Raw genomic sequence first — 57,671 nt, 5'->3', positions numbered from 1 at the left:
CGTCATTGATGTTGCAGCTGACGCTTCTGAACTGGCTCTGGAAAAGATCAAAACCGTCGAAGGCACTATCCGCGCCCGCGTACTGTACTGATCGGTCCCGCTGCAATCCCTGTGATTGCGGCAATAAAAAACGGCAGCTCTGGCTGCCGTTTTTTTATGCCTGCTGTTTATCTGCTGTTTCAAGCTGCCTGCTATCACCAGCTCATCTGCCAGCCAACACGATTCAGCCAGCGTGGCGTGGTTTCATACAGCACCTGTTCCGGCAAGGCATCATACTCACTGCTGAGCGACCACTCTCCAAGCCAGGTGCGCCAGCTCCAGCGCGCCAGCAAACGCTGCTGCCGGTAGCGCCCCTGTGCGGCATAGCCCGGATCGTTATCCTGTTTACCCGCATCCCAGATGATACCAAGCATTTGTTCCTGCCGTTCGCCGCTGTGGCTCCACACCAGCCGCACACTGCTCTCTGCCCCCAACGCCAGCTCACCGGCGCGGTTACAGTCACGCTGCTGGCGCAATGCGCTAAACCAGATATTGTGATTAACCAGCGGCTGCCACTGCAGCTGCGATTCAATTCCCTTCAGGGTCATCTGACCTTCATTGACAAGCGAGGCACTGCTCAGGGTCACGTTACTGCCGATCAGATCATCCAGCTGTTCGCGGAAAACCTTGATATCCAGCTGCAACGCCGCCTGCGGTAAATGCACAAAGTAACCCAGCTCCCAGGCCTGAATACGCTCATCACGCAAACCATCGCGCCAGTCATCGGCGTTGGCACTAATAAACAAGCCACCCTGATTCAGATTGAGATAATTACTGCTTACATCCGTGAGTACCGCACGGCCATTCAGATAACGTTCGGCAATATCCGGAGTACGGCGACTGCGTGAGTATTGCACGCGGATACTCTGATCGGCGGCGGGCAGATAATTCAGTGCCAGACGCGGTAAATAATGGATGTCCTGCTCAGCCTGATATTGCGCCATCACCCCGGCCGACAGCAGCCAGTGCGTTGCCGGGCGGTATTCCGCACTGACAAAAGCCAGCCACTGGTCGTTGCGGACTTCTCCCTGCAGATAGGTTGCAGAGTTCACCTGATCGCGGCGCAAACCTATGCCCTGCACCGAACGTAACTGTTCGCTCCAGCGCCGGGTATCCTGCAGCTCAATATCAAAGCGCTGCTCATAAACATCCAGATCCCCACGTCCGCACAACATCTGATCCAGAGCACTGGCCGCCACAGCACGCTGCACTATCTGCTGTGCTGAGCTGTATTCAGCGGCCGTCAGCGCCTCAGTTAATCCCAGCCCCTGCTGCAATTGCGCGGCATCAAACACACCGGCTGCGAGGCCCTGATAAAGCTGGGTAATCGCACTGCGTTCGCTGCTGGTGAGCGCCGGGTTCTGCAGCGGCAGCAGGCCGTAACCGAGTTTCTCGGCCAGCTGCGGATGCTGCTGATACAACTCACTCAACTGCGCATCAAACGCCATGGAGGGTGCACAGGCGTGGTAATCCACCTCACTGTTATCAGCCTGCCAATAGGCCTGCAGCTGAACTTCATGATCGGCCGAACGCTGACTGCGCCAACGCAGCCAGCCCAGATCTGACTGTGCCGTCTGCTGCGGTGAGTCGGTCTGAAATTGACTGTCGGCGAGATAATCACGCTGCAATTGCTGGCGCCCAACCTGCCAGCGCAGCTCGTTATCCATATCCGCCTGCCAGGCTCCGGACCAGTTCAGCCCACGCACCTGACGCAGATCGGGAAATCCACCCTGATCGCCAGCATCGGCGTGGTAGCCACCATGCTCACCTTCCCGCCAGCCAAACAGACTGAGGCGGCTTTGTTGCTGTGCCCCCTGCTGGCTGATGCTGACATAGAATTGCGGACGTTGCTCTGAGCCAAAGCTGCCATTAAGGCGCAGACGCGCACTGTCAGCCGGGTGTCGGGTAATAATGTGAATAACGCCCTGCAGGGCATTCATACCGTAACTGGCAGCACTCGGGCCGCGGGTAATTTCAATGCGTTCGATATCCTGCAGGGCAATGCCGAGCTGATCCCAGTCGACATTGGCAAAGGAGGCTTTATAAACCGAGCGGCCATCCACCAGCACTTCCAGCCGCCGCGCCAGTGATACACCGCCACTGTGATACACCACGCTCTGGCGATTGCTGTCCAGCTCACGGGCGACAAAGAGTCCGGGAACAAAGCGGAATAAAGAAGGGATATCGGCCGCGCCCCAGAGACGAATCTGTTCGGCGGTAATAACGGTAACAGCGGCGGGAACTTCAGCCAGCGGCTGCTGCAGACGAACCGGGGTTAAAACCTGAGGGATATCGGGTTCGAATTCAAAGGCATCAGACTCTGCAGCCACAGAGGTGACGGATATTCCCATGCATAAGCAGAGCAGTATCCGGCCCGCATACCCGCGCCTGTTCCCCGATTTCATTATGCATCCCTGCCCATATAAGTGGCGAGATAGTACACAATTACGACATGCCTGTTAATACCGCCACACCCTGTCCAGAAGCTCATAAATACAGAACAGAACCTGCACAGAACACCTTCGTCACAGAAATACAGAGCGACAACATAAGCAGGCGGTCATCACAGACCCTAAATGTACGGCGCCCATAAAAAAACAGGCCGCGGATATGCGGCCTGTTTTTATCTGCGGAGAATCGTCACTTACAGAGCGTTCTCAATCACTTCTTTGATCGTATTTGCGCGATCCTGAACCTGATTCTCGGCATTAATGATCGGCGAGTGGTTAATCGTTAACACACCGTCGCTGAATGAAGCGCACTTACTGGAGTTGTGAATGTCGCCGTCATTTTCAATAACGATTTTTTTCAGGCCAGCCTGCACAGCTTCCTGGCAAAAATCATCAGAGCATAATTCTTTAAGTGCAATAATCACCGGCTCAAAATAAATCAGAGGCCAGGTTTGCTCATACAGGTGTGAGTAGCCATCAATGGTAATGGTGTCCCACTTGATTTCAATTTCGAACTCGAATTTGGCGGCTTCGAAAATCTGAGCTTTTAATGAGTCCAGACGATCCTGTTCAAAATCGCGTGCCGCTTTTTTTTCCTTAAGTCCCATTGTCATTCCTTATATCTGACAGATTAACTGATATAAAAAGATCCGGCATTTTCCGGATCTTTTTCACGTCTCAGCAAAGCCAGCATTATTAGCCTGTTTTTGCAGATAGTATGTTAATCAAGCCGCATTTCGATGCCTGCCGCAGCCATGTACTGCTTGGCTTGCTGCACCGTGTATTCACCAAAATGGAAAATACTGGCGGCCAGCACCGCATCGGCATGTCCGATCTTCACGCCATCTACCAGATGGTCGAGGTTGCCCACACCACCTGAGGCGATCACCGGTATATTAACAGAATCAACAATAGCACGAGTAACACCGAGGTCGAAACCCGATTTCACACCATCACGGTCCATAGACGTCAGCAGGATTTCACCAGCGCCGAATTCCGCCATTTTTACCGCCCACTCTACCGCATTAATACCGGTCGCCTTGCGGCCGCCGTGGGTAAAGATTTCCCAGTGATTATCACCGACCTGCTTGGCGTCAATCGCAACGACAATACACTGCGCACCGAATTTATCCGATGCTGCTTTAACAAACTCAGGGTTGTATACCGCCGCTGAATTGATCGACACCTTATCAGCGCCAGCATTCAGCATACGGCGAATATCGTCCAGCTCGCGGATACCACCACCCACGGTCAGCGGGATAAATACCTGTTCGGCGATGGCTTCCACCATATGCACCGTGGTGTCACGACCTTCGTGACTGGCGGTAATATCGAGGAAGGTAATTTCGTCGGCGCCCTGGTCGTTATAACGCTTGGCGATTTCCACCGGGTCACCGGCATCGCGGATACCAACAAAGTTCACGCCTTTAACCACGCGGCCTTTATCGACATCCAGACAAGGAATAATACGTTTGGCGAGCGCCATATCAGGCTCCTGTTAACTCGTCAGCCAGCGTCTGAGCTTCGGCCACATCCAGCGTGCCTTCATAAATCGCACGGCCGGTAATGGCACCCAGAATGCCCTGATTGGCCACTTTGGACAGCGCACGGATATCTTCGATATTGGTGACACCACCGGATGCAATCACCGGGATACCACCCTCAACCGCCAGCTGCAGCGTGGCTTCCACGTTTACACCCTGCATCATGCCGTCACGGGCAATATCGGTATAAACGATGGAGGTAACACCATCGTTTTTGAACTGCTTGGCCAGATCGACGGCTTTAACGTCAGACACTTCAGCCCAGCCATCGGTAGCCACAAAGCCATCCTGTGCATCCAGACCAACAATGACTGTGCCCGGAAATGCTTTACAGGCTTCTTTAACAAATTCCGGCTCTTTGACTGCCTTGGTGCCGATAATCACATAGCTGACGCCGGCCTTAATGTAATGCTCGATGGTTTCCAGCGTGCGGATACCGCCACCGATCTGGATCGGCAGGCCAGGAAAGGCTTTGGCGATGGCCGTTACGGCTTCGCCGTTAACCGGCGTACCGGCAAAAGCACCGTTCAGATCCACCAGATGCAGGCGACGACAGCCGGCATCGACCCAGCGTTTGGCCATTGAAACCGGATCATCACCAAAGACGGTGGAATCTTCCATACGGCCCTGACGCAAACGCACACACTGACCATCTTTTAAATCAATCGCAGGAATTACCAGCATTGTTTTACCTTACATTCTGAATTTGGAATCAGGCCTGACCATCCCAGGCGAGGAAGTTTTTCAGCAACGCCAGACCAGCGTTGTGGCTTTTTTCTGGGTGAAACTGCACCGCAAAGACATTGTCTTCGCCCATGGCAGCAGCAAAGTCGACGCCGTAATGGCCACGGCCTTTCACCTGCGCGACATTAGCCGCCTGCACGTAGTAGGAATGCACAAAGTAGAAGCGGCTGTTATCGGCGATACCGGCCCACAGCGGGTGCGCAACCTGCTCAACACGGTTCCAGCCCATATGCGGGACTTTCAGCTGTTCGCCGTTTTCTACCAGATCATTGCCGAAGAATTTCACTTCGCCGGGAAACAATCCCATGCACTCAACGCCGCCGTTTTCTTCACTGCGCTCCATCATGGCCTGCAGGCCAACACAGATACCCAGTAAGGGTTTGCTTTTACGGACTTCGGCAACCACCTGATCGATTTCCTGACGGCGGATTTCTGCCATACAGTCACGGATAGCACCAACACCGGGCAATACCACGTGATCGGCTTTGCGGATCACGTCGGCATCGCTGGTGACCACCACTTTGGTATCCGGCGCCACAGTCTGCAGCGCACCATGGGCGGAGTGCAGGTTGCCCATGCCGTAATCGATCACTGCACAGAGTTTACTGCTCATTCATTTATCCCTTGTGCTTACAGGCAACCTTTAGTCGATGGCATAACACCGGCCATACGTGGATCCAGCTCCAGTGCCATACGCAGTGCACGGCCAAAGGCTTTGAAAATGGTTTCGGCCTGATGGTGGGCGTTAAAGCCTTTCAGGTTGTCGATATGCAGAGTGACGCCGGCGTGGTTAACAAAGCCCTGGAAAAACTCCCAGAACAGCTGAGTATCCAGCTTGCCGATGCTGGCGCGGGTGAATTCTACCTTCATATCCAGACCAGGACGGCCGGAGAAGTCGACAACCACACGCGATAATGCTTCATCCAGCGGCACGTAAGAGTGGCCATAACGGACGATGCCTTTTTTATCACCGATGGCTTTGGCAAATGCCTGACCAAGAGTGATACCAATGTCTTCCACGCTGTGGTGATCGTCGATGTGATTATCACCTTTGCAGGTGATATCGAGGTCGATCAGACCATGGCGGGCAATCTGATCCATCATATGTTCCAGAAAAGGTACGCCGGTATCAAAGCGTGCTTTACCGGTGCCGTCCAGGTTGATGGTGACGCTGATCTGGGTCTCCAGCGTATTACGCTCGACCGTTGCGCTGCGGGCCATGGGCTTGCTCCAACTCTCGCAAAAAGGAAAAGAAAGCATTATAAAGCAAAGCGCTTAAGAAAATAGGCCGGGACAAGGTGACGGGGCAAATTCCCGGTAATATTCCCCTCCGGCCTGCTATCCGCCATCCTATGGAGCCATGCTGTGCCAGTTAAATTGGAACATATCCAGTCACCGGCCGACGCCGACTGGAACGATCTCGACAAAATTCACCAGGAAACCTCAACCGACGGCCTGACCTCAGACCGTGCCGCGCTGGAACAACATCTGAGAAGCGGCGGCTGGATTATGGCCGGACGTTTTAACGACCGTATCATCGGCGTGATTCTGGCAAGCGACAGCAGCGAGGGAGTGCTTCTGCAGCAAGCCGCCGTGCGTACTATCACCCAGCGCCGTGGCGTTATGCACCAGCTGCTGCACTTCATTCAGGGCTGGGCCAATAACGAAGGCAAAACCCTGCTTATTAAAGACTGCCCGGAAGCACTGACGACTGCGCTTGAACACCGCAATTTCACTGCGAAAGACTCCTTTTGGATATACAATCCTCAGAAATAATCCCTCATCGTTGCATGGACGCAACAAAAAATTCATAAAGTGTCACCTTTTCATCTTCGTCGCAGATAGCCATACTGGTCGGACTGTAAGTCTCAAGACGGATAACCAATATGCGAATCGCCATCCAGACATTATCAACCTTTGCGGTCTTCATCGCCGCATTGCTTGCCTGCTCAGGTGTTGCAGCCAATGAGACTGGGACCAAAACCGCTGTAGCAGAAATCGCACCGCGCGATGTCGTCGCCTCAGCAACGCTGGGCATTATCAACGAGCTGAACAAACTGCAGCCGGAACAGCGTACCGAAGAGGAAGTCCGCCGCCTGGTACAAACCTATATCGTGCCAGCCATCGATCAGGAAAAAATCGCCATGGGCGCACTGGGTAAATACTGGCGCCGTGCCGACCCTGAGCAGCGTCAGGCTTTTATTGACCGCTTCCGTGAACTGCAGATCCGCACTTACAGCGGTGCCTTTAAAGCCTTTAACGGCGAACAGTTCGAATTTGACGAAGCGCGCTTTAATGACAGTGGCGACAAAGCGCTGGTTAAAGGCACCCTGAAGCAGAACAATGGCAATACAATTCCTGTGGACTTTCGCCTGTACCGCGATAAAGACAGCCAGGAATGGCGCATCTACGATGCCGTCATTGCTGGCCTGGGTATGGTGAAAACCTACCGTGAGCAGCTGAGCGAGCGTCTGCAGAATATCAGCATGAATGAACTGCTGGCGGAACTTTCTGCACAGGACGCCAACTAAGTTACAGTAAGTCTCTTTTATTGTTTTTCCTCCCCTATTACTGGCCCCTGTGGCCAGTTTTTTTATTCCCCCTGCCATCAGTCAATGGTAATCCCCGCACTCCTTACCTAAGCTGAAGGAAATGCTGCTCACAGACTGACAGACACAGCAAAGCCTGCATAAACGATAAAGGAATCTCTTCCGCTATGCGTCACAGCAGTTTATTGTCTGTCTCCTGCTGCAGGGCCAGAAACGTGTTTCCGCCACGGCCCGGCAGCATAGTCAGCAGGAATCCGGCATAGAGCCACACAGCCAACAGCAGGGAATCGGAGAATGTTGTGCAGCAGGATCGCATAAGCAGTTTTATTCAGCGGGAGAGTCGTATTCATCCGATGATGTGCGCGCAGAAATTCAGCCGTATCCAAGCGGAGTGTGACCGGTGATCCGCTCTATCAGCACACAGTCGCTGCGCCGTAAGCTGGTTATCATCGCTCTGATTACCACAGGCCTGACCCTGCTGGTTTCCAACCTTGCTTTTATATCTCTCGAATACTATCTGAGTCGTCAGGATATTCAGAAAAAACAGGCGGTGCTGGGCGAGGTGATCGCCAACCGCGCGACAGCTGCACTGACCTTCAGTGATTACGATCTGCTGCGCACCAACCTGAATACCCTGCGAGCAGACAGCAGTGTCGTACGCGGTTGTATCTATGCCGAAAACCAGGCACTCGCAGCATCCTACTCTCCGGCCAGCGGCGAACTGCAATGCCCGGAGAAACTGCAGGGGCTGCACCGCACAGAACAACGGAATTTCGCCCAATTCTTTCCTATCCTGCTCGACGATACGCCGATAGGCACCCTTTATATAGAAATCAGCCATCAGGACCTGCTGCAGCGTATTAATCAGTTTCTGCTGTTCTCTGTTGTCATCCTGGCAGCCGCGGTACTGCTGGCGATCTTCCTGGCGAATAAGCTGCAAGGAGTCGTCGCCCGGCCGATGAAAGACCTGGGCAATACCCTGCGCCATATTATGCTCAACAAGGACTATTCCATCCGCGCAGCTAAAGAAAATAACGATGAGCTGGGCGATCTGGTCGATCTGTTTAACGGCCTGCTGCTGACGATTGAAGACGAAAACGCCTCGCTGAAAACCAGTGAAGAGCGTTTCCGCAAACTAACGGCACTCTCACCTGTTGGTATTTTTCAGGTCGATGGCAAACAGCGCCTGCAGTATGTTAATCAGCGCTGGCGCGATATCCATGGCATTCCCGATGAACTCCCCAGCCTGCAGGACTGGTTTGCCCGCATTCACCCCGATGACCTCAGCACCACCCAGCAAGCCTGGAACCGCCTGATCTGCGAGCAGGAAAGTATCGCGCTGGAACTGCGCCTGGTGCGCCGCGATCACAGCAACACCTGGATTCAGTTACTGGCCAGTGCCCTGCACGACCGTCATGGCGAATTATTGGGTTATTTAGGGGCTATTTCAGATATTTCCGAACTGAAAGCCGCACAGATTCAGATGGAAAACCTCGCCTTTTATGATCCTCTGACCGGCCTTGCCAACCGCCGTCTGTTTAAAAACCGGCTGGAAAAAGCCGTTAAAAGCGTTCTGCGCTCCGGCACATCAATGGCGCTGATGTTTCTCGATATGGATCAGTTCAAACGCATCAACGACACCCTGGGCCACGATGCCGGCGACATCCTGCTGAAAGAAGTCTCCAACCGCTTAAGCGCTACCGTGCGCGAGAATGACACCGTATCGCGCATCGGCGGTGACGAATTCACCATCCTGCTGACCGACGTTCATCACACCTCCGACGTATTGGTTGTGGCTGAAAAACTGCTGCTGGCACTGGCCAAGCCCATCCGCATAAGGGGACAGGATATCGTCACCACCGTGAGTATCGGTATTACCCTGACGCCGGATGATTCCACCGACGTTAACACTCTGATGAAAAATGCCGATCTGGCCATGTACCGCGCCAAAGAGCTTGGGCGCAACAACTTCCAGTTTTTCTCCGAAGATATGAACCAGTCGATTCTTGAGCATCTGTCACTGGAAAAAGAAATCAACGAAGCCATTAACCGCGAACAGTTCAGCCTGGTATTCCAGCCTAAAATCAGCCTGTTCGACTACAGCGTCACCGGGGTTGAAACCCTGATCCGCTGGCAGCACCCGGACAAAGGCATGATTACTCCCGACCGTTTTATTCCCGTTGCTGAAGAAACCGGACAAATTATTGAAATCGGCAGCTGGGTGCTGGAGCAAAGCTGCCGTCAGATCAGCTCACTGATCCGCAGCAATGTACTGCCCAATACCGCCAAGGTTGCAGTTAACCTCTCCGCCCGTCAGTTTACCGACCCGAGCCTGCTGGCCCGTATTAACAGCGTGATTGAAATCAGCCAGATCCCGCCCCACTGCCTGGAACTGGAAATCACCGAAAGTACGCTGATGGAAGATGTCGAAAGCGCGATTCAGATCATGCAGGAAATCAAAAAAATCGGTGTATCCATCGCCATCGATGACTTCGGTACCGGTTATTCCTCCCTGGCCTATATCAAGCGCTTCCCGATTGACGTACTTAAAGTCGACCGCTCCTTTGTTATGGACATCCCGGACGACAAAAACGACATGGCAATCACTGCCGCGGTAATCGCTATGGCACACAAACTGAGCATGACCGTGGTAGCAGAAGGCGTCGAAACCCAGGAGCAGCTGCACTTTTTACGGCAGAATAACTGCGATGAGGGTCAGGGCTACCTGTTCAGCCGGCCACTGTCTCTCGGCCAGCTGCATCAGTTCCTCAATGAAAACGAGCGCATGCGTCAGCAGGGCAACCATATCAGCCTGCTGCAATAAGCCCTCGTTCCACAACGCTGAAATACCTATACTGGCGCCCAAATCTTAATCATCTGTATTTATGACGCGCTCATTTTCTTTCGCCGATGCCGTGCTCGGCTGGTATCACAAACACGGCCGCAAAGACCTGCCCTGGCAGCAACAGATCAATCCTTACCGGGTCTGGGTTTCCGAAATCATGCTGCAGCAAACCCAGGTCAGCACCGTTATTCCCTATTTTGAACGCTTTATGCAGCGTTTCCCCGATGTGCAGGCACTGGCCGCAGCGACTCAGGACGAAGTTCTGCACCTGTGGACCGGCCTTGGCTACTACGCCCGCGGACGCAACCTGCACGCCTGCGCTCAGGCCGTGGTGCGCGACTTTAACGGCGAGTTTCCGCGCAGCGTCGAAGCCTTAAGCGAACTGCCGGGCATCGGGCGCTCCACCGCCGCCGCCATCGCCTCCATCAGCATGAATATCAATGCGCCGATTCTCGACGGCAACGTCAAACGCGTTCTGACGCGCTTCTTCGCGATTGAAGGCTGGCCCGGCGAAACCAAAGTACAGAACCAGTTATGGACGCTGGCGGAAGAACTGACACCGCAGCACAGCTCACGCGAATACACTCAGGCGATGATGGATCTGGGCGCCACCCTGTGCACACGCAGCAAACCCGCCTGTGGTATCTGCCCGCTGCAACCACAATGTGAGGGCTTACAAACCGGCAAGCCGACACAGTTTCCGAACAGCAAACCAAAGAAAGAAAAACCGGAAAAGCACAGCCTCTTGCTGATGATTCAGAACCCGGCTGGCGAATATCTGCTGTTGCAGCGCCCGCAAAAAGGCATCTGGGGCGGCTTGTGGAGCTTTCCGGAAGCGCAGGACATACAACAGGCCCGGCAACTGCTGCAGGAACAGCTCAATCATCACAGCGGCGATGATGAAGAGCAGTGGCTGACGCCCTTCCGCCATACATTCAGCCACTATCACCTGCATATTCAGCCGATACTCATCCTTCTGCCGCACAGCCATCTCGCCGTAGGCGAAACTGGCGACCAGCAGCAACACTGGTACAATCCCCGCAACCCCAGCACGCTGGGCCTGGCAGCACCGGTAAAAATGCTGCTGCAAAGCATGGCCGGCACCAGCGCCGAATCCGGCATACCGTCCGAGGAATTGTTATGACCCGCACCGTTTTCTGCAAAAAGTACCAACAGGAACTTGAAGGCCTGAGCAGCCAGCCCTTCCCCGGCCCAAAGGGCGAAGAAATTTTCCAGCACGTGTCAAAGAAGGCCTGGGATGAGTGGACCGCGCACCAGACCCGCCTGATTAACGAGAAACACCTCAATATGATGGATATGCAGGCGCGCAAATATCTGACCGAACAACGGGACAAATTCTTCAGCGGCGACGAGTTCGACATGGCTGAAGGCTATGTTCCTGAAAATAAAGATAAATAAACCGATTGCAGGGGTTGACACTCCCTCAGCCAACGGGTTTAATACGCGCCACTTGACGAACACAACGTTGTTCAGCAAGACGCCCAGATAGCTCAGTCGGTAGAGCAGGGGATTGAAAATCCCCGTGTCGGTGGTTCGATTCCGCCTCTGGGCACCACGAATACTAAAAGCCTGCATAGCAATATGCGGGCTTTTTTATTGCCTGAAATCGGCGTCATCTCAGGTTCGATTCATCAGAGCCATCCATGGCCCTGCCCCTGCGGGCAGCCTGTGGCTGTGCAAATCTGTTCCGGACAGATTTATCCGCCTCTGGGCACCACGAATATTAAAAGCCTGCATAGCAATATGCGGGCTTTTTTATTGCCTGCGATCTGCTGCGTTGTCATTGCAGCTGTGCGCATATACCCGGAAAAACACATCCCTCCTCTGACTCATAACCCCATCAGCTTCACTCTCTCTTGCGCCAGACTGTTTGCCTATCCGGAGAAGACTCTGCGCAGCGCGCCGATTGATCATTTTTTAAACAATTTAAACAGGTGTTACAAAGCGTGGGGGACAGGGGGATTTTTCTTCAACTTATGCTCAAAGTTATCCACAGATTCTGTGGGTAAACCGTAACAGAATCGCCATATAAAGAGTTTTTCTGTTAAAAACAACTCTTAATTCTGCTGATTATTAAAAAAAATAACTTGTCATCGCATTACTCTGAAAAACCTGACAGCTGTGTAAAAAACACCATAAAAGCCTTGATTTTCAAGGGTTTCTGGTAATCCGGCCAATGCCGGACTGGCACCATATCAAAGCGTTACAGGCCTGTTGCGGGCTGAAGGCAGTTATCGCCAGCTTATCCCTTAGTTATACACAGCATTCTGTGCATAAATAAACAGACTTTCACTGAACGACCTCTGCAGGAATGGAGTCCCTGTAAGGTTATTCACACAAAGAACTGCTTTTTCAGCGACTTAGATCAACCTCTGCAGGTGCTGGCGCAGCAATTTCCCTTGCTGAATAAAAGGCCATTCGGTTAACTGACTGCTCTGTCCGGAATTAAAGGATTACCGCCGTTGGAATTGCTCAAGCGCATGCTCTTTCCGGTCATTATGCTGTTGCTGGCATTCAGCCTGTGGAGCAGTCCCCAGCTGCAGCAGATTGCTGCCGGTGTCGCCATCTTCCTGTTCGGCATGCTGTCACTGGAACGTGGCTTCCAGAGTTTCAGTGGCGGCCTGATCGAACGTGTCCTGCAGCGCTCCACCAACACCACCGGTAAAGCCCTGCTCTTTGGTGTGGCCGCCACCACCCTGATGCAATCCAGCTCACTGGTATCGGTGCTGAGCATTTCCTTTCTGTCGGCCGGGCTGATCAACCTCGGTGCCGGGCTGGGCGTTATTTTTGGTGCAAATCTGGGCACCACCACCGGCGCCTGGCTGATTGCCGGCTTTGGTCTTGATATCAACCTTTCCCAGCTGGCGATGCCAATGCTGGTGTTTGGCGTCATGCTGCTGTTCCAGCCCAATCAGAGCCGCGCCGGTATCGGCCATATTCTGGCCGGCATGGGGTTTCTGTTTCTTGGCATTGATTACATGAAGGATGGCTTTGCCACACTGCAGGGCAGTCTGGATCTCAGCACCATCAGCCCACAGGGTATTGCCGGGCTGCTGCTGTTCACCCTGTTCGGCATTATTGCCACGGTGGTGATGCAATCCAGCCATGCCACCCTGGTATTAACCCTGACCGCGCTGGCGGCCGGTCATGTGCAGTATATGGATGCGCTGGCACTGGCTATCGGCGCCAACGTCGGCACCACGGTTACAGCCGTGCTGGGCAGCCTTGGCGCCAATACGGCAGGCAAGCGGCTTGCTCTCGGACATTTGCTGTTTAACCTGCTGACCGGTGTTGTCGCACTGGTGTTAATGCCGGTGCTGTTGTGGCTGGTTGAACATCTCAGCGTACTGCTGGGTATCGGCGCCGATAACTACACACTGAAGCTGGCCTTGTTCCATACCCTGTTTAACCTGCTGGGCGTCATGCTGATGGTACCGCAGCTGCCACGTCTGCAAGGCTGGTTGTTGCGTCTGGTGCCGGAACGCCCTGCCAGCCGTATGCAGCCGCAATATCTGAATCAGTCGGCGATGGAATCCCCTTCTGCTGCCGTTGCGGTAACACGCAGCGAAAGCATCCGCCTGTACGCGTTGTCCACCGATCTGGTGCTGCAGGGGCTGGGCTGGCAGGCCGATGAATTTCACCGCGGACAGCCGATTGCACTGTTAAGCGACCAGAGTCACTCAGCCATTCATACCAACCTGCAACAGCTGTACGAACAACAGGTGAAGGGAATTTACTCGGCCATCATCAGTTTCATCAGCAGCGCACGGGAAAAAGCCAGCGGCCGTCAGGATGAACAGCTGCGCGAGTTGCGTGCCGCCGATCACTATCTGATTGAGGCCATCAAAGGCGTCAAACATCTGCAGCGCAATCTGCTGTTTTATATTCACAGCGAAAACCCGGATATGGCGCAGGCCTATCAGCAATTGCGGCAGCAGATCGGCGACGTGCTGCGCGCCATTCAGCAGGTACGTCAGATCGATGACGTGGTGGAAAGCCGCCTCGCCCTCGACCACCAGCTGCTGCTGACTGAACGCGAGCGCGAACAGTCCGACAGCCTGATCGAGGGTCTGATCCGCACCCGTAAAATCAGCGCCGAGATGGCCACCTCACTGATGACCGATAAAGGCTACTGTCAGGAAGTCTGCCGCGCGCTGATTCAGGCAGCACGCTATCTGTTTATTGATGAGCAGAGCCCACAGGGCGACACACCGGAAAGTCTGCAACTGGAACACGCCGACCTGTCGGCCATTAACAAACAACTGGAACAGCAACGCAGTGACGAAGACACTGCTACCCCGCCACCGGAGCAAGGCTTATGAAATTTTCCCGACTGGTGAAAAAGCTCAATGCGCTGTTTGACCACCAGCAACGGCATAAAGAGCGCCAGCGCAAAGAACTGGCCGCCGCGCTGAATAAGCTCAAACACAAGCAGCATGAACTGAAAGCCAGGTTAGAGAAATGCGACAGCGAACTGGAACGGGCGGAACTGGAAGAAAAGATTTCCATCCTGAGTACACAGCGGCGCAAGGGGCTGGAAATGCTGCGCGAACTGGACAATAACGAAGACGATAACCTTTAGCCGCACCCGCCCTAAAGAGGGTCGCTGCGTCCTTTACCCGCAACGCAGAAACCGCTAGAGTCTTTGCCGCTTGCATGACTGCACGATTTATCTGGCACCAGAAAAGGAATTCACTATGTCGAACGTCGCCGGCAAAGCCTATGGTATGAATGTACTCACCCCGCTGCGGTGGTGGACTGCCCTCTGGCAAAAACTGATTTTCTGGGTGGTGGTTATCACCTTCCCCCGTTTCCTTAAGGGCCTGCTGACCCTGTCGCTGATTCACTACGCGCGCTGGACCATTATTAACCGCTGGTCATTTCCGCGCCTGGATAAAAGCCAACCAAAAGAAAAACTGACCTACAGCTATATGCTGTTTGAAAGTAATTTTAACGGCAGCTGGGATCAGTACATCGACTCCTTTTCGTTTGCTATTCCCTCCGGCCTCGATATGTTCTGGCGCTGGAATATCAAATACCCGAAATCCATCCCGCTGCACGATTTTTATAACTACATCCGTTTTAACCAGATAGAGAGTGGCCATTACTACAACGCCTACCCGCTGGCCGCGGCCAACGATGTAAAAACGGCGCAGACGTTATTCACCAATCTGAACAATTTCCAGAAAGATACTGCGAGTCTCAGTGATGAGGAATTCTTTCAGGCTTACCAGCAGTTTCTTGCCAAAAACCAGCACAACCTTGGCAGCATGGGTGAAAGCCCGCTGATGAGCGCATCGCACGAACTGGTGCAGGAACACCAGCACGCCAATCTTATGATGGCCCGCGTGGCCGGCAAGCAGGAGGCCTGAGCATGGCAAACACTTTCGGAAATTCCTACGGCCTGACCACGCTCTGTCCGCTGATCAACGGCGTCCATGACGAACAGACCTCATTCGACAAAATTACCCGCCGCCGCATTCAGCGTCTGGAAGAAGATGCCGGCAGCCCTTTTGCCCGTATTCCCAATACCTATTTTGCCCGTCTGTTTATTCTTAACGACGTGTTTTTTCAGCAGGGTAACGACGTTGCCCGCGATCATCTGAAATCCAAGTATCTGGTATTTACCAGTAACTTCCACGGTGAGCTGGAACCCTATCTGAAAGGCATGTGGGATAACGCCGAAGCCGATGTGCGCAGCCTGTGGCAATATGCCGTCGCCTTTGACAAAGTGCAGAACGCCGATGATTTCATCGCCTATATCAAAAAGTGTCAGCTCACTACGACGCTGTTTTTTAACGGCTCGACCGATGTGTCATTAAAAGAGCAACTGAAAGCGTTGTATGTAAAACAGGTTTTCAGCGAATTTGCTCTCGCTCATCAGGGGCAGGATGCCGCAGCACTGCGTACCGCTTTTAATAACCTGATGGCAGAAATCAAACTGGCCGACCTGGACCAGCCAAGCTGGGCGCCCGGTCAGACCCGTCTGCAAAACATGTACTGAATTTCCCAGGGATTTATTCAGCGCGTGCGCGGCACGCCTGGCGACAAGGACTGATTATGAACCGACCTCTCGATCTGTACGATATTCAGGGCAATATCTGTAAAGGCTATGGCCGCTTTGGTTTCCCCAAGGCACGTTACTTTTTTCTCGAATTTCACGACTACGCCGGTGGCCGCAATTTTCTGCAGCAGTTAATTCCGCTGATCACCACCGCCGAACCCTGGAGTGAAAAAAAACACCCGGATCAATCCGATAAGCCAGCAGCCACCACCAATATTGCCTTTACCTATCACGGTCTGTGTGCCCTGGGCTTACCGCGCCGCTCCCTCGACGGTTTTCCGCAGGAATTTAAAATGGGCATGAAACCCCGTGCCGCCATTCTGGGTGACAACGGCCCAAGCAGCCCGCAGCACTGGGACCCGGTATGGCAGGGTGACACCGTACACGCCTGGGTTTCCATTAACGGTCAGACCCAGCAAGCGGTGGAACAACGCTTCGCCCAGATCGAAGAGCTGATGCAAAACGTACAGGGCAGCGTCAGTATCCGCCCTGGTCATAAAGGCCCGAACGGCAGCCTGCTGCCTTATCAGGATGCCTCTGCCGTTTTTGAAAACGGTAAAGCCACACCCAAAGAGCATTTTGGTTTTGTCGATGGTATCGGCAACCCTTACTTTGAAGGCTGCGGCCATGACCCGGAGCGCCTGCCCGGACGCGGTAAACTGAACCGTAAGGGCAAGTGGGAGCCGCTGGCGACCGGTGAATTTATTCTCGGTCATATCGATGAAGCCAAAGAATACCCTCTGGCACCGGAACCGCACCTGCTGGCACGCAACGGTACCTACATGGTGTACCGCAAGCTGCACGAAAACGTAAAAACCTTTAACGACTATGTCGAAAATATGGCCAAAGATTTTGACGGCAGCCGCGAATTATTAATGGCTAAATTTTCCGGTCGCTGGCCGGATAACGGCGCCCCGCTGGTGCTGGCACCGGATGATAAAGCCAAGGCCGAACTCGACCGGAAAATGGCAGAATTACAGAAAAAAGCCGCTGAAGGTGATGCCTGCGCTGTTGGTCAGTTAAAAGCTCTGGAAGAACAGTGGATTAATTTTACCTATAACGACGATAAGCACGGAGCAAAATGTCCGATTGGTGCTCATATCCGCCGCACCAATACCCGTGGCTCGCTGGAAACCGAAAAAGGAGCCTTTGACCGTCCGGGTGCACTGGTTGACCGCCGCCGTTTAATGCGCCGCGGACTGCCTTATGGCGGCCATGATGAGCTGACCAACGACAACAGCGAACAGGGCATTATTTTTATGTGCATCAGCGCCAGCCTCGAGCGTCAGTTCGAGTTTGTGCAGCAGCAGTGGGTAAATTACTCCAACGATTTTCATCTTGGTAACGACCGCGATGTATTAATCGGCGCCAACAACGGCAAACTGACCGACAAGCATATTGTTCAGGTGAATCCGAAAGACGGTAAAGCACCGTTTTTCTGCACCCACCTGCCACGTATGGTCGAAACCCGTGGTGGCGATTACTTCTTTATCCCGAGCATTACCGCGCTGGATATGATCGCGCAGGGGATTATTGATCCGACCTGATGTTTGCTCTGCTGTCACCTGGCTCCCACGCTCTGCGTGGTAGCCCTTGCCGGCACAGTTGCATTCCCACGCTGCGCGTAGGAACGAGGAAAACACGGTTTCCTCTGGAATACGGCTGAGCGGATTATTAAAACCGGCGATCGTGCGGCGCCAGACAACCAGATGATTCTGCGGCCGTCAGAGCAAAACCCTGCCCCGGAACGATACAAATGCTTGGTGTTTTAAAACGTCGTTCCGGGGCGAATTGTTTTGCGTGCCGCATAATCATTGCAGTTGGCTGGATGAAGCCGGACGCGCCGAAAAGAGAGGATCGTAAGGAGATACCTCTCCTTGCAGGGGGCCAGGGGCTTGCCCCGGAAAGGCGTTTCAGATTGAAAAACAGTAGTCGATCAATGCTGCCGTTTGGAGTGACACGATGTCACTCCAATCTGTGGGACAGCAGTGGATCCTTAGCGCCTGTTTTTTTAAGAACAGTTCCGGCAACGGAATATCAGAATCCAGCGGTAAACCCTTAAACCCAGCGGTTGCCGGCATTTCGGACAACACAGGCGACCAGCCATCACTTCCACCGCCAGTGCGATTAAAAAGCCCACCGCCGCCCAGATCGCTGGCACAGAGATGCCAGGGTCAACAATCAGGCTGAGCAGTAAACAAAAGGCTAGCCAGATCAACTGCGCACTGACCAGCAGCCACTTCAGGCGATGATAGCGGGCTCTTACCTCATCCATGACATACCTCTTTCTGCCATGACTGGCGTCAGTCGCCTGCCAGCACCATGGCCTTAATTTTTACCGCTTTTTCAAAATGATCGAGACAATGGGTTTTAATCCACCATTCGGCGGCTTCCATCAGCAGGTCCGGATCGTCATTTTTATTGGCGAAAAACGCATAAAAGGATACGCCGACATTATCGCCCTTAGTGGCTATTTTCTTATCGCAAACCTGCACGACCTTAGCGCGTAGACTGGCTCTCACTGTATTTCTCCGCTGTGTTTCACTGTTTTATCGCCAGGGTCAGCGCGTATTCGGCCAGTTCATCCAGCGTCATATCACCATCGGGTTTATACCAGTTGGTGGTCCAGCTCAGTGCACCGGTTAAGAAGCGGCGCAGAATAAAAGGTTCAATCGCCACCATGCCGGCAGCACGGGCTTCGGCCAGCGCATCCAGCCACAGCTGTTCATAAATATCGCGCAACTTCAGGATGTGCTGCTGGCTGTCGGGTTTGAGTGAACGCCATTCATACACCAGCACACTCATGGCTTCGCCGGTTTCACCGAGAATAGATTGCAGCTCGCAACGGATCAGCGCCAGCACTTTGCCGCGCGGGTCCTGCGCCTGCTGCAGCGCAATGCGCATCAGCGCGGTATTCAGCTGAATGGTCTCTTCCATCACCGCACGCAGAATATCTTCCTTACTGCGGTAATGGTGAAACAGGCTGCCCGACTGTATGCCGATTTCAGCAGCCAGATCACGCACGGTGGTGCGTTCGTACCCCTGCTGTTTAAACAGGCGCGCGGCGGCAGCCAGCAGGCGGCCACGGGCACTGCCCGGGTCGGTAATAACCCCTTCGGCAATCAGTTGTTCTATCACGGGTTTTCCTTATCTGAAGACGTCTGTATGACGAACAGGCCTATTGTAGGGGCAATCCCTGTCAGGCCGCAAAACTAAAAACCAAGCGCTTGCTTGGTTGTTCGATGATTGATAGTCTTAGGCAAACGCTAACAACAGGATTTCACCATGCAGGATACCGTCCGCATCGGCTGCGCCTCCGCCTTCTGGGGCGATACCGGCACCGCCGCCCACCAGCTGGTACAGCAGGGTCAGCTCGATTATCTGGTGTTCGATTATCTGGCCGAAGTCACCATGTCGATCATGGCCGGTGCACGCCTGAAAAATCCCGAAGCCGGTTTTGCCCCGGATTTCGTCCAAACCCTTAAGCCCCTGCTGCCGGCCATTGCCACTCAGGGCATTAAGGTTGTCAGTAACGCCGGTGGTATCAATGTTGAAGGCTGCGCCGCGGCCTTGCGCGCGTTAATCGCCGAAGCCGGGCTGAACCTCACGGTCGGTACTGTACAGGGCGATAACCTCAGTGCCCGCCAGGCCGATTTTGCCGGCGTAAAAGATATGTTCAGCGACGAGCCGCTGCCCGGCCGCTGCCTGAGCGTTAACGCCTACCTCGGCGCTCCGGCCATCCGCGATGTTCTGGCGGCCGGTGCCGATATTGTCATCACCGGACGCGTGGTCGACAGCGCTGTGGTGCTGGGCCCGCTGATGCATGAATTTAACTGGAGCGAATCCGATTACGATCAGCTCGCGCAGGGTTCTCTCGCCGGCCATATCATCGAATGTGGTGCGCAGTGTACCGGCGGTAATTTCACCGACTGGCAACTGGTTGAAAGCGGCTACGCCAATATGGGCTTCCCCATTGTTGAATGCTCCGCCGACGGCAGCTTTGTGGTCAGCAAACCAGCAAAAACCGGCGGCCTGATTTCGCCTTTTACCGTGGGCGAACAACTGCTGTATGAAATCGGCGATCCGGCCTGCTATTTATTGCCCGATGTCTGCTGCGATTTTACTCAGGTAAACATCGTCCAGAGCGGTGAACAGCAGGTGCGCGTCAGCGGCGCCCGCGGTTATGCACCACCGGCCGACTATAAAGTCAGCGCCACCTGGATGGACGGCTTCCGCTGCACGGCAACTTTTATGATTGGCGGGCGCGATGCCGTAGCCAAAGGCCAGCGCGTGGCCGAGGCCATTCTGCAGCGCGTCAGCGTGCTGCATTCGGTACTGGGCATGGGAGCTTTTACTGCGCAGGATATTGAAATTCTCGGCTCTGAAACCACCTACGGCGCCAATGCCCGTGGCGCAGACAGCCGCGAAGTGATTGTTAAAATCGCCGTACGTCATGCCGATAAAAAAGCGCTGGAAGTGTTCGCCCGCGAAATTGCTCAGGCCGCCACCGCCATGGCACCGGGCTTAACCGGTATTGTTGGCGGCCGGCCGAAACCCAGCCCGAATATCCGCTTATTTTCTTTCCTCTGGCCGAAAGCCGATGTGCCGGTACAGATTCAGCTGGATGACAATAAAACAGCCGTGGCTATCGACTGCGCTGACCATGCTCCGCACTGGCCTTCAGCCAAAATTAATGCCGCCGCTGAAACGCCCGACGCTGATATCAGTGTGCCGTTAATCAAACTGGCGGTAGCACGCAGTGGCGATAAAGGTAATCACAGCAACATTGGTGTCATGGCGCGCGATGCGGATTATCTGCCATTTATTCAGGCCGCACTGGCGCCGGAAAATATAGGCCAATGGTTTGCCCACGTGCTGGCCGATAACAGCGATGTTGAGCTGTTCGCCCTGCCCGGCTTAAACGCTTTTAATCTTTTATTACGCAATTCCCTCGGCGGCGGTGGCATGGCCAGCCTGCGCATTGATCCGCAGGGTAAAGCCTTTGCCCAGCAGTTACTGGATTTACCGGTTGCGGTAACACCGGACATTGCTGCCCGGGCCGATGCTGAATATCAGCAGCTGCTGAATCGTTAAGGACACATCATGACCATTCTCACCTCAGAACTCGACAGCAACAGCGAACAGTTCCGCAATAACCAGCAGGCTATGCTGGCAGCGCTGGAAGAATTCCGTGCGGTCGAAGAAAAAGTGCGCGCCAAAGAACAGGAAGCGCAGGAAAAATTTCATAAACGCGGCAAATTACTGCCACGCGAACGTTTAAGTCTGCTGCTGGATGCCGGTTCCGAATTTATCGAACTGGGCTCACTGGTTGGCCATAAAATGCACGACGATAAAGACGGCAGCGGTGCCGGTGGTGGCATTATTGCCGGTATCGGCCGGGTTGCCGGTATCCGTTGTTTAATCGTGCTGAATAACAGTGCGATTAAAGGCGGCACCATTTCTCCCGGCGGTCTGGATAAAATCCTGCGTATTCAGGAAATTGCCCGCGACAATAAACTGCCGGTAGTGACTCTGGCGGAAAGCGGTGGCGCCAACCTCAATTACGCCACCGATGTATTTATTCCCGGCGCCAAAGCCTTTGCCAATCAGGCGCGTATGAGTGCAGCCGGTATTCCGCAGGTAACGGTGGTGCATGGTAACGCCACCGCCGGCGGCGCCTATCAGCCCGGTTTATCCGATGTAGTGATTGCTGTACGCGGTAAAGCGAAAATGTTTCTCGCCGGGCCGCCGCTGTTAAAAGCCGCCACCGGTGAAATTGCCACCGACGAAGAATTAGGTGGTGCCGAGCTGCACGCCTGCGATGCCGGCACCGCCGAATATCTGGCCGAAGACGATGCCGATGGTATCCGTATTGCCCGCGATGTCATGGCTGCCCTGCCGTGGAATGCCCAGCTACCCTATCAGCCAGCCGCCGAATTTAACGAGCCGCTGTACAGTGCCGACGAATTACTCGGTGTGGTTCCGGCCGAAGCCAAGCAGCCTTACGACGTGCGCGAAATTATTGCGCGTATCGCCGACGGTTCAGAATTTCAGGATTTTAAAAACGAATTTGACCAGCAAACCGTGTGTGGTTTTTCCCGCATTGGTGGCTTCTCCTGCGGCATTATCGGCAATAACGGGCCGATCACCGCCAAAGGTGCAAACAAAGCGGCACAGTTTATTCAGCTGTGCGAACAGAACAATATCGCCCTGCTGTTCCTGCACAACACCACCGGTTTTATGGTCGGTACCGAATCCGAACGCAACGGCATTATCAAGCACGGTTCAAAAATGTTGCAGGCAGTCGCCAACGCGACCGTACCTAAGCTGTCGATTGTGGTCGGCGGCTCTTATGGCGCCGGTAATTATGCGATGTGTGGCCGTGGTCTTGATCCGCGTTTTATTTTCGCCTGGCCAAACAGCAAAACCGCCGTTATGGGTGGTGCTCAGGCCGGTAAGGTTTTGCGTATTGTTACCGAAGAAAAACAACGCAAGATGGGTGTTGAGCCCGATGAAAAAATGCTCACGCAGTTAGAGCAGATGACCGCCGCCAAACTGGAAATGGGTTCAACCGCTTTGTTCGGTACTGCCCGCCTGTGGGATGACGGCCTGATTGACCCGCGCGATACCCGTACTCTGCTGATGCATCTGTTAAGCATCTGCCACGAGGCGCAGCAGCGGCCGTTACGACCTAACACCTTTGGCGTTGCCCGCTTCTGACAACAGCCGGTTTAAATACATCTAATAATTTTTAAGGAATTTTCTCATGCGTCTGACCCAGGAACATAAAGAACTTAAACGTACCGTTAAAAACTTCGTCGAAAACGAGATTAACCCGCATGTCGACGAATGGGAAAAAGAAGGTATTTTTCCTGCCCATGAACTGTTCAAAAAAATGGGTAACCTCGGCCTGCTGGGTATCAGCAAACCGGAAAGTGCCGGCGGTTTAGGTCTGGATTTTTCTTACGAAATGGCCGCCGCTGAAGAAATGGGCGGTATTTTTTGTGGTGGTGTGCCAATGGCCATTGGTGTGCAGACCTGTATGGCGACGCCGGCCATTGCCCGTTTCGGCAGTGACTATTTAAAAGAGAACTTCCTCGCCCCCGCCGTTGCCGGTGATATGGTTGCCAGTATCGGCGTCAGTGAACCCGGTGCCGGCTCCGACGTTGCCGCGGTAAAAACCACGGCGAAAAAAGACGGTGACGATTACATTATTAACGGCACCAAAATGTGGATCACCAACTCCACCCAGGCCGATTTTATCTGTCTGCTGGCCAATACCTCAGACGACAAGCCACACTCGAATAAATCCCTGATTGTGGTGCCGATGAATTCTCCCGGCATTACCCTGTCACCACGTCTGAATAAACTCGGTATGCGCTCATCCGATACCGCCCAGATTTTCTTCGATAACGTGCGCGTACCACAGCGCAACCGTATCGGTGCTGAGGGTGCTGGTTTTATGATGCAGATGCTGCAATTCCAGGAAGAGCGTATGTACGCCGCCGCCATGTCACTGGTCGGTATGGAAACCTGCATTAACCAGACCATTGATTACTGCCGTGAACGCCATACCTTTGGTCAGCCGCTGATTGATAATCAGGTGATTCATTTCCGCATGGCCGAATTGCAGACCGAAGTCGAGGCACTGCGCGCCATGGTGTATCAGGCCTGTGAAGGCTATCTGAACGGCGAAGATATGACCCGTCTGGCGTCGATGGCGAAATTAAAATCCGGCCGCCTGACCCGTGAAGTTTCCGACAGCTGTCTGCAGTACTGGGGTGGTATGGGCTTTATGTGGGATAACCAGATCGCCCGTTTCTACCGCGATAACCGTCTGGGTTCTATTGGCGGTGGCGCTGACGAAATTATGCTCGGCATTATCTGCAAATACATGGGCATTCTGCCTAAGCGTAAAAAATCCTGAGCGGAGGCGGTATGGAATTTACAACCCTGCAACTTGAGCAGCAGCCCGCCGTCTGGCGTGTACGCCTTAACCGTCCGCAACTCGCCAACGCGATGAGCCTGACCATGGTAGAAGAACTGCTGGCGCTGATGAACAGTGCCCAACAGGCCGACTGCCGTGTGCTGGTGATTGAAGGTAATGGCGATCATTTCTGTGCCGGTGGCGATATTAAAGATATGCAGGCGGCCGGTGGCGACAGCGCCCGCCTGGCCGAATTTAATCGCGCCTTTGGTCATATGATCGAAACCGCCAACCGCTTACCCGCAGTGGTTATCTGCGCCTTAAAAGGCGCTGTGATGGGCGGTGGTTTTGGTCTGGCATGCGTCAGCGATCTGGCCATCGCCAGCAGCACTGCCCGCTTTGCCTTGCCGGAAACCTCGCTGGGTATTTTGCCGGCGCAGATTGCGCCTTTTGTGGTGCAGCGTATTGGTCTGACCCAGGCACGCCGTCTGGCATTATTCGGCAACCGTATACATGCTGAAGAAGCGCTGCGTTTAGGCATTGTTCATCAGTTGTGTGCCGACAATGACAGCCTTGAAGCTGAAGTAAATAACGCCATTCAGCAGGCATTAAAATGCGCACCGGCCGCCACCGCCAAAACCAAGGCACTGCTGCATGCGGTCGCCGATGCTGAACAACCGCTGGCGCAATTACTGGATCAGGCCGCACAGAATTTTGCCGCCGCCGTCATGGGCGAAGGACGGGAAGGCGCAATGGCCTTTATGCAGAAGCGTCCGGCTGCCTGGGCTCAGGTCGCTGTGCAGGAGGAAAAGGCATGAATAAAATTCTGGTCGCTAACCGTGGCGAAATTGCTGTGCGCGTATTGCGCAGCGCCAAAGCCGCCGGTTACGAAACCGTTGCCGTTTACTCAGAAGCCGACCGCAACGCACCCCATGTACAACTGGCCGATCAGGCAGTGTGCATTGGTGCCGCCGCCGTTGGCGACAGCTATTTAAATGCCGCACGGATTATTGCCGCAGCACAACAGACCGGTGCCGACGCCATTCATCCGGGTTACGGTTTTTTATCTGAAAATGCCACCTTTGCCCGCAGCTGCGAGCAGGCTGGTATTATTTTTATCGGCCCGTCCGCCAGCGCCATTGAATTAATGGGCAGCAAACGTTTATCGAAAATTGCCATGATCGAAGCCGGTGTGCCCTGCATCCCCGGCTATGAGGGTGCGGACCAGAGCGACGAAGCCCTGCACAGTGCAGCGCTGGCCATTGGTTTGCCGGTAATGCTGAAAGCCTCTGCCGGTGGTGGTGGCCGCGGTATGCGTCTGGTGAATGATGCTGCGACCTTAAATGAACATATCCGCTCGGCCCGCTCCGAAGCGCAGAATGCGTTTGGCAGTGGCGAATTAATTATCGAAAAAGCGGTGCTGCAACCACGCCATATCGAAATTCAGGTATTCGGCGATCAGCACGGCAATGTGGTGTATCTGGGCGAACGCGACTGTTCGGTACAGCGCCGTCACCAGAAAGTGGTGGAAGAAGCGCCATCGCCGTTTGTGAATAACAGCCTGCGTAGTGCAATGGGCGAAGCCGCCGTAGCCGCCGCGAAAAGCTGCGGTTATTACGGTGCCGGTACGGTGGAATTTCTGGTCGATGCTGAGCAGAATTTTTATTTTCTGGAAATGAATACCCGTCTGCAGGTCGAGCATCCGGTGACCGAGCTGGTTACCGGACTGGATCTGGTTGCGCTGCAATTACAGGTTGCACAGGGTGAGACGCTGGGCTTCACGCAACAGGATATTACCCTGCAGGGCCACGCCATTGAGGTGCGTTTATACGCCGAAGATCCGGCCAATAATTTCACCCCGCAAACCGGAAAACTATTACTCTGGCAGGCCGCCGATCAGCACAGCATTAACGATGGTATCCGTATCGACTCCGGTATTCAGCAGGGCCAAAAGGTTACCCCGCATTATGACCCGATGCTGGCCAAGCTGATTGCCTTTGGCCGCAACCGCGAAGAAGCACGGCGGCGTTTATTGCGCACCCTGCGTGAATCGCATTTGCTCGGCATTGCCGATAACCGCGCCTTTTTAGCCGCGATTCTGGCTCACCCGGCCTTTATTAACGGTGAGGCAACCACCGCATTTATCAGCGAGCACCTGAGCGACCACGCCAGCATGCAACCGCTGCAGCCTGAGCTTAATGATCTGGCACTGGCGGCGGCATTAATCGCTGCGCCTCAGGGTTTTACCAGCAGCCACAGCGCGGCACGGCCGCTGAAATTAAAACAGGGCGAAACGGTATTTACCCTCAGCATCCGCCGTGACGGCCAGCAATTGCTGGTTAACCATAACGGCGAAGAGTGCGCCCTGCGCCTGCTGGAAAAAACCTCAGACCTGCTGTGTTATGAAATTGATAATGTGCAGCAAAGCATCGCCTGGGCGGAAGATAACGGCCAGCTCTGGCTGGACACGCCGCGTGGTAACCTGTGCTTCAGCGATGTCACGCTGGTCAGCAGCCGCGCCCAGAGCGCCGGTTCCGATCAGGTGCGCGCGGCGATGGACGGTGCCATTGTTACCGTACTGGCCGAAGCCGGCGAACGCGTAACGAAAGGCCAGACACTGGCAGTACTGGAAGCCATGAAAATGGAACATCCGTTAAAAGCCGGTGTGGATGGAGTGGTGCAGGACATTCTGGTGCAGGCCGGAGATCAGGTAAAAGGCCGCCAGCTGCTGATTCAGCTACAGGCGGATCAGAGCGTAGAATAATTCTTACATATTAATAAAAACAGGAGCTGAGCATGGCCAGCCTCAACAATAAAACCATTATTATTACCGGTGCCAGCCGTGGCATCGGCCGCGAAATTGCACTGGCCTGTGCCCGTGACGGCGCCAATATTGTGATTGCTGCCAAGTCCGACGAGCCGAATCCGAAACTCGAAGGCACCATTCATTCCGTAGCCCGCGAAGTGGAAGAAGCCGGCGGTCAGGCGCTGGCGATTAAAGTGGATGTGCGCAGCGAAGAAGACGTCGATAACCTGATTGCAAAAACCGTTGAGCGTTTTGGCGGTATCGATGCCATCATCAATAATGCCGGTGCCATCGCGCTGGCCGGTGTGGAAAGCACGCCGCTGAAAAAACTCGATCTGATGATGCAGGTAAATTTCCGCGCGGTGTTTCTGCTCAGCCAGAAAGCGTTGCCACATCTGAAAAAATCCGACAATCCGCATATTTTAAGCCTGTGTCCGCCACTGGATATGGATCGCCGCTGGCTGCGTAACCATTCGCCTTACACCCTGACCAAATACGGCATGTCGATGCTGACGCTGGGCATGTCGGACGAATTCAAACGCTATGGCATCAGCGTTAATGCATTATGGCCACGTACCGTTATTCACACCGCGGCAACCTCATTTGGCGGTAAGCAGTCTTTTGACCGCGCACGTAATCCGCTGATTATGGCCGACGCCGCTCACACGCTGCTGCAAACCAGCGCACGTGAAGTCACCGGCCAGTTGCTGATTGATGAAGATTTTCTGCGCAGCCGTGGCGAAACCAATTTCGATCAGTACCGTGCCAACCCGGACAGCGATAAAACCGATTTAATGCCGGATTTATTTGTCCAGGCGCCGGATGCCTATGTTTATGGCGAGCAACCACCACTGGGCGGCTTAAACGAAGAATAACGCAGGAATTAGCAATGAGTCTGATCAGTTTACGCAGCGATGACAGCGGTAAGGTTGCCATTATCTCCTTCGATAACGGTGCCAACACTCACAATCTGCAGTTTGCCCGGGAATTTGAGCAACACCTGCAGACGGTGGAAGATAATATCGATTTTAAAGCGCTGGTGATTACCTCATCCGATGAAAAAAGCTGGAGCCAGGGTCTGGATGTGCCCTGGCTGATGGGCTCCATTCAGGGTGGCCAGCATGATGATGTGAAAGAATTTATGCACACCATGGATCGTTGCCATGCACGGCTGATGCAGCTTCCTGTGCCAGCGATTGCCGCCATTAACGGCCATACTTTTGGCAATGGCTGTGTGATTGCCTGTGCCTGTGATTTCCGCGTTATGCGCAGTGACCGTGGCTACTTCTGTTTTCCTGAAGTGGATATGAGCATTCCCTTTGTACCGGGTTTAATTGATGTGGTGCTGAAGAGTCTGCCGGCGTATCGCTACAACGATATGTTGCTGACCGGCCGCCGGGTCGGCGCGGCGGAATTACTCGCCGATAACTTCCTCAGCGCTGCGTTTGAAGGCGGCGAAGCGGTACTGGAAGGCGCACTGGCCTTTGCCCGCACCTTTAATAAAAAACGCACTATTTTTGCCGAGCATAAAAAGCGCTTTCACAAGCCGGTACTGGATGCTTTGCGCGAGAAAAACCCGCCGTTTATTGATGCCATGAAACTGCTCTGAGCAGAGCGCTGAACCGCTGACGCGAACGCCTGGCCAGCCGCTCTCTGCGGCTGGTTTCTTCTGACAATTTCATCAGTTTAAATTCTGCTAAAAAAAACAAGACCATCGTCTCATATTGTCATACCTCCTTCACAACCACAGGTCTAAGATAGTTCCGGCATGGAAGCTTATCTCCGTTGAGTGATCTCACGCCGCCACCGGAGAACAACAAAAATAACTCTCCACTCTCTCTGTGAGGTCGGTATGAAAAAACCTTCTGTGCGCGCGCTGACCGCCGCATTATTGCTGTCGGGCACCGCGCTGGCAGCCCAGGCCGAAGACAAAGTCTGTCTGTATGAACATGCAGAATATCAGGGCGCCGAATGGTGTTATGGCGTTGGTGATAACAGCTGGATCGGCTCTTCCCGCAACGACAAGGTGTCGTCCATTAAACTGTACGGCAACAGCTATATCGAGATTTTTGAGCACGGTAGTTTCGGCGGTAAACACAGCCGGGTGATGGCCAACACCTACAAAATGGGCAATATGAACGACGGCATCAGCTCATTTAAAGTGCGTAACCGCAACAGCAATGATTTTGCCTGTTTATTCGAGCATCCGGGCTTTCGCGGCACACCACACTGCTTGCAGGCCGGTGAAGGTGAATCCGATCTGAATAATGTGTTACTGGGCCGTAACAAAGCCTCTTCGCTGCTGGTTGCCGGTAAAGCCAATGTCGAGATTTTTAATTACCCCGGCTTTAACTACAGCAAAGAAAACCGCATCCTGACGCGCAGCACGTCCAATCTGGAAGAGCGCCCGGCGAGCTGGACTGAAGATAATATTGATTCTTTCCGCGTGACGTCACGCGTGCCTACCGCGCAGGAAGCCGCGATCGATATTACCGAAGCCGCCGGTTACCGCAGCCCTATCCGCGAAACCAATGCCCTGGCTTCACACAATGCGTTTAACAGCACCGCGTATTTTGGCGGTCAGCTGATTCCCGGACCAAACCATCGTCGTGCGCTGATCGAACAGTTACAGCTGGGCGTGCGTTTCTTCGAACTGGATGTCAGCAAAGGTGGCAGCTACACCAAGGTCTGTCACTCAGTTGATTGCGGTACCACCTTTACCACCACGCTGCGCCGCATGCTGGGTGAAGTGGACAGCTGGCTGAAAGGGGCCGACGCCAATGACGTGGTGTTCTTCTTCCTGCAGGACGACATTAACGGTGACAGCGCGGGTTACCAGCAGTTGCAGCGTGATGTCGAATGGCTGGGCGATATCGTCTACACCGCCGGCAGTTGTCAGACCATTCCCTACGACCTGACCTTCGAACAGATCCGCGCCCAGGGTAAGCGCGTCTTTATTTATAAAAGTGGTGGTAACAACGGCTGCGATATTGCCAAGAGTGTTGCTGTTAACTTTGAGCAAAATAAAGGCGTCAGCGGTCTGAACGTTTACGAAAATCACTTTAACAGCAGCCGCTATGTACGCTCACAGGAATGCATTAATTATTTCTGCAACGACAATGTCAGTGCCGCAGAAGCGCTGATTGGTCTGCAGAATGGTATCAACGCCTTTGGTCTGGATATGCTGGAAGAAGGTGATATCGACGGCAACGGCGCACGCCTGAACAACCAGCTCTGGGCCGTAGGGCCGGAAGGTGCAGCTTCTGCCTACAGCAATGGCAAAGTAGCCCGCTTCCACGCCAGCGGTAATCGTTTTATGAGCGTTGCCGGCGACAGCAGCCTGAACTATGCCTGCCGTAACAGCAGTGGCCAGTGGGCCATCACTCAGACGATGGGTAATGCCGCTAACGGTACCGCCGCCTGTGCCGCTGAATATCCGGGCTACGCCTACACCACGCCGGCCAGTGCTTATGAAGCCCGCCTGCTGCGCGATGCCATCACCTCTGGCAGCGACGTGCATGTGAACTTTGCGGTCAGCAATGGTCAGTGGTTGCCGGATCGCTGGTAACAGCGTCTGCCGCTCGGCTGTGACCTTAAAATCCCGCGCCTGCGCGGGATTTTTTATTTCCGCTACAGCACAGAAAACTCTGCAGGCATAATGCTGTTTCCAAAGACAGCAGCCAACATCCGATGCGCAAATCAGGCAAGCCGACCACCGCATTAACCGAGCGCAGTTTTTATCGCGCCGGCCCCGACCATCGCAGCGTACTGGGTGGCGTGATTCCGGATTTCCTGACCATTCGCCAGCTGTTTGATTTTCGCGGTGTGGAAATTGGCCGCTGGGTAAAACAAAGCGAACAGGAATACGCCGCCGCCTGTTTCTACGATGCCTTGTGCGATTTAACCCAGATTCTCGCCGGTCAGCCATTACCCACAGCAAAAGCCCTGCGCCTGCGGCGCGAGCTGATCTCGTTACGCGGCACGCTGGCATTGCAATATGGCCGTGGTGGCCGCCCTGGCGTATCGGCTCATTATTCGCCGCTGCAACGCAGTTTTGCTTTAGCCAAAAATGCCGGTCCCGGCAGCATCGCTCACGAATGGTTTCATGCTTTCGACCACTACATCGCCGCCAAAGCTTTTACCGATGCTCCGGCTATGAGCTTCGCCTCGTCCCTGTGGCTGCAGAATAAAAGCGCGATTGACCACCCGCTGAATGCCTTATTGGGTGACTGCTTTAAAGCCATTCTGCTCAGTGCTGATGGTAACGATCCCAGCCCGTTGTTTATTGCATCGGCCACGCAGGATAAAGCACTGAATATCCACTACTACAGCCAGCCGGAAGAACTCTGCGCCCGCGCCTTTGAAGCCTTTATTCAGGACGCCGGCATCAAAAACGGCTTTCTGGTAAAAGGCAGTAAAAAATCCGTGGAAGCGCAATCAGGCCTGTATCCACAGGATGAACAACGCCACGCTATCAATCTGGCTTTCGGCCGCTACTTCTCCGCCCTGTGTCAGGCATTGCTGCGTCAACCTGCAGAATCCAACCATTGATCTGAAGCATCCGTACCGCCATTTCATGCAATCTGGCTGTTGTTGTCCGCCCTGATAAGCCTCAGGATAGACATAAGGCAGCGCATTGCCGGCCACCCTCAAATGTAACGAGTTGAAAAATATTGTCTTTGGCACTGGTACTTTTGCCAGAGCTGAGGCAAAGGTTACCCCATGTTATTCGATATCCGCACTCTGGTTGCCGTAATGGCAATTACGACCTTTGTCAGTACGGTCACCCTGTTTTTATTCTGGCGCCTGCTGCCGGAAGAGCGTGCCTTACGACCTGCGGTATTTGGTGCTGCCTGCCAATCGCTGGCCACCATACTGATTCTGCTGCGTGGTCAGATTGCCGATGTTTTATCCATCTTTGCGTCGAATATATTGTTACTGCTGTCATACGCATTGCTGTATCAGACCATGCGTATTTTCTGCGGTAAGACGACCGAGTGGCGCTTGCCTGCAATCATTATTATTGCTCTTGCCCCGGTTTTCTTATTTTTCCCCGGCAATGAATATCTTGGCATGCGGGTAATCGCCAGCGCGATTGGTATTGGCTCGCTGTGTTTTCTGATTGCTCTTGTTCTCTACCGTGAACGACAGCAGCAATTACCAGCCCGCCGCGGTGTCGCCATTGCCTTTGCCGGAGCGTCGGTCTGCAGCCTGATCCGCATTGTTGTGACACTGAAGTACCCGCCCGGTGATATTCATTTTCTCGATAAAAGCGACGATTCCCTGATTTTTATCTGGGGCATTATCCTGGCATTTATTTATGCGTTTTCCATCATCATGATGACGTCAGAAAGACTGCGGGAATCGCTGAAGCAAAAACTTAATGATGAGCAGAAAGCACATCAGGTTGCCGAACGGGCTCTGCAGGAGCAGCGGGCTTTTGTCACTATGTTGTCACACGAGTTCCGTACTCCTCTGGCGATTATCCGCGCGAATACCGATGCCATAACCCTGCTCTCTGAGCAGCAGAACAGTGACATTGATAGCTCGGTAGAACGTATCAGCAGAGCCAATTTACGTCTTACCACGCTGGTCAATGGGTGCCTGAATAACGACCGTGTGCAGAACCTTCTGACCGACAGCCAGGAAACCTTCTGTGACGTCAATCTGATCGGTGTATTGCAGGAAGTGGCCGACGAATATGACGTGCAGCTGCGTGCTGATGACGGATCACCAATCATCGTACCCGGTGACCGCGACCTGTTGTTTATTCTCTTTTCTAACCTCATCAATAACGCGATCAAGCATGCAAACGAACGCAGGAATATTGAGTTTTCCTGCTGCTCAGATGCTCACGCCGTACATATTGATGTCGCCGATGACGGTCCCGGTATTGACGCCGCATACCGCGAAAAAATCTTTGAAAAGTATTTCCGCATCAACGCTGACAAACGTACACCCGGTACCGGTTTAGGGCTGTATTTTGTCCGTGTTATCGCCGGCCAACATCATGGACAGGTCAGGCTGATCGACGGGAATCCGACCCGCTTCCGCATCAGTCTGCCATTAAAGGAGAATACACAATGAACGACATCCGCGTATTGCTTGTGGATGATGAGGATGACTTCCGTACACCCATTGCCATGATTCTGGCCAGCAAGGGTATGGATGTACGTCAGGCAGATTCTGCCGAAGCGATGGACTATGTACTGCAGAGTTATCAGCCTGATGTCATCGTTCTGGACGTAAACCTGCCCGGAGAGAACGGCTTTGAAGCAGCCCGGCGCCTGAAACAAAAAATCAGCAGTAAAATTATTATGCTCACTGCATACGGCGCACTGGAAGACCGGCTGGAAGGTCTTGAATCAGGTGCCGATTATTATTTGCCCAAGCCCATCGACAGCCGCGAACTGCTGTTAATTATCAGGAACCTGACAGGTGGACAACAACAGGGAGTTCAGTCGCCCCAGCAACCTACCCTGCAGCAGGAGGCTCCGGTGCAGTTGCCGGAAGGTGAGCAGGTCTGGCAGCTGAACCTGCCGGAATGGCAGATTCTTCTGCCGCAGAAAACCACCCAGGATCTGAATTTGTCAGAATTAAAACTATTACTGAAACTGGCCAGAACGCCGGGAACAGCAATCTCACGCAAAGAACTGTATGCCGCGCTCGGTTTTAAACACTACGCGCCGGAAACCCGCAGTCTGGACGTAATGGTGTCGCGCCTGCGCCGCCGCTGCAAAGCCACTGGCTATGAAATGCCGATTAAAACCGTGCACAGTATCGGCTATTCCTTTAATGGGGCGATTGAAATTATCGGCAGCTCGGCACTGGCCGAAGAAGTGGAGGCCATGTAGGTTTCAGCCAGAAACCGACATGGCCAGCAGCTGGCTGATTTCATTCAGCGAACGGCCACTGTCGCTACGCCACTGATCAAACGCCTGCTGCACGGTCGCCCGCGCTTTAGCAGAACCCGGCATGCTGTTGGTAACACCTTCAAGCTTCAGTGCGGCCAGTACATCGTTGGAATAGATCGGCATATCCACCCCCATACGCCGCAGCCATACCTGTCCGGTTTTTCCGCCCAGACGTGCACCGGATTTTTGCAGGGCGGCGATATTCGCGCAGATATCCCCGGGCTGCCAGGCGGCAAAAAATGCGGCAACCGATCCGTGCTGTGCTTCCAATCCGGCCAGATAATCGGCATTCGTCTGGATAGAACGGGTTTTAGCCCAGTGCTTAATAAGCCCTTCTTCCTTCATCATGGCTTCGAGCTGCTCATCCGCTAGCTGACGACAGTAAGCCAGATTAAAACCACCAAAAACCTGTTCAAAGCGCGGCCATTTATCGTCCACCACCTGCCAGCGGAAACCCGACTGAAACACCGCCCGCGAGGCTTCCGACAACCACTGTGGCGCCGGAATCTGCAACAGCTCTGCCGCGCTTTTCGGCTTAGTCAGACGCGCTTTGACACTGGCTGCAGAATGACGTGACAGCACGCGTTGTTCGATTTCACTGAAATGGCGGAAAGACATAGCACCCCTCGTAACTGCGCTCAGAAAACCCGTTCAGACTACCAGCATCCGCTACAGTGCGCGCACAAAAAAGCCCGCGCGGTGGCGGGCTGAAGAAAATTCAGGCGGGTATTCACATGCTCAGATAGGCAATGACAAAGAGTAATACTGAGCTGACCAGAGTCGCCCACATATGAACATGTAACATTTCATGATCGCTGAGCTCATGCTCAAAGGTTTCGGTATCGTCCACGACATTAACCTCAATTGGCCGTCTATGACCAATATTCTAGATCAACTATGAACAGATGTTCTTCGATTTACCGGAATTTTCGTAACCATCCTGTGCTGTTTTGTAATCAGGCCACGGAAACGGCTCATTACACGCCCGGCACAGCCACTCAGCACCATAAATCGCTTACTGGTGTCTGCGGGCTGAAGTGGTGTGCAATCTGCGCCTGCAGCAGCTCAGCGCAGGCCAGGGCATCGGTCTGGGCATGATGCGGACGATAAAACGGCAGATGGTAACGGCGACGACAATCGGCCAGCCGTACCGAGTCGGGTTTGCGGCCACGTAAACGCTGCCAGAACCCCGGTTCGTGGCGGAAACGGTATGCCAGCGCCATGGTGTCGATCACCGGAAATTCGATTCCCTCCCCCAGCCGGGTCAGCAGTGCATTATTAAGAAAACGCCGCTCGATACTGCGGTGATGCGCCACCACCACGCGCCCGGCCAGCTGGGCCAGCAGGTCATCCAGCACTTTGCTGATATCCGGTGCCGCGGCGATATCGCTGTGGGTAATACCATGCACGACGATGGATTCATGGGATAACCGCGCCCGTGGCCGCACAATCCAGTGTGCAGCACCAGCACAGGAGATGCGCGCCAGCGTCAGCGGCACCAGCCCGATACTGACAATACCGCCCTGCTGCGGATCAAGACCGGTGGTTTCAAAATCCAGCGCCACCATAGGCACATCAGCCATAGCCGTACTGCCGGCCGGTACGCCGGCCTGGTAATACTGTTGCAGGGCCGGGTGACGGGCGCTGGCGGCCAGTTCGCGGAAACGCGCCGGCCAGTCGACCGCCGACAGATCTTCTGTGCTGAGGCTGGATTCATTCTGCAACTGACTGCGGGGTAAATAAAACACGGCTTATACCGCCCGGCCCGGCTGATAGCGGAACTTCAGAAACTTCTGCGCATTACTGAGAATCTGGAAAGCGTCTTTCAGATTTTTACGCTCAAAATCCGACAGATTTTCCGGCTCGATATTATTATCCGGCTCGATGCCCGATTGCAGGTCCAGCGCCTGATGCCGGATGCGCACCATGGCAATTAATTCCAGTGCGTCACGCAAATCCGGGCCATTACCCGGCGGTAAAATACCGGCTTCAATAATATCCTGTAAGCGTTCAAACGAATTATGCGCAGCAGAGCCAACCGCCAGCGCATGTACGCGGATCAGATCGGCCAGCGGCGCTGTGCCGCGTCTTTTCATATTGATGGAATTGGTATGCTTACCATCGGTTTCCATCACAAAGCCTTTAAAAAATCCCAGTGGTGGCGTGCGCATTAATGCCGCCCGCGCCATACAGGCAAGAAAGCGCGAATTACTGCGCGCTTTACGGCGGATAAGGTCATTCAGCATTTCGCTCCAGTGGGTTTCGCCCCACACCCCTTCCAGATCAAAAAAGATGGCGCTGTTAAGCAGAAATTCCGGAGAGGGGCGCTCAATCCATTCGCTGAAATATTGTTCCCACACTTTTAATGGCTGGCGCCACTGGCGGTTGGTTGCCATCACCTTACCTTTGCAGTAGGTATAACCACAGGCGTCTAAAGCATCACAAACAAAGGTCGCCAGATTGGAAAAATATTCATCGTGTAATTGCGGGTCAAAGCGGTTATCAAGGATCAGGGCATTATCCTGATCGGTAACAATTAACTGTTCTTCCCGCGCCATAGAACCCAGCGCCAGAAAACAATAAGGCACCGGCGGCGGGCCGAATTTTTCTTCCGCCATTTCCAGCAGGCGCTGTTTAAAGCTGCGGCCAATCACCGCCATTGAGCCGCCAATCATGCGTGAATTAGCGTCCTCGGCCACCAGCCGGCTGAAGCAGGCGCGTACATCGCTGGCCAATGCCGTCAGCTCTTCCACCGTTTGTGCATTAAAAATACTGCGCACCACAAACAGACTGTTCTGCGATTCATAACGGATAACATCCGCCAGCGCGATAACCCCCAGCGGTAATCCCTGTTTAATGACCGGCAGATGATGCACGTTATAACGCAGCATTAATAAAATGGCTTCGAACACAAACTGGTTGTGCTCTACCTTGGTTAATTCGGCGGTCATGATATCGGTTACCGGCGTATCGAACGGCAGGCCCGGCGTTACCAGCCGGTCGCGGATATCGCGGTCGGTAACAATGCCCACCAGACGTGAGGCCGCCATCGGCTGATCATCCGAGGTGGTCACCACCAATAACGAAGAAACGCCTTCTTCGGTCATACGGATTGCCGCTTCACGTGCTGTAGCACTGGCCGGTAAGAGTACCGGTTCGCGGCTGACCAGGGTTTCGATACGGGCTGTCATCAGCTCGTTGGCGTCTTCGCGCCGGGCAACCGCCTGACGCAGACGCGTGCGGTCTTCCACCTCAACCTGATCGGCAAATTCTTCGTTATTATCAAATAATTCGGTAAATAAAGGCTCCGGAATCATATACACCAGCGTGTCTTCCAGCGCATAAACCGGAAAGCGCACACGCTTGTTGCGCAGTAAACCGAACTCGGCAAAAAAGCCGCCTTCGCTTAAACGGTTATAAAGTTCGCCATTACGCCGGAATACCTCAACCGCGCCGCTGCGTATGACATACCAATCATTAATTTCGGCGCCGAATTCCAGAATCTGCTGTCCGGCTTTGAAATAGGCAATGCTGATCTGCACCGCAACCTGCTGCAAAACCTCATCGCTCAGACTGGTAAAGGGCTGGTGCTGACGCAGGAAATCAACAATTTCGATATGTTCTGCTTGCATGGCAATTCCGTAAAAAACAACAGCACAGATAATTCTGTGCTGTTGTTCTGTTGTGGCCTGAGCCTCTTAAAGCCTCTTTAAGCCGGTTTAGGCTCAGAAGACAAACCTTTGATAATGGAAAAGGTTGCTACCAGTAAAACGATGGTAAAAGGTAATCCGCTCGACACCGCCATCGCCTGCAAAGCCACCAACCCACCGCCCATAATCAGGGCAATGGCCACCAGCCCTTCAAAGGTACACCAGAACACCCGTTGCGGGGTTGGCGCATCAACCTTGCCACCGGCAGAAATCACATCAATAACCAGTGAGCCGGAATCCGATGACGTCACAAAAAACACGATCACCAGAATAATACCGATAAAGGACGTGATCTGCGCTAACGGCAACGCATCCAGCATGGCAAATAACTGCAGCGGCAAAGCCGATTCGGCAGCGGTTTTGTAGCCGTCCTGAACATATTGCTCGATGGCTGTGCCGCCAAATACCGTCATCCATAAAACACAGGCGGCCGATGGCACCAGCAATACCGACACCATAAATTCACGCACTGAACGGCCACGGGAAACACGGGCGATAAACATACCAACAAATGGTGACCAGGAAATCCACCAGGCCCAGTAAAAGGCCGTCCAGCCGGAGGAGAAATTCGCATCTTCGCGGCCAACCGGATTAGACAGCGCCGGCAGGTTCTGGAAATAGGCCAGCATATTGTCAAAAAAGCCGGTCACAATCGCCAGCGTCGGGCCAACGAGAATAACAAACAGCAACAGCAGAATGGCCAGCATCATATTGATTTCAGACAGACGCTTAACCCCGGCATCCAGACCGGCCACCACCGAAATCATGGCAATGGCGGTAATACCAATCACCAGCACAATCTGGGTGGTGTTGCCCTCCGGCAGGCCAAATAAATAATGCAGGCCGGATGCCGCCTGAGAAGCCCCAAGACCCAGCGAGGTGGCCAGACCGAACAGCGTTGCCAGTACCGCGATAATATCAATGATATGCCCCGGCCAGCCCCAAACGCGCTCGCCCAGCACCGGATAAAACACCGAGCGGATAGTCAGCGGCAGACCTTTATTGAACGAAAATAACGCCAGCCCCAGCGCCATAATTGCGTAAATAGCCCAAGGGTGCAGTGCCCAGTGATAAATGGTTGCGGCCATACCCAGACGGGCCGCGGCTTCGGCGTCACCCGCCGCGGCGCCCAGCGGAGCCCAGTCGGTACGTACGCCATTTTCTGTGCTGATACCGGCAAAGGAACTGCCGAAGTGCGAAAGCGGCTCAGATACGCCGTAGAACATCAGGCCGATCCCCATACCAGCGGCAAACAGCATGGAGAACCAGGCGGTATAGCTGTAATCCGGCGTCGCCTCGGTACCGCCCAGACGAATGCGCCCCAGAGGTGAAACAATCAGGCCAAGACAAACAATCACAAAAATATTACCGGCACTGAGGAAGAACCAGCTCAGGTTGGTGGTCAGCCAGCTGCGGATACTGCCGAACAGGGGTTCGACCTGATTGTGAAACAGCAGAGTCAGCAGCACAAAAGCGATAACTGCCAGACCAGACACCGCAAACACGCGGTTGTGGATATCGAGCCCGAAAGGGCCAACATTGACAATGATGTTGTCCTGACCGACCTGATAATCAGTGTCGATCGGATTCACATCGCCATCGGGGATCATAGGATCATTTTTTTCAGCCATTGCGGCCAGCCTCCCGTGGTTTATTCAGACCTGCTTATTTGCTTACGCGCAGGCTCGGATTTCAGGCGCCGATACAGGATCGGGCAAGTGCATAGCAGACTGCTTCACCGGGAAGAAATGCCTGCCAGGGCATCAGTCTGATACAGAAAATGGCCTGAACAGCCTAGCAAAAAGGAAGGTATTGGGCAAAAAACGCCCCTGATTTTTCAATAACCACGGCCATTCCAGCCGAAGTGAGGGCTAACAATCGTCCATGACAGCATGGTGTATTCCCCACGGTTAAGCATCGCCAGAACGATACAGACTCCCCACCTGCCTGACGGCAGATACCTGCCGCAACAGCGCAATTTCAATCTTTTGCAGGATGATGAGCTGCGCCGGATAGCGTCAAATAGTCCTCTTTTTATTTACTGGCCGTGCCTTATCGCGCGCCTGCCCCTTATGACGCTGCAGAACAAGGAAAAGAATATGAAACTGAGGATATATGTCGCTGCGACAACGGCACTGTTAAGCGGCTGTTACTTTGACAGCGCCGAGCTGACGATTCATCACGATAATGACGGCCACGTATCCATTGTGCGGGCGATGGGTTCTGCAAATACCGAAAGCCCAGGAGAGACTCAGACCGCAGGCTGTATTGCCCTGCCCAACAGCTGGACTGGCACCGTCAGTATCAGTGTCAGCGGCACGGCTCAGGGCGCAGAATTTACCACCACCCCGGCCGCCGACAGCAGTCTGTCACTCAGCATGAACAATGACCGTCCGGTTATTGGCTATGACTGGCAGTGCTTTTCCGACAGCCGCACATACGCTGAAAACGACACCGGCGAAGCCGTTTTCAGCCTGACTCCCGGACAGCCAGCCATGACGGTGCTGACCAGCATTGGTGTTGTCAACAGAGCGGAGGGCAGCTATCAGGATCAGATCGCCAGTCATTTACTGCTGTCGGATGCTGATGCAGCTCCGCACTGGCAGAAGGTTGGCAGCCAGCAAAAACTGGGGGATTACACCCAGACCTTACCCGGCGGTGATGCCTACTACATTTATTTGCCTGCCTATGAAAGCGGTGCAGAGCAGGACGCCGTACTACGCATTGACCAGCAAGGTGTACACAGCGCCCCGCTGCCATTTGGCAACGCTCTTGCCTATATCAACGGCAAACTGCTCACGATGGAAACTACCAATGTCGAAGGCCGCGTGGTCAGCCGTCTCAGCGTTTCTGAAGATCTGGTTAACTGGACCAACCTGCCGGATGCGGAGCCACTGAGCGGCATTATTTACGACCGTTTCAATCAGCGTTATATCGCTCAGGCCGGTACTTCAGAAGAGACTCTGGCGATGTATACCTCCGACGATCTGCAGAGCTGGACCGAGCTCGCTAATGCCATCAGCTACAACACCATCTTTTATGCTCTGCCCAGCGGCAACCTGATTGGTACGGACAGTTATGGCGAACAAGGGCTGTTTCTGCTGAGCAGCGACAGCAGCACCTGGGCATCAGTAACACCCCCAGACCTCGCCACAGGAGAGGTATTCCGTAGCCGGCAAATTGTGCAGACCGACGACGGCACAGTGCACGTGGCAGGCATCAGCGGTGAAGAAGGCGGCGGCGAAAGCGGCATCTGGTCCGCTGCCCACTATGGTTTCAGCAGCGATGGCGTCAACTGGACCTGGCGCAGCGCCGGTGAGTGGAGCAATCCACAGGATATCTCAGGCCTGGCCGTTTATGGTCAGCAGGTGGTTGTCTGGGGCTATCAGGGGGTACAGGTATCGCCTGATGCCGGTCAGAACTGGATCAGCAGCGATGCAGCGGCCCTGGCGTCCGGTGTCTGGGACGCTCTGCCTGAAGACGCTGCGCTGTACCTGAGTGATGTCAGTGTGAATAACGGCCAGTTTATTTTTCAGGCATTTCTGAGTTTGAGCACGGGTTCAATGGAGCTGGCGCTGGCAACCTCTGATTTCACGTCTTACCGCTTTCTCGGAATGCAGCAGGGCCTGCAGCTCCTGACCGGAGCCGATGTTTTATTTGCCCGCGTTGACGGTGGCAATAATGGTCATTCGGATGTTTATACCTACAAGGTACCGGATACTGGCGGCGATACCGGAGGTGATACTGGTGGCGGCGATACCGGAGGTGATTCTGGCGGCGGCGACAATGGCGGTACGGATAATAGCTCATCCTCCTCAGGCGGCGGCCTTGGCGGGCTGAGCTTGCTGATCCTGAGCATTCTGGGTCTGCGCAGACGATTCATCTGAACCACGGAAAGCAGCCTTCGGGCTGCTTTTTTTATACTTAAAAAAGCAGGCTACAGGAAAGTATCAACGTGTCAGAAAATTCTGCACGGCAGTGATCTGATCGCGCGCCATCAACATGGGTGCATGACCGATTCCGGGAAACTCAACCAGCTGGGTATCGTTATGCTGCAGCATGCTGCGTGCGGTTTCGGCTAATAATAAATCTGACTCAGCACCACGGATCACCAGCACCGGACAATGCACCGCCATCCACACCGCCGATAAATCCACATCACCAGTCACTGCGGCAAAGCCATCGGCAATGGCCGGGTCGTAACGCAGGCATAAGCCGTCATCACAGTCTTCTGTGCCATGCAGCGCCAGATGCGCCCATTGTTCATCGGTCAGCGGGCCGAAAGGCTGTGCTACCTGACGCAAATACTGTTCAGCTTCGCCGACGTGAGCAAAATACGGCGCTTTGCCCACATACTGCCCCAGCCGTGCCAGCGCACTGTAGGGAATAAAGGGCCCGACATCATTCAGCACCAGCTTGCCGATGGTGTCGCCGGGAGCGGCAGCCAGCATCATGCCGATCAGTCCGCCCATCGAGGTGCCTACCCAGTCACAACGGCTGACAGCAAACTCGCTGAACAGATGCGCCAGCAATTGCTGCATCTGTGCGATATACAGCGGATAACCGTACAGCGCCGGCTGTTGCAGCCAGTCGCTGTCACCACGCCCTAATACATCCGGGCAGATTACGCGGTAATGCTCCGCCAGCTTTTCGGCGAGAAAATCAAAGTCGCGGCTGTTACGGGTCAGGCCATGAACACAGAGCAGCAAGGGCTGTTGTTCGTGCAGGCTGTTATGCCACTGCATATAGGCCATGCTGCGCGTCCCTTCCGGGGTCTGAATGTCCAGCCGGTGCTGGCTGTGCAGAATGCTCATAATCTCTCCCTGCCTGAAATAGCGGCAAATACCGCAGGCGCTGTCTGTGTCAGCTCAGGTTTTGTGTTAACCACTGCTGTACCTGGGCGTAGGGCTGTTGCTCAAGCCTGCCCATCGCGCCGAGCGAACGGGCTTTTATCTTGCTCAGCCAGGGCACATAAATACCACATAAATAGCGGGTTAACAGCTCGATGGAGGCCGGCTGGCCGAATTGCGCCTGAATAGCCTGTTGCACCGGAGCACAGAGCGCACGCGCATCCAGCCCGGCAAAATCTCCCTGCGTATTACGTACCGGCCACGGCTGATGTTCGCCGCGACATACCGAGCAACGACCACAGTCTTCACTCAGGTTATCGCTGAAATAACCGGCCAGCGTACGGCTGATACAGCGCGGCTGACGGAACAGCTCCAGCATATGCTGAATACGCTGAATTTCGCTCTGCTGTTTGGCGGCAAAATGCTGAAATAAATCATTGGCCAATGACGGCTGTAATAAAGCGGTATTTACGCGGTAAACATCGGTCATCTGTTTGCTTTCCAGCTGCAACCAGCCTTTTTCCTGACAGTATTCCAGCGCCCGCAGTGCGCGCAGCCGTGGCGGTACATCGCTGCCTGTCTGAGTCTGAGCCAGCGCCTGCTCCAGTGCCGGAATATTCAGCGTGTACCAGCTGCGGCCTTTATCGCTGCTGTTGAATACCGTGCGCAGAAACTGCTGCGGCTCCGGCTGAAAATGCGCCAGTAATTCTTCTTCGTTACTGTTAAGGCGGTATTTATATTCAGCAAAATAGCTGTATTGCGAGGTTAATACGCCACGCATTTCCAGATTAACCAGCAGGGTTTTTAACGGTAATAAACGGATATTGCTGGCCGCCGACAGCGGTGTCATCAGCACTTCCCACTGACCATTCTGGGTTTGTGTACTGATCGTCTGCAGCACCTGCTGAATACTGCTCAGCTCCGGCGTATCACCGTAGACAAAGTTTTCCAGCACCGTCAGGCCCGATTCATCACCGAGCATAATGCAGTCCGAGGCTTTGCCGTCGCGTCCGGCACGGCCGATTTCCTGACTGTAATTTTCGATGGATTTGGGCAGGTCGTAATGAATCACCTGGCGGATATTGCTTTTATCCACGCCCATACCAAAGGCAATGGTGGCCACAATCACCGGCGTATTGCCGCGCATAAAGCGCTGCTGAATGGCATCACGTTCTTCGTGACCAATACCGGCATGATAGGCTTCAACGGCAAAAGGCAACTGAGCGTTGAGCGCAGCGGCGACTTCCTCAGCGGTATTCTGCAGGGTGACATAAATAACCGCGGCAAAATCCTCGTGTTTTTCCGCACTTTTTTTCGCCAGATAATTCAGCCAGGTAGCGCATTTGGCAACGCGCCCATGCTCTGCGGTTGGCTGGGCCAGTAAGCGTAAATTTGGCCGGTAAAAGCCGGTGCAGACCACATGCTCGGGTTTAATAGCAAAATGCTTTTGCATATCGGCAATCACCGCCGTAGTAGCGGTAGCGGTTAACAGCAGCACCTGTGGAATAGCAAATTCACGGCAGTAATCGGGCAGTTTTAAATAATCCGGGCGGAAATTATGTCCCCACTCCGAAATACAGTGCGCCTCATCGACCACCAATAATGAAATAGGAATCTGCTGAATAAACTGGCGGAATCGTTCATTTTTAAGGCGCTCAACCGACACCATTAAAATTTTAATGCTGCCGCTGCGCACGCCGTTCATCACTTCCTGTGCTTCGTCGCGGCTCTGGGTAGAATCAATGGTCGCTGCGGCAATACCTTTGCTGCGTAAAAACTGCACCTGATCCTGCATTAAGGCCAGCAGAGGTGAAATCACCAGCGTTAAATTTGGCAGCAATAAGGCCGGCAGCTGATAGCAGAGCGATTTACCTGAGCCGGTCGGGAAAATAGCCGCGGCCGAATGCCCGGACAGTAACGCCTCAACCACCGGTTGCTGACCGGGACGCAACGCTGAAAAGCCAAAGTGTTGCTGCAGTGCAGCCTGCCAGTTCATATTTGTCATCGTTAATTAATCCTTATGATCAGACGCATTTTTGTGCATTTGATGTTTGCGGTACGCCAGCGGGCTGCAGTTTTTCCAGCGTTTAAAAGCCCGTGAAAAAGTGCCCTGATTGCGGTAACCCAGCAGCATGGACACTTCCAGCAGACTGAGGCTGTTATCGGCCAGATACTGGCAGGCTAATTGTTCACGGGTACGATCCAGCAAGGCTTTCCAGCTCAGATTTTTTTCATCCAGCCGCCGCTGTAAGGTTCTTACTGAACAGTACAGGCGTGGCGCCAGCGATTCGATGGTCGCTTCTCCTTCCGGCAGCAGACGCACCACTTCCGCCTGCAGCTGACGCAGAAATTCATCCGGCTCCGGCACCGCACGCAACATCGACAGCGCCTGCTCTTCCAGCAGATGGCGTAACCCCGGCTCACCGCGCATTAATGGCAGGCTCAGAACATCAACACTGAATACCAGACGGATGCGGTCGCTTTCCATCAGCACCGGACAGGCAAAAAAATCTTCCAGCGCCTGCAGCTGCTGCGGGTTACAGCGATGACTGAAGTGCACCTGCTGCAGGGCAACATCACGCACCAGATTCTGCCGGGTAATATGCACCAGCGCGGCAATGGCTGTTTCGTCCACCAGCGCCATACCCGGTAACGGCTGCCAGGCGATTTCCACACACGGAGTGCTATCCACACAGCGGCTGTGAATCTGCGCCACCGAAGCACCATAGAATAAGCACTCAAAGCGCTGATAACTCAGCAATGCCTGACCGAGATTGTCGCAGGCCGCCGCGAGATAACCCAATACGCCGGTATGCTGAAGCGTCACCAGGCGTGCTAACGCCAGCGAGGCCGCCTGATCCTGCGGACGCAGGGCAAAAGCCGCTGCCAGCATCTGCGCCCAGTCGTTAATCGGCACATTATCGGTCGACCCGTAGGCTGCAACCGCTGCGCGCAATGCCGGGGCATCCAGCCCGTTCTGATCAAGCCAGTCGGTGAGCAGCCGTATCCAGCTGCCGGTGACACGGACAATACCTGCATTCTGTGGAGTTGGCATGAAATGCTAAAAACCTGGCACGAGAAAGTCATCTTGCTTTTCAGTTTCCCGGTAGATTGGCCAGCATGTCAAACCCAGCGGAGAAAAAGATGGAAGACTTCTTACACGCCCTTGTGTTTATCGTTCTGGCCGGCCCGGTATTTTTTGCCGTGATGTTTGCCGAACGCGCCTGGCTGATACGCCAGGGCAAAACCGATGCCTACGACCTGAAAGAATCGGCGGCCAATATCGGCACCGGTCTGATTTATAAAGTGCTTGATGCGCTGTCGATTATTTTTATTGGTTCCGTGATTTATCTGGCCGTACAGAGCTATGGCTTTCAGTGGCAGTCATCATCACCGCTGCTGAATTTTATTCTGCTGATGGTGCTGGTCGATTTTAATTTCTACTGGGTGCACCGCTTTATGCACAAAGTGCGCTACGGCTGGGCCGGGCACTGGGTACACCACAGTTCTGAGCGTTTTAATTTTTCCACCGCGCTGCGACAGACGCCGGTTGTGTCTTTTAACGGCATTATGCTGGTTGCCATGCTGCCTGCGGCGGTGATTGGTTTCAGTCTTGAACAGGCGGTAATTGCCCTCGAACTTAACCTGTTCTTCCAGTTTTTTGTCCATACCGAAGTCGTGCGCAAACTGCCACGCTGGTTTGAATTTGTATTTAACACACCGTCGCACCACCGCGTGCATCATGGCAGCAACCCAAAGCAGATCGATACTAATTTCGCCGGTGTGCTGATTATCTGGGATCGTTTATTCGGCACCTTTGTCGATGAAAAAGACGCAGGCGAAATCCGTTATGGCGTCGATTTTCGCCCGGCTAACAGTCTGAATCCGTTTCGGTTAGTGATCGCCGAGTTTGTCAGTATGTGGCGCGATATTCTGCACTACCGCGATATACGCATTCTGTGGAAGCACCCATCCTGGGTAGAAGAGCATTACGGCCGAAAATAAGGCATTTAAGAGAAGGACTTGAAGAGAAGAACTTAAAGAAAAGGATTCAAGACTCCGGGTTCAATACGCTGGCTTACAGCGTATTGAACAACGCCGGAATAACTCCGCAGGCTATTGCGCCGAAGTCATCCCTTTCACCATAGACAACAGGCTTTCAGGATGAGCGTTGGATACTAATGTGTAACTGATGCCCTTATGGTTAAAGGCTAAATGCGCAAAGAGCGGAAACTGGCTGAGTAACACCGGAGTATTGCCAATCGTCAGCGGCACGGCGGGTACGGTTACCGGCTGGCTTCCCTCTGGCGTGGCAATCGTAAGCAGGAAGAATTTATCGCCATAGTAATAAGCCGCACTGCTGTTGCTTTGCTGATAAAACTTACGCTGAGAGAAACCCCAGGTATTATTTTTATCCTCCGGCCAGACAATGTTGTTAGCGGCCTTTTTACTCAGCTCTTTCTGCGACAGGGCTTTCTTACTTAAATCCAAAACCCTTACCTGAGTATTCTGCGGTAAGTTAATCTCCGGCAGCGTCAGACCTTCCTTATTGAATTCGATGCTGTTGTTTCTGATGGTCGACTCAACACCATTATTAAATACAAACCGGGCCTGCATAAACAGGGAGTGATGATAATCGACAAAGGCTTCTATCTTTCTGATTTCATCACTTTCATCTCTGGCGACAAAATCGATACCAACCGCCAGACGGTCAGCAACGTGAATGGAGGGCGTAAAGGTCTGCTCGTAATGTTCTTTGTTGAACAGATAGATGTCTTTGATTGTCTCCAGAGAACCGCCCGCCTGATAAGCCTCAAGCCCTCTGACGATAAATGCCCGCTGATTCGGCTTATCATGCAGGGTGATTACCCCGGCACGCTGACTGACTTCAATACCGCTAAGAGAATCCGGCTGCAGCACCACCTGATAAAAGCCATCCGGTTTTTTGAACAACACATCACTGATAACCGCAGCACCAGCGCCCGACTGCGCCTGCTCTGTTTGCGTCTGCTCTGTTTGCGCCTGATAGTTATCAAACTTGGCCAGATTATCGTGGGTGCGGTTGATCCAGAAACGATCTTCACTGTTCGTACCGGCATTAATATCCGCCAGACTGGCAGGGCTTAAAACAGCAGCACCAAGACAGAACGCCAGCCCGCTGTTGGTAATAAAGCGAGTGACAAAGCGAGAGATCAAAGAACGAACATCCATATTCCGGCCCTTAAGAGGTTAAGCAGGATGCTCACCCTAGCATGGTTTATTAAGTGAGGGTAATTCCTGGCCTTTCACCTCCTCGGACTTTTAATAGCTTTTTACCGAAGAAAAGCTTATTTATAGCATTTAGTGAGAATGTATCTTCTTTATTTAAGTACATCAGGATCATTGAGCAGCGGGTCATGCATTTCCGGAATAAGCTTTCCCTCTTCGCCAGGGCATTCGGATATGGATGGAAAGCCTTTACTCCAGGTCAGATTATTATCTTTCATCAAGCGTTCAATCTGTGCTTCCAGAGAAACTTGAAGTTGGTACTCATCACCAGCCAAGGTATATAACTGATAGTTTTGATAAACCAGTTGAAAGCCTTTTTCAACACTTCCCTTAGGCAGAGACTGATAGCGTTTACGCCACACAATAATATCTGGGCTATCTTTATTGCCATCAAACTCACCTACAAAAATTTTGGCGTAGGTTTTTGTTCCAACATACCAACCCTTATTCATATTAAAGTTTGATGCAAACTGATACTTAAAGCTGTCGCCATAATCAAAATCTGTAGCGTCTGTAAAAATAGACCTGACAGAGAATTGTATCTTCTCATACTCCGGAGAAAACATAACGATATCCAATACTTCAGACTCATAGCCAAGAAAGAGTACAAGCTCGCTGGTACCATTATCATCAAAATCACCATAACGCAGCGGATGATGCGCCAAGCAACCTAAAACTGAATAGCCTACTGACAGCGGATTAGAATTAGCCGGTTTGTAGGCATAATCTCGTGCAAATTCAGGCTCACTAGCCAATCTGTACATAGATGCTACATTTTTACTTTTTAATTCTTGAGGCCAACGACTTAATGCCCAGCCTTCTACACTCATTGAATCATTTAAATGATACTTTGCAACTCCCTTCCCATCACCAGACATTCCCCAAAAAATATTATCATGCTCTCCTTCAACAAGGCTGTATGGCCTATATCCCAAGCTCTTTTTTATTATTTGAAATTCACTTAGCCTCTCACTTCGGTTGAATCCAAGCACCAAGTCAGACGCATACGCTTCACCCCAAAAAACTGTGAACATAATAAAAACAAAGTATCTATTAATAAAATAATATTTCATGAGCAACCCACCCTAATACTAATATCATCAACGGCATCATCAAAATAATCTTGTTTCCTATAATCACGATCTGGACGACCAGGCTCACGCATCGTTTTAGGATTCATCCAATCCAACTCACCATAGGCATAGCACCACGGTGTATTGGCTTCAATAACACCATCAGCATCAGGCGTATTTTCAATCACACCATTACCATTTAAATCCAAACCATTCTGATAACTAGGCCATATGTAAGTTGTGTAAGGCAAGTAACCAGGATCTGTGTCCGCTTGAGTATGATGTTTAATCGCCATCCAATAACCAAAACGGGTTTTAACATAATCTCCAGAACTGGTCACAGCTCGCGTACTTCCCAGCATTCTATCGCCAAAATAGTTGGTCGATGGGCGTCCGGTACCTGCGTTATAGCCAACCATTGCCTTACCCAGCAAGTGCATGCCAGTATCTTGTGTCGCATTAAAGATGTGAACTGAGCGGTTATCACCGGTAATTGAGCTACACCGGTTAGCTGCTGTTGATGCAGTAGCTATCGCTTCATAACAGTATGCCACCGGACGATCTGCTTCTGCGATGTTCTGCACATAACTGGCATCATTGAATGATCGGAACAGACCATTAGATGAACGACATGAAGCATGTGCACCCGCAACAACCAGGCCATATAGGCTGTTCACTGGATTGTACATATTGACATTGGTCGTATCGCCTATAAATCCCCGTACTTCATTACAGTCGGTTTCCGTTCCATATAAGCGCTTCCAGACAATATGATTAAAGCCCATACTCCCTTCGTCATCACCAGAACCTTCATACATACGATAATCCGTTCTCTGATAGCTGCCTCCTCCCCAATGAATATTTTCACTTTCCTGTTTCACCCAGGCCCGAATCACACCATCTGTCGTAATATCGCGTGCTGCAGCAGGAAAATTAGTGATTACAGCCATATGGTCATCATTATCGTAACTGGCAGTAATGTTGTATCCAGCATTGCCGTTATAGGGAATAACTCCTCCCGTGCTCAGCATCGTTCGGACTGCGGCCCAGGCATTATCTGGTAAGTTTGTAGTTGTATATTGCCCCGTATTCGCGTGAGCACTGACAGCCGTGTAGAAATGAGTCCAGACTTTTTGCAATTGATTCAAAGTTTCCTGATTCAGAGAGCCATTGATATTGCCAACTGTTGTTAATCCTTTCAGGTTTGTATAAGCACTTCGCCCTGGTTCGATTTCAACAGGAGCATCAAAACTACGTCCCTGAAAACGACGTAACATTCCTTCTGTCGATACACTGCCATTATCGTTACAACCATTCCAGTCAGAATAAAATACAGATCGATCATTAGCAGCATGACCACCGCAATCTGTTGTGTTAATTGTCCCCTCTCCCGAGGAGCTCCGACGTGATGCGATCCTTGCACCATCCTTGCCAGGATATCCATATTGCGGACTCACCCCCAGCTGCCACAGCATCTGCTCCAGCATTTTTACATCACTGCCTTCCGTTAGCTCTTCTCCATCTGCTGCCGGCCCTAATATGCGGGTACTGAGCAGCAGTTCAAACCGACTTTCCGGATAGGGCACGGTCAGGGTGGTGCCATGGCTTTCGGCCGTGACCACTCGGTCGCCATTATCGGTTCTGGCGGTGGCGATTACGTTCATGCCCAGCGTCCAGTCGAGCGGTTCCCAGAATACTGTAAACTGTTCATTTTCTGTCGTTGCGGTGTTGTCTGCCCTCTGGTATTCAAACCCCAGTGGCAGTACCTGACAATTACTGTTATCAGCCAACATGTTCATATCGGTGCAGACGCGACCTGCCTGACCAAACGTCCAGATAATATTGGGAATCTCTGTCTGGTCTTCGGTACTCAGGCTGCTTTGGTTTAAGGTAAGTTTCAGCCGGACTCCACCCAGGGTGTAGATGCCATCATACGATTGGGTATTGAATGGAATGGTGGTAACGCTCAAGTCCATTTCGGCTGGCAGGGCGGCTTTAGCTGAGAAAGCCGGTTCGGCAACGGTAGGCTCTGTAACACCAATATCGTTACGCCCTGATGCCGTACCCGGAAGCAGCAGGCAGATCAGAGCGCTCAGACATACTGAGGTATAGGTTCTGTGGTTATAGGTCCGGTGGCTGTTCTTGATGCATCCGTTCATCAGTCGTCGTACTCCAGATTAGTCACAATGCGGGCCTGTCTGTTTTCCGTTCGCCGGATGCCTTCCAGGTAAAACACTTGTGTACGTTTCTGTTCACTAAAGCCTAATTGCAACAGGCTGTATTGATGATCAGGGGTTACATAATCCCCCCCGGAGTGGATGCCTTTTGGGTCCCGCTTTTTATCGGCATCGGTGCGCCACATACGTTGCACGCCGGGCGCGGCTTCATAGAGTTTGCGGCGGCTGTCACCTGGATAATCAGGATCATCGCTGACTTCAATTGCTAAGGGTTCGGATCCCTGATAACTGAAGGTCAGGGTTGAGCCTGCCATCGGTACATGGGATGGGATCTCCACCACCATGGGAACAAAGTGGGTTATAACGCGCTGGCCGGTTTTATCGAGATAATCGAACTCGGCAAAGTCGGGTACCTTGTTTTGATTGATGTCCATATTATTGACGCGGATGCGTTTTCCCGGATGCTTGGGAATCGATTCAATGGCTTCTTCCAGCGCTGAGCGGTCAGGCAAGTCGGTGCCGTTGTTGTTGTCTTCATCCATGTCGATATCCAGCGTGGTAAATGCCCACTCCCACAGCACGTTCTGCGCATCCTGGTTCAGGTACAGGCTGAGGGTTAAATAGTCTTCGGCATTCAGCTGGGCCAGGTGTTCGAGGTTTTTAAAAGTGATTTGTTGTTCCTGCCCTGCCCCTTTGTCGATCCGCACTTCGATTTCCTGTTCGCCCAGTGCAAAGATGTATTGGCGTTCACCTTCAAACGGGGTGATGCGTTCGTATTCGGAGCCGATTAAGTTAAAGATGACTTCGACCAGGTCGTCGGCACTGGAGATCACGGGGGTGGTGTCGTCGATGATGTTGATTTTTTGAGAATCACCGTTTTCGTCTTGTGTGCTCTGCAGGTTAATAGCGCTGAGTTCAAGGTCAATCACGCTGAAGCTGAATTCAGGGCGGTAGACCCAGTTAAAGCGCGAGGTCACATCGCGGGCGCTGAGGTCGGGATCGTCGCTCTGTGTAACGGCGATGCGGTCATTCACGGTGCCCTGTTCGTCGTACAGCGGGACTTTTACCGGAACATAGCGGCTGGGACGATGACGCAATACGCCGGTATGGTCGCCGGCGGAGAAGTCGTTCTGTTCGCTGATGGCTGAACCATTGACCTGTAGATAGTGGTGGAACTGGCTGTCACTGCCAAAGTTGAGCACCTGCAGCTGACGGCCGGGGTTAATCGCAAACTCTTTAACGGTGCTGTCATAGGGGTCATCACCATCACTGATCTGCCGGGTTAAACGGCCGGTGTAGCCGTAGCCTGCTAATCCGGATGGCAGCGGGTAGCCGTCCTGGTCAAGCCATTCGGTATGTACTTCAATCAGCTGGTCGTCGGTGGTGGCGGCGCCTTCGTTGCTGATGGTGCGGCGAACGTCGTCGGCATTTTGCAGCAGTCCCTGGCCCTGATAGCGACGGGTCGCCCAGACTTTGAGATTCGGTGGTGCAAGTACAACGGGCGGTACCCTTACGGTAATGTCACCACCGTCTTTGGCGCCGGACAGGGCGACACGGGCACTGCCGATATAACCGGTCGGGCGGTTTATAACAACGATGCGTACCATTTCTCCGGTACGCAGAAAATCGGCCTGAAAGGCCTGCAGCGATGGCGTTACTTTATTTTTCGCCTGCCACTCCACAAAGTCTTTATGCATTAAGCGCTTAAAGCTGTGGGCATCTTCTGTGCTGCGAATGGGAATTCTGTAAGCAAAGTTGTTATCGGCATCCAGCCCTGTGCTGGCGATGCTGCCGATTTCAAATTCGTTCAGCCCGGTACGCTGGGTGATGAGTTCGCCGGTGGATTCACGGAACACGAGGATGTCGGTTTTCCCCAGATCGTCAGCAGACAGGGTTTTAAGTAAACCCTCATGGCTCAGGTGAGGGGCAACGTCCATGATGCGGGTGATATTGGGTTGACCATCGGCCCGTTGGTTACCGCTGAAATAAACACCATAAACGGAACCCTCAGGGGCGGCTTCGAATAAACCTTCGGCATTCAGTTCGCCACGTACCGTGGCATCCAGCTGTCCGTCACCGTCGTAATCATCCGCTACGGCATACAGCGTTTCAGGAGATACTTCTGCGCTGTAGGTGGTCTGATCACCAATATCGGCACCAACAAGCAGGGTATTGCCGCTCAGTACATTAATGCCGACCGCGTAGTTAAGGGTGGTGATATTTTCAGGCGTACCGCTGACTATCGCCCGCACCTGTTGCTGGGCAGAAATGGCGCCCAAACCCATGCCCGGCGGAAACGCGCCATAACCAATACAGTTATCGTAACTGGTATGTTGCAACCAGTAGGGAATAGTGGGAAATCCACGCGGATTAAAATTGGCGTAATAAAGCTTGGCGTATGCTGTTGTCGTTGCCTGATAAAAGAAGCCGGGACACGGGCTGAGATAGCCCTGCATACGGTATGAACCGTCATTATTGGAGAAGGTTAGTCCATTACGATAGCCAGTGGTGGCTTCGATCATAACACCCGGAACCGGGTCGAGTATTTTATAGCCTTCTGCATTAATGCGTATCAGGGTCGAGGCAATGTCGTACTCGCTGGCGTCTTCCGGACCATCGGCATCATTTTTGATGTAGAAGGCGGTCAGATAGCCAATACGGTCTGCACTTTCATACAGCAGCTTGCCCTGCTCATCGAACAGCAGGGTTTTGGTTTCTTCGTTCAGTGTCTCTGGCAATGCCGCCATATCAACCGGAAAGGCATAGTGTTCTATCTGTTTGCCATTATCGGAGAAACGTTTTTCCTGCGCTGGCACAGCGACGATAACCGCACCGGAAGACAGTGCTGGCCAGCCGGTAATTTTCCGGCCGTCGGCGGTAAGCAGTACTGAGGATGTAAAGTTATCAGAGCGGATTAATTCAATTTTGCCGTTATAACGCTCGCGAAAACGTTTCAGCGTTTCAAGAAAGCTGCGGATCTGATTACCGGCATATACATCGCCACGCTGACCATCCAGAGACCTGATCCTAACATGGCCGCCATCATCGTTGTATTCTGCCCATAGTGGTGAACCATCGTCAGTGGTGACAACACTGCGGGCAAAGACATGACCTATATGAACAAAAGTTTCAAAGCCATCTGGGTTTAAAGCCCGGACAGGAAATGCCAGCAACAGCAGCAAGCTCAGGTAAAACATCCGTGTCATGGTGACTCCTGGGAAATACGCGCAACCAACTCGATAAAGCTGATATTTTTATTCAGATATTCAGTAAAAATGGTTTCATGAGCCGGAAGTGGCTGACTGTAACCAATATAATCAAGCACCGAGAGTTTTACCGGCTCGATGCTGGTCAGAACTTTATTTTCAATCTTTCCCACACCAACCGGCTCAATAATGTTTTTATCCGGGTTATATCCAAGAATCAAAACATGATGAGCCAATGCACCCTCGAAAGGTAAATATTGAAAGCCCCCTTTGTAGGCAGGGAGACGAATATTGAGATTAACCGCCGCTTCAGGTGCTATGCCAAACGGCAGCTGTTGATAAAACCACAGAGGAGCCAGACCTTCCTGAACGTCACGTACATTTTCTCCTGCCAGTACAAACTGGCTGTGAATAGTACGTTCATTTCCGGGAAAACTGAGTGCTGCCCCATCAAGATCCAGTTGCAGGTCACCCGATGCGAGTCTTACCGTACTCCTGTCGGAATCAAGAGGTACAGGCAGGATTTCATTACTGCGATTGGGAACCCGCATTAGTGGTAATTTATTCCGCCGACCACCGGCTATCGATACGGGAATACTCACGACGCCAAGTGATTGATCAGCGCCATCGGCATTGATGATTATCTGGTAATCTCCACCCGGTATGTTGTTTTCAGAATTACTGCCAAAGCCAAAAGAGAAACCACCGTCGTTATTGGTTAACGTACTCAGACCCAGCTTATCCAGTTTTACAACCAAACCAGAACGCTGCTGACCAAAAGAATCAACCACTCCCCCTTCAATAAACGTTGGTAAACTTCGGGTAGAAAAAACCTGACGCGCTACAGATTCGCCATCATATTTTACTTCCCACTCAACCTTGGCACCGTAGCCAAGATCTTCCTGAGGATAAAATACGGCTACAGAGTCGTTTTTAAGTAATGAAACTCCGCCTGAGACCAGTGAGCGAGAGTAATTTACATCCTGTAGTTGCTGACCTTTCGCATGAAGAAAATCTGTCCCAGGCTCATCCTGATTAACATACGTTTTCCCGTGCAGCGTTTTGTATACCGAGAAGCTTAATAACTCGGGATTAACCGGACGATTAAAGTTTATCTGGAGAGCGGTATCTGGCTCCATTCCTTGCTGCAGATTCTCTGGCTCGATACGTACAACCTGCAGAGGTAAGTCTTCCTGATTGATAACTCTGATATCGCCCTCAAGAAGAATCTCTTTTTGTTGGCCGTAGCTTGCTTTAACGACCAGCTGGTAATCTCCCGGTGGAAGCTGGTCGGGCAGAACCCCGGTCAGTAAATTCCCAATCTGCTGTGCGCCAACAGATACTGAAGATGGTTCGAGTGTTACCTGGAAATTCTCACTACCAGTCACGCCTTCCAGCTTCACCGCAAACGGATAACCCGTTCCTGTTTCGCTGAACCAGGTAACCGGAAATGCCGGGCTTATCCAACTCATCTGGAGATTGCTTTCTGTATAGAAACGGTAATCCTGCGATTTTTTATTACCAAGCGAATCTACAGAGACGATACGGATCAGTACATCCTGCAGTGCGGGGATAGTAATTATTTTGCTGAACTGAAAGCCCTGCTCATAAGGTATAAGAGGAACATCCATACCATTAACGGTTATGCCTGACACATCATTATCATTTATCAACCCGGCAATCAGTACATTACTATCGGCTACTGAGTTCAGGGCAGGCACCGGTTGCCATGCTGGATTCAGTTCAAAGTCCGGCGCATCTTTGTCTTGTTCGATCACTACCTGAGCGACACTTTGCTGTCCAAGAGCATCAGTAACATTAAGAATCAGCTGGTTACTGCCTTCCTGCAAGGTTACAGATTCAGCAACCGAGTAACGTCCTTCAGAAATTGGTGTAATACCCACCCCACTGCCATTCAGTTCAGCGTTAAGCCGGCCAACTGATGAAAGAATTTCAGCCGAAAATGCCACGGAGTCCTGTCGGGTTCTCTGGCCATCCACAGGGCGTACTATATGGATATTGGGTGCGGGAAACGCCTCATTATCTTCTGGCTCAAAACGGTATAGCAAAGGCAACTCAATCGATTTTCCCTTACCAAGAGCCTGAATACGGATATCGTTGTCTCCCGGTGCCAGCTGTTTAACCAGCGTGAATTGATATTGACTGCCATTGGCAGAAGTCAATGTCATTGGTGCTCCATCCAGCCGAACGACAGGCTCCTGCCCTGTGGAGGTGATATTGATACTGACCTGCACGTCTTTGCTTTCAGAAACAAACCCGGACGGCGGTGTTATCTGATCAACAGAGAATGGAACAACATAGGTAACTAAAAATTCCTGAGTTGCGGTATAGCCATCGGCATCTTTGGCGGTCACTCTGAAGCGGTTTTCACCTTCAGTCAGGGCAACCTCCAGAGTAAAGTATCCCTGCTCGGTAAGCGCTAATGGATAACCCACACCACCCCCGGTTAAGTTTTCTAAAATAACACTGGCCAGAGCCAGATCACCCGGTGTTACCCGTCCGGCAATGGATATCTGATCGGTCATAACAACCTGGCCTGAAGCCGTTGTGATCAGTATCTGGGGAGGCTCCGGCAACGGGAAACTGTCCGGATCATAAGGATCGGTTCCGGCTTCTGTTTCTTCTTCGTTGCTATAGCCGTCGCCATCAATATCTTCATCTTCGATATCGGCCTGACCGTCGCCATCGGTATCGGCAGGAACACTGCCTGCATCCCAGGGGTCCGTTCCTGCTGTAATTTCAGTTTGATTGCTGAAGCCGTCATTATCAGCATCTTCATCCAGACCATCATAAATTCCGTCATTATCCAGATCGCAGATCCAGCCATAATCAATCTCCGATTTTCCCTCAGAGTTGAAGGTGACCGATGACAAAGCCTTCAGTTTAATTTCAGGTGCGGCAAGGCTACCAACAAGAGTAGAAACACCGGCCATATCGACCTTCGATTCGCTGTATAAAAAAATCTCTGCATAAGAAAATGCGGAGTTTCGGAAGGATTTTGTTTTAACAAGAAAGGAATGCCTTTCGCTTTGGTCGCCAATTCTGGAAAAGGCACCCATATCAATTGAGTTGGCAAAAATTCTTATTTGCCCAGCCCCTTCCTGAATAATTTCGGCGCTGGCTCCAAGGGTCAGGTTATCTATCCAATAATCCCCTGAACGAAGAAAAACTTTTGAGAATGCTTTGATCTCCAGTTTCTTTAAAGACAAGCCTTCTTCAGGTGCATTTAAGCTCAGCTCTCTGAATGGTCTGACACTAACTTTATCTCTTCCTTGTGGACGGTTCGCATCTGAAACGTCAGGAAAGCGTCCACTGGCAATCCCTGTTGCACGACAAACACTCCCGTCACACGGACTATCTAACCATGCGGATTTAACGGTAGTAGCTGCTAAATTCTTATCTCCACCTTTAAGAGATGCCCAGCGCTCAAACTTAATTTCACCCGGAGTATATGTTTCAACCC

General features: G+C 52.8%; 45 protein-coding genes and 1 tRNA gene (2 of these 46 cut by a window edge). 25 read left to right on the top strand and 21 right to left on the bottom strand.

Annotation, left to right across the window (positions count from 1 at the left end; translation table 11 throughout):
• Positions 1–91 carry the 3' portion of a phosphoglycerate dehydrogenase gene (serA, locus tag HUF19_RS01710; RefSeq protein ID WP_260998219.1) on the top strand. Its footprint begins 1,139 nt before the window's first position, so only the last 91 of its 1,230 coding nucleotides appear in the window; its start codon lies beyond the left edge, outside the window; it ends in the stop codon at positions 89–91.
• Positions 92–194: 103 nt separating this feature from the next.
• Here serA and HUF19_RS01705 read toward each other — a convergent pair whose 3' ends face one another.
• The 6 genes from HUF19_RS01705 to hisB all read right to left on the bottom strand — a co-directional run bounded on the left by HUF19_RS01705 (position 195) and on the right by hisB (position 5,998).
• Positions 195–2,369, bottom strand: a complete 2,175-nt coding sequence (locus HUF19_RS01705; RefSeq protein ID WP_260998218.1) for a TonB-dependent receptor plug domain-containing protein — start codon at positions 2,367–2,369, stop codon at positions 195–197.
• A gap of 314 nt (positions 2,370–2,683) precedes the next feature.
• Positions 2,684–3,097, bottom strand: a complete 414-nt coding sequence (locus HUF19_RS01700) for a hypothetical protein (RefSeq protein WP_260998217.1) — start codon at positions 3,095–3,097, stop codon at positions 2,684–2,686.
• A 113-nt stretch (positions 3,098–3,210) separates the two neighbouring features.
• On the bottom strand, positions 3,211–3,975 hold the full coding sequence (hisF, locus tag HUF19_RS01695; protein ID WP_260998216.1) for an imidazole glycerol phosphate synthase subunit HisF: 765 nt from the start codon (positions 3,973–3,975) through the stop codon (positions 3,211–3,213).
• 1 nt (position 3,976) lies between these two features.
• Entirely contained in the window at positions 3,977–4,717 is a 741-nt protein-coding gene (gene hisA, locus HUF19_RS01690) for a 1-(5-phosphoribosyl)-5-[(5-phosphoribosylamino)methylideneamino]imidazole-4-carboxamide isomerase (RefSeq protein WP_260998215.1), read from the bottom strand.
• Positions 4,718–4,745: 28 nt separating this feature from the next.
• Positions 4,746–5,390, bottom strand: a complete 645-nt coding sequence (gene hisH, locus HUF19_RS01685) for an imidazole glycerol phosphate synthase subunit HisH (RefSeq protein ID WP_260998214.1) — start codon at positions 5,388–5,390, stop codon at positions 4,746–4,748.
• A 17-nt stretch (positions 5,391–5,407) separates the two neighbouring features.
• The gene (hisB, locus tag HUF19_RS01680) at positions 5,408–5,998 is read right to left on the bottom strand and encodes an imidazoleglycerol-phosphate dehydratase HisB (RefSeq protein WP_260998213.1); all 591 of its coding nucleotides are present in this window, start codon (positions 5,996–5,998) and stop codon (positions 5,408–5,410) included.
• 144 nt (positions 5,999–6,142) lie between these two features.
• On the opposite strand from hisB, the gene HUF19_RS01675 reads away from it, so the two are divergent.
• From HUF19_RS01675 to HUF19_RS01625, 11 genes are all read left to right on the top strand, one after another.
• A complete protein-coding gene (locus tag HUF19_RS01675; RefSeq protein ID WP_260998212.1) occupies positions 6,143–6,553 on the top strand; it encodes a PanM family protein in 411 nt (136 codons plus the stop codon).
• A 110-nt stretch (positions 6,554–6,663) separates the two neighbouring features.
• Positions 6,664–7,308, top strand: coding sequence for an MlaC/ttg2D family ABC transporter substrate-binding protein (locus HUF19_RS01670; RefSeq protein WP_260998211.1), 645 nt, complete (start codon positions 6,664–6,666; stop codon positions 7,306–7,308).
• A gap of 418 nt (positions 7,309–7,726) precedes the next feature.
• A complete protein-coding gene (locus HUF19_RS01665) occupies positions 7,727–10,150 on the top strand; it encodes a bifunctional diguanylate cyclase/phosphodiesterase (protein WP_260998210.1) in 2,424 nt (807 codons plus the stop codon).
• A gap of 61 nt (positions 10,151–10,211) precedes the next feature.
• Positions 10,212–11,315 carry an A/G-specific adenine glycosylase gene (mutY, locus tag HUF19_RS01660; protein WP_260998209.1) on the top strand — a complete coding sequence of 368 codons (1,104 nt, stop codon included), beginning with the start codon at positions 10,212–10,214 and terminating at the stop codon, positions 11,313–11,315.
• On the top strand, positions 11,312–11,590 hold the full coding sequence (locus HUF19_RS01655; RefSeq protein WP_260998208.1) for an oxidative damage protection protein: 279 nt from the start codon (positions 11,312–11,314) through the stop codon (positions 11,588–11,590). Before mutY ends, HUF19_RS01655 begins: the two co-directional genes overlap by 4 nt.
• An 81-nt stretch (positions 11,591–11,671) precedes the next feature.
• A tRNA-Phe gene (locus tag HUF19_RS01650) sits at positions 11,672–11,747 on the top strand.
• 907 nt (positions 11,748–12,654) lie between these two features.
• A complete protein-coding gene (locus tag HUF19_RS01645; protein ID WP_260998207.1) occupies positions 12,655–14,514 on the top strand; it encodes a Na/Pi cotransporter family protein in 1,860 nt (619 codons plus the stop codon).
• Positions 14,511–14,774 carry a hypothetical protein gene (locus HUF19_RS01640; protein WP_260998206.1) on the top strand — a complete coding sequence of 88 codons (264 nt, stop codon included), beginning with the start codon at positions 14,511–14,513 and terminating at the stop codon, positions 14,772–14,774. The genes HUF19_RS01645 and HUF19_RS01640 overlap by 4 nt, the downstream gene beginning before the upstream one ends.
• Before the next feature lie 115 nt (positions 14,775–14,889).
• A complete protein-coding gene (locus HUF19_RS01635; RefSeq protein WP_260998205.1) occupies positions 14,890–15,564 on the top strand; it encodes a hypothetical protein in 675 nt (224 codons plus the stop codon).
• Between the two features lie 2 nt (positions 15,565–15,566).
• Entirely contained in the window at positions 15,567–16,196 is a 630-nt protein-coding gene (locus HUF19_RS01630; protein WP_260998204.1) for a hypothetical protein, read from the top strand.
• A 56-nt stretch (positions 16,197–16,252) separates the two neighbouring features.
• Positions 16,253–17,803 (top strand): Dyp-type peroxidase, encoded by a 1,551-nt coding sequence (locus tag HUF19_RS01625; protein WP_260998203.1) that lies wholly within the window; start codon positions 16,253–16,255, stop codon positions 17,801–17,803.
• Positions 17,804–18,267: 464 nt separating this feature from the next.
• Here the strand turns inward: HUF19_RS01625 and HUF19_RS01620 are convergent, their stop codons facing one another.
• The 3 genes from HUF19_RS01620 to HUF19_RS01610 are packed head-to-tail and all read right to left on the bottom strand — an operon-like array spanning position 18,268 to position 19,394.
• Complete coding sequence (locus HUF19_RS01620) at positions 18,268–18,531, bottom strand: hypothetical protein (protein ID WP_260998202.1); 264 nt, start codon at positions 18,529–18,531, stop codon at positions 18,268–18,270.
• Positions 18,532–18,559: 28 nt separating this feature from the next.
• Positions 18,560–18,778: a DUF6500 family protein gene (locus HUF19_RS01615; RefSeq protein WP_260998201.1), complete on the bottom strand. Its 219-nt coding sequence runs from the start codon at positions 18,776–18,778 to the stop codon at positions 18,560–18,562.
• Positions 18,779–18,797: 19 nt separating this feature from the next.
• Positions 18,798–19,394, bottom strand: coding sequence for a TetR/AcrR family transcriptional regulator (locus tag HUF19_RS01610; RefSeq protein ID WP_186436024.1), 597 nt, complete (start codon positions 19,392–19,394; stop codon positions 18,798–18,800).
• A 147-nt stretch (positions 19,395–19,541) separates the two neighbouring features.
• Here HUF19_RS01610 and HUF19_RS01605 point away from each other — a divergent pair, with 147 nt between their 5' ends.
• The 11 genes from HUF19_RS01605 to HUF19_RS01555 all read left to right on the top strand — a co-directional run bounded on the left by HUF19_RS01605 (position 19,542) and on the right by HUF19_RS01555 (position 33,843).
• A complete protein-coding gene (locus HUF19_RS01605; RefSeq protein ID WP_260998200.1) occupies positions 19,542–21,350 on the top strand; it encodes an acyclic terpene utilization AtuA family protein in 1,809 nt (602 codons plus the stop codon).
• Between the two features lie 9 nt (positions 21,351–21,359).
• Positions 21,360–22,976, top strand: a complete 1,617-nt coding sequence (locus HUF19_RS01600) for an acyl-CoA carboxylase subunit beta (protein WP_260998199.1) — start codon at positions 21,360–21,362, stop codon at positions 22,974–22,976.
• 46 nt (positions 22,977–23,022) lie between these two features.
• Positions 23,023–24,183 (top strand): acyl-CoA dehydrogenase family protein, encoded by a 1,161-nt coding sequence (locus tag HUF19_RS01595; RefSeq protein ID WP_260998198.1) that lies wholly within the window; start codon positions 23,023–23,025, stop codon positions 24,181–24,183.
• Positions 24,184–24,194: 11 nt separating this feature from the next.
• Positions 24,195–25,001, top strand: coding sequence for an enoyl-CoA hydratase/isomerase family protein (locus tag HUF19_RS01590; protein WP_260998197.1), 807 nt, complete (start codon positions 24,195–24,197; stop codon positions 24,999–25,001).
• The gene (locus HUF19_RS01585) at positions 24,998–26,947 is read left to right on the top strand and encodes an acetyl/propionyl/methylcrotonyl-CoA carboxylase subunit alpha (protein ID WP_260998196.1); all 1,950 of its coding nucleotides are present in this window, start codon (positions 24,998–25,000) and stop codon (positions 26,945–26,947) included. The genes HUF19_RS01590 and HUF19_RS01585 overlap by 4 nt, the downstream gene beginning before the upstream one ends.
• Before the next feature lie 32 nt (positions 26,948–26,979).
• Entirely contained in the window at positions 26,980–27,864 is an 885-nt protein-coding gene (locus tag HUF19_RS01580) for an SDR family oxidoreductase (RefSeq protein WP_260998195.1), read from the top strand.
• 14 nt (positions 27,865–27,878) lie between these two features.
• A complete protein-coding gene (locus HUF19_RS01575; RefSeq protein ID WP_260998194.1) occupies positions 27,879–28,598 on the top strand; it encodes an enoyl-CoA hydratase/isomerase family protein in 720 nt (239 codons plus the stop codon).
• Positions 28,599–28,841: 243 nt separating this feature from the next.
• Positions 28,842–30,557 (top strand): peptidase inhibitor family I36 protein, encoded by a 1,716-nt coding sequence (locus tag HUF19_RS01570; protein ID WP_260998193.1) that lies wholly within the window; start codon positions 28,842–28,844, stop codon positions 30,555–30,557.
• Between the two features lie 122 nt (positions 30,558–30,679).
• Positions 30,680–31,540: a CLCA_X family protein gene (locus tag HUF19_RS01565; RefSeq protein ID WP_260998192.1), complete on the top strand. Its 861-nt coding sequence runs from the start codon at positions 30,680–30,682 to the stop codon at positions 31,538–31,540.
• A 171-nt stretch (positions 31,541–31,711) separates the two neighbouring features.
• On the top strand, positions 31,712–33,076 hold the full coding sequence (locus HUF19_RS01560; RefSeq protein ID WP_260998191.1) for a sensor histidine kinase: 1,365 nt from the start codon (positions 31,712–31,714) through the stop codon (positions 33,074–33,076).
• On the top strand, positions 33,073–33,843 hold the full coding sequence (locus HUF19_RS01555; protein ID WP_260998190.1) for a response regulator transcription factor: 771 nt from the start codon (positions 33,073–33,075) through the stop codon (positions 33,841–33,843). Before HUF19_RS01560 ends, HUF19_RS01555 begins: the two co-directional genes overlap by 4 nt.
• Positions 33,844–33,846: 3 nt before the next feature.
• Here the strand turns inward: HUF19_RS01555 and HUF19_RS01550 are convergent, their stop codons facing one another.
• The 4 genes from HUF19_RS01550 to HUF19_RS01535 form a co-directional block, all read right to left on the bottom strand.
• The gene (locus HUF19_RS01550; protein ID WP_260998189.1) at positions 33,847–34,521 is read right to left on the bottom strand and encodes a DNA-3-methyladenine glycosylase I; all 675 of its coding nucleotides are present in this window, start codon (positions 34,519–34,521) and stop codon (positions 33,847–33,849) included.
• Between the two features lie 380 nt (positions 34,522–34,901).
• Complete coding sequence (locus HUF19_RS01545; protein WP_260998188.1) at positions 34,902–35,651, bottom strand: 3'-5' exonuclease; 750 nt, start codon at positions 35,649–35,651, stop codon at positions 34,902–34,904.
• 3 nt (positions 35,652–35,654) lie between these two features.
• Positions 35,655–37,535 (bottom strand): DUF294 nucleotidyltransferase-like domain-containing protein, encoded by a 1,881-nt coding sequence (locus HUF19_RS01540; protein WP_260998187.1) that lies wholly within the window; start codon positions 37,533–37,535, stop codon positions 35,655–35,657.
• Positions 37,536–37,612: 77 nt separating this feature from the next.
• Entirely contained in the window at positions 37,613–39,244 is a 1,632-nt protein-coding gene (locus HUF19_RS01535) for a BCCT family transporter (protein WP_260998186.1), read from the bottom strand.
• Positions 39,245–39,712: 468 nt separating this feature from the next.
• Between HUF19_RS01535 and HUF19_RS01530 the strand changes: the two genes are divergently transcribed.
• A complete protein-coding gene (locus tag HUF19_RS01530; protein ID WP_260998185.1) occupies positions 39,713–41,500 on the top strand; it encodes a hypothetical protein in 1,788 nt (595 codons plus the stop codon).
• Positions 41,501–41,563: 63 nt separating this feature from the next.
• Here the strand turns inward: HUF19_RS01530 and HUF19_RS01525 are convergent, their stop codons facing one another.
• The 3 genes from HUF19_RS01525 to HUF19_RS01515 are packed head-to-tail and all read right to left on the bottom strand — an operon-like array spanning position 41,564 to position 45,518.
• Positions 41,564–42,427 carry an alpha/beta fold hydrolase gene (locus tag HUF19_RS01525; RefSeq protein WP_260998184.1) on the bottom strand — a complete coding sequence of 288 codons (864 nt, stop codon included), beginning with the start codon at positions 42,425–42,427 and terminating at the stop codon, positions 41,564–41,566.
• 49 nt (positions 42,428–42,476) lie between these two features.
• Entirely contained in the window at positions 42,477–44,468 is a 1,992-nt protein-coding gene (locus tag HUF19_RS01520; RefSeq protein ID WP_260998183.1) for a RecQ family ATP-dependent DNA helicase, read from the bottom strand.
• A gap of 6 nt (positions 44,469–44,474) precedes the next feature.
• The gene (locus HUF19_RS01515) at positions 44,475–45,518 is read right to left on the bottom strand and encodes an AraC family transcriptional regulator (RefSeq protein ID WP_260998182.1); all 1,044 of its coding nucleotides are present in this window, start codon (positions 45,516–45,518) and stop codon (positions 44,475–44,477) included.
• A gap of 89 nt (positions 45,519–45,607) precedes the next feature.
• Between HUF19_RS01515 and HUF19_RS01510 the strand changes: the two genes are divergently transcribed.
• Positions 45,608–46,468, top strand: a complete 861-nt coding sequence (locus HUF19_RS01510) for a sterol desaturase family protein (RefSeq protein WP_260998181.1) — start codon at positions 45,608–45,610, stop codon at positions 46,466–46,468.
• Between the two features lie 111 nt (positions 46,469–46,579).
• On the opposite strand, the gene HUF19_RS01505 is transcribed toward HUF19_RS01510, so the two are convergent.
• The 5 genes from HUF19_RS01505 to HUF19_RS01485 all read right to left on the bottom strand — a co-directional run.
• On the bottom strand, positions 46,580–47,674 hold the full coding sequence (locus tag HUF19_RS01505; protein WP_260998180.1) for a hypothetical protein: 1,095 nt from the start codon (positions 47,672–47,674) through the stop codon (positions 46,580–46,582).
• Positions 47,675–47,823: 149 nt separating this feature from the next.
• Positions 47,824–48,804 (bottom strand): hypothetical protein, encoded by a 981-nt coding sequence (locus tag HUF19_RS01500; RefSeq protein WP_260998179.1) that lies wholly within the window; start codon positions 48,802–48,804, stop codon positions 47,824–47,826.
• A complete protein-coding gene (locus tag HUF19_RS01495; RefSeq protein ID WP_260998178.1) occupies positions 48,801–50,963 on the bottom strand; it encodes a hypothetical protein in 2,163 nt (720 codons plus the stop codon). The genes HUF19_RS01500 and HUF19_RS01495 overlap by 4 nt, the downstream gene beginning before the upstream one ends.
• Positions 50,963–54,187 carry a hypothetical protein gene (locus HUF19_RS01490; protein ID WP_260998177.1) on the bottom strand — a complete coding sequence of 1,075 codons (3,225 nt, stop codon included), beginning with the start codon at positions 54,185–54,187 and terminating at the stop codon, positions 50,963–50,965. The genes HUF19_RS01495 and HUF19_RS01490 overlap by 1 nt, the downstream gene beginning before the upstream one ends.
• A protein-coding gene (locus tag HUF19_RS01485) for a thrombospondin type 3 repeat-containing protein (protein ID WP_260998176.1) crosses the window boundary here: on the bottom strand, positions 54,184–57,671 show its 3' portion. It continues 97 nt past the right edge of the window; 3,488 of the gene's 3,585 nt are visible here — the last part of the coding sequence; its start codon lies beyond the right edge, outside the window; it ends in the stop codon at positions 54,184–54,186. The genes HUF19_RS01490 and HUF19_RS01485 overlap by 4 nt, the downstream gene beginning before the upstream one ends.

It is taken from the genome of Thalassolituus hydrocarboniclasticus (genome assembly GCF_025345565.1).
In the GTDB taxonomy this organism is placed as follows: Bacteria; Pseudomonadota; Gammaproteobacteria; order Pseudomonadales; family Oceanobacteraceae; genus Venatoribacter; species Venatoribacter hydrocarboniclasticus.
The sequence above is the reverse complement of the archived record's forward strand: the minus strand, read 5'-3'. Positions and strand labels throughout refer to the sequence as shown.

Excerpts from the sequence above, each read along its gene's own strand:
- HUF19_RS01630 (WP_260998204.1), top strand. The coding sequence starts at position 15,567 with ATGGCAAACACTTTCGGAAATTCCTACGGCCTGACCACGCTCTGTCCG.
- HUF19_RS01670 (WP_260998211.1), top strand. The coding sequence starts at position 6,664 with ATGCGAATCGCCATCCAGACATTATCAACCTTTGCGGTCTTCATCGCC.
- HUF19_RS01530 (WP_260998185.1), top strand. The coding sequence starts at position 39,713 with ATGAAACTGAGGATATATGTCGCTGCGACAACGGCACTGTTAAGCGGC.
- HUF19_RS01605 (WP_260998200.1), top strand. The coding sequence starts at position 19,542 with ATGCAGGATACCGTCCGCATCGGCTGCGCCTCCGCCTTCTGGGGCGAT.
- HUF19_RS01535 (WP_260998186.1), bottom strand. The coding sequence starts at position 39,244 with ATGGCTGAAAAAAATGATCCTATGATCCCCGATGGCGATGTGAATCCG.
- HUF19_RS01580 (WP_260998195.1), top strand. The coding sequence starts at position 26,980 with ATGGCCAGCCTCAACAATAAAACCATTATTATTACCGGTGCCAGCCGT.
- HUF19_RS01520 (WP_260998183.1), bottom strand. The coding sequence starts at position 44,468 with ATGACAAATATGAACTGGCAGGCTGCACTGCAGCAACACTTTGGCTTT.
- HUF19_RS01510 (WP_260998181.1), top strand. The coding sequence starts at position 45,608 with ATGGAAGACTTCTTACACGCCCTTGTGTTTATCGTTCTGGCCGGCCCG.
- HUF19_RS01490 (WP_260998177.1), bottom strand. The coding sequence starts at position 54,187 with ATGACACGGATGTTTTACCTGAGCTTGCTGCTGTTGCTGGCATTTCCT.
- HUF19_RS01495 (WP_260998178.1), bottom strand. The coding sequence starts at position 50,963 with ATGAACGGATGCATCAAGAACAGCCACCGGACCTATAACCACAGAACC.
- hisH (WP_260998214.1), bottom strand. The coding sequence starts at position 5,390 with ATGAGCAGTAAACTCTGTGCAGTGATCGATTACGGCATGGGCAACCTG.
- HUF19_RS01625 (WP_260998203.1), top strand. The coding sequence starts at position 16,253 with ATGAACCGACCTCTCGATCTGTACGATATTCAGGGCAATATCTGTAAA.
- HUF19_RS01550 (WP_260998189.1), bottom strand. The coding sequence starts at position 34,521 with ATGTCTTTCCGCCATTTCAGTGAAATCGAACAACGCGTGCTGTCACGT.
- HUF19_RS01560 (WP_260998191.1), top strand. The coding sequence starts at position 31,712 with ATGTTATTCGATATCCGCACTCTGGTTGCCGTAATGGCAATTACGACC.
- hisB (WP_260998213.1), bottom strand. The coding sequence starts at position 5,998 with ATGGCCCGCAGCGCAACGGTCGAGCGTAATACGCTGGAGACCCAGATC.
- HUF19_RS01555 (WP_260998190.1), top strand. The coding sequence starts at position 33,073 with ATGAACGACATCCGCGTATTGCTTGTGGATGATGAGGATGACTTCCGT.
- HUF19_RS01640 (WP_260998206.1), top strand. The coding sequence starts at position 14,511 with ATGAAATTTTCCCGACTGGTGAAAAAGCTCAATGCGCTGTTTGACCAC.
- hisA (WP_260998215.1), bottom strand. The coding sequence starts at position 4,717 with ATGCTGGTAATTCCTGCGATTGATTTAAAAGATGGTCAGTGTGTGCGT.
- HUF19_RS01540 (WP_260998187.1), bottom strand. The coding sequence starts at position 37,535 with ATGCAAGCAGAACATATCGAAATTGTTGATTTCCTGCGTCAGCACCAG.
- HUF19_RS01635 (WP_260998205.1), top strand. The coding sequence starts at position 14,890 with ATGTCGAACGTCGCCGGCAAAGCCTATGGTATGAATGTACTCACCCCG.
- HUF19_RS01600 (WP_260998199.1), top strand. The coding sequence starts at position 21,360 with ATGACCATTCTCACCTCAGAACTCGACAGCAACAGCGAACAGTTCCGC.
- HUF19_RS01590 (WP_260998197.1), top strand. The coding sequence starts at position 24,195 with ATGGAATTTACAACCCTGCAACTTGAGCAGCAGCCCGCCGTCTGGCGT.
- HUF19_RS01620 (WP_260998202.1), bottom strand. The coding sequence starts at position 18,531 with ATGGATGAGGTAAGAGCCCGCTATCATCGCCTGAAGTGGCTGCTGGTC.
- HUF19_RS01575 (WP_260998194.1), top strand. The coding sequence starts at position 27,879 with ATGAGTCTGATCAGTTTACGCAGCGATGACAGCGGTAAGGTTGCCATT.
- HUF19_RS01570 (WP_260998193.1), top strand. The coding sequence starts at position 28,842 with ATGAAAAAACCTTCTGTGCGCGCGCTGACCGCCGCATTATTGCTGTCG.
- mutY (WP_260998209.1), top strand. The coding sequence starts at position 10,212 with ATGACGCGCTCATTTTCTTTCGCCGATGCCGTGCTCGGCTGGTATCAC.
- HUF19_RS01565 (WP_260998192.1), top strand. The coding sequence starts at position 30,680 with ATGCGCAAATCAGGCAAGCCGACCACCGCATTAACCGAGCGCAGTTTT.
- hisF (WP_260998216.1), bottom strand. The coding sequence starts at position 3,975 with ATGGCGCTCGCCAAACGTATTATTCCTTGTCTGGATGTCGATAAAGGC.
- HUF19_RS01500 (WP_260998179.1), bottom strand. The coding sequence starts at position 48,804 with ATGAAATATTATTTTATTAATAGATACTTTGTTTTTATTATGTTCACA.
- HUF19_RS01655 (WP_260998208.1), top strand. The coding sequence starts at position 11,312 with ATGACCCGCACCGTTTTCTGCAAAAAGTACCAACAGGAACTTGAAGGC.
- HUF19_RS01525 (WP_260998184.1), bottom strand. The coding sequence starts at position 42,427 with ATGAGCATTCTGCACAGCCAGCACCGGCTGGACATTCAGACCCCGGAA.
- HUF19_RS01700 (WP_260998217.1), bottom strand. The coding sequence starts at position 3,097 with ATGGGACTTAAGGAAAAAAAAGCGGCACGCGATTTTGAACAGGATCGT.
- HUF19_RS01515 (WP_260998182.1), bottom strand. The coding sequence starts at position 45,518 with ATGCCAACTCCACAGAATGCAGGTATTGTCCGTGTCACCGGCAGCTGG.
- HUF19_RS01505 (WP_260998180.1), bottom strand. The coding sequence starts at position 47,674 with ATGGATGTTCGTTCTTTGATCTCTCGCTTTGTCACTCGCTTTATTACC.
- HUF19_RS01595 (WP_260998198.1), top strand. The coding sequence starts at position 23,023 with ATGCGTCTGACCCAGGAACATAAAGAACTTAAACGTACCGTTAAAAAC.
- HUF19_RS01585 (WP_260998196.1), top strand. The coding sequence starts at position 24,998 with ATGAATAAAATTCTGGTCGCTAACCGTGGCGAAATTGCTGTGCGCGTA.